The sequence below is a fragment of the Amycolatopsis sp. lyj-112 genome (assembly GCF_046549055.1).
Lineage (GTDB): Bacteria > Actinomycetota > Actinomycetes > Mycobacteriales > Pseudonocardiaceae > Amycolatopsis.
In genome coordinates this window covers 1-57671 of record NZ_JAJPWS010000017.1, presented here as the reverse complement: position 1 = coordinate 57671, position 57671 = coordinate 1, and the positions used below count along the sequence as shown (strand labels likewise).

The 57671-nt window shown below is 69.1% G+C and carries 51 protein-coding genes and 2 pseudogenes (1 of these 53 running past the window's edge); 27 read left to right on the top strand and 26 right to left on the bottom strand.

Annotated elements, in window-relative coordinates; genetic code table 11:
• A protein-coding gene (locus ACLJRL_RS36010) for an aldo/keto reductase (RefSeq protein WP_410660844.1) crosses the window boundary here: on the top strand, positions 1-538 show its 3' portion. The gene continues 488 nt to the left of window position 1, outside the view; the window shows 538 of its 1026 coding nt (coding positions 489-1026); its start codon lies off the left edge, out of view; the stop codon is at positions 536-538.
• Here ACLJRL_RS36010 and ACLJRL_RS36005 read toward each other — a convergent pair.
• Positions 535-1308, bottom strand: coding sequence for a hypothetical protein (locus ACLJRL_RS36005; RefSeq protein ID WP_410660843.1), 774 nt, complete (start codon positions 1306-1308; stop codon positions 535-537). The genes ACLJRL_RS36010 and ACLJRL_RS36005 overlap by 4 nt on opposite strands.
• A 108-nt stretch (positions 1309-1416) precedes the next feature.
• On the opposite strand from ACLJRL_RS36005, the gene ACLJRL_RS36000 reads away from it, so the two are divergent.
• A complete protein-coding gene (locus ACLJRL_RS36000; protein ID WP_410660842.1) occupies positions 1417-2517 on the top strand; it encodes a DMT family transporter in 1101 nt (366 codons plus the stop codon).
• On the opposite strand, the pseudogene ACLJRL_RS35995 reads toward ACLJRL_RS36000, so the two are convergent.
• Positions 2404-2706 (bottom strand): annotated as a pseudogene (locus tag ACLJRL_RS35995) (SRPBCC family protein); the annotation flags it as partial. The gene ACLJRL_RS36000 and the pseudogene ACLJRL_RS35995 sit on opposite strands and share 114 nt — an antisense overlap.
• Before the next feature lie 44 nt (positions 2707-2750).
• Between ACLJRL_RS35995 and ACLJRL_RS35990 the strand changes: the two are divergent.
• On the top strand, positions 2751-3341 hold the full coding sequence (locus ACLJRL_RS35990) for a TetR/AcrR family transcriptional regulator (protein ID WP_410660841.1): 591 nt from the start codon (positions 2751-2753) through the stop codon (positions 3339-3341).
• On the opposite strand, the gene ACLJRL_RS35985 is transcribed toward ACLJRL_RS35990, so the two are convergent.
• Positions 3338-4735 carry a class II fumarate hydratase gene (locus tag ACLJRL_RS35985; RefSeq protein ID WP_410660840.1) on the bottom strand — a complete coding sequence of 466 codons (1398 nt, stop codon included), beginning with the start codon at positions 4733-4735 and terminating at the stop codon, positions 3338-3340. The two genes, ACLJRL_RS35990 and ACLJRL_RS35985, sit on opposite strands and share 4 nt — an antisense overlap.
• A gap of 142 nt (positions 4736-4877) precedes the next feature.
• Here ACLJRL_RS35985 and ACLJRL_RS35980 point away from each other — a divergent pair, with 142 nt between their 5' ends.
• Positions 4878-5867, top strand: coding sequence for an NAD(P)/FAD-dependent oxidoreductase (locus ACLJRL_RS35980; protein ID WP_410660839.1), 990 nt, complete (start codon positions 4878-4880; stop codon positions 5865-5867).
• A 61-nt stretch (positions 5868-5928) separates the two neighbouring features.
• Here ACLJRL_RS35980 and ACLJRL_RS35975 read toward each other — a convergent pair whose 3' ends face one another.
• The 6 genes from ACLJRL_RS35975 to ACLJRL_RS35950 all read right to left on the bottom strand — a co-directional run bounded on the left by ACLJRL_RS35975 (position 5929) and on the right by ACLJRL_RS35950 (position 10451).
• Positions 5929-6708: a S1 family peptidase gene (locus ACLJRL_RS35975; RefSeq protein WP_410660838.1), complete on the bottom strand. Its 780-nt coding sequence runs from the start codon at positions 6706-6708 to the stop codon at positions 5929-5931.
• A 9-nt stretch (positions 6709-6717) separates the two neighbouring features.
• Positions 6718-7788, bottom strand: a complete 1071-nt coding sequence (gene glpX / locus ACLJRL_RS35970) for a class II fructose-bisphosphatase (protein ID WP_410660837.1) — start codon at positions 7786-7788, stop codon at positions 6718-6720.
• Positions 7789-7873: 85 nt separating this feature from the next.
• Entirely contained in the window at positions 7874-8107 is a 234-nt protein-coding gene (locus tag ACLJRL_RS35965; RefSeq protein ID WP_410660836.1) for an exodeoxyribonuclease VII small subunit, read from the bottom strand.
• Entirely contained in the window at positions 8104-8505 is a 402-nt protein-coding gene (locus tag ACLJRL_RS35960) for a hypothetical protein (RefSeq protein WP_410660835.1), read from the bottom strand. The genes ACLJRL_RS35965 and ACLJRL_RS35960 overlap by 4 nt, the downstream gene beginning before the upstream one ends.
• Positions 8506-9768 (bottom strand): exodeoxyribonuclease VII large subunit, encoded by a 1263-nt coding sequence (gene xseA, locus ACLJRL_RS35955; protein ID WP_410660834.1) that lies wholly within the window; start codon positions 9766-9768, stop codon positions 8506-8508.
• A complete protein-coding gene (locus ACLJRL_RS35950) occupies positions 9765-10451 on the bottom strand; it encodes a lipid droplet-associated protein (RefSeq protein WP_410660833.1) in 687 nt (228 codons plus the stop codon). The genes xseA and ACLJRL_RS35950 overlap by 4 nt, the downstream gene beginning before the upstream one ends.
• Before the next feature lie 151 nt (positions 10452-10602).
• On the opposite strand from ACLJRL_RS35950, the gene ACLJRL_RS35945 reads away from it, so the two are divergent.
• On the top strand, positions 10603-11616 hold the full coding sequence (locus ACLJRL_RS35945; RefSeq protein WP_410660832.1) for a 4-hydroxy-3-methylbut-2-enyl diphosphate reductase: 1014 nt from the start codon (positions 10603-10605) through the stop codon (positions 11614-11616).
• A 91-nt stretch (positions 11617-11707) separates the two neighbouring features.
• Here ACLJRL_RS35945 and ACLJRL_RS35940 read toward each other — a convergent pair whose 3' ends face one another.
• Together ACLJRL_RS35940 and rmuC are read right to left on the bottom strand one after the other, a co-directional pair.
• Positions 11708-12601 carry a DUF6542 domain-containing protein gene (locus ACLJRL_RS35940; protein ID WP_410660831.1) on the bottom strand — a complete coding sequence of 298 codons (894 nt, stop codon included), beginning with the start codon at positions 12599-12601 and terminating at the stop codon, positions 11708-11710.
• 704 nt (positions 12602-13305) lie between these two features.
• Positions 13306-14220, bottom strand: coding sequence for a DNA recombination protein RmuC (rmuC, locus tag ACLJRL_RS35935; RefSeq protein ID WP_410660830.1), 915 nt, complete (start codon positions 14218-14220; stop codon positions 13306-13308).
• A 174-nt stretch (positions 14221-14394) separates the two neighbouring features.
• On the opposite strand from rmuC, the gene ACLJRL_RS35930 reads away from it, so the two are divergent.
• Both ACLJRL_RS35930 and ACLJRL_RS35925 read left to right on the top strand, forming a co-directional pair.
• A complete protein-coding gene (locus ACLJRL_RS35930; protein ID WP_410660829.1) occupies positions 14395-15546 on the top strand; it encodes an exonuclease SbcCD subunit D in 1152 nt (383 codons plus the stop codon).
• Positions 15543-18494, top strand: coding sequence for an AAA family ATPase (locus ACLJRL_RS35925; protein WP_410660828.1), 2952 nt, complete (start codon positions 15543-15545; stop codon positions 18492-18494). Before ACLJRL_RS35930 ends, ACLJRL_RS35925 begins: the two co-directional genes overlap by 4 nt.
• Positions 18495-18579: 85 nt before the next feature.
• Here ACLJRL_RS35925 and ACLJRL_RS35920 read toward each other — a convergent pair whose 3' ends face one another.
• Both ACLJRL_RS35920 and ACLJRL_RS35915 read right to left on the bottom strand, forming a co-directional pair.
• Positions 18580-19080: a methylated-DNA--[protein]-cysteine S-methyltransferase gene (locus ACLJRL_RS35920; protein ID WP_410660827.1), complete on the bottom strand. Its 501-nt coding sequence runs from the start codon at positions 19078-19080 to the stop codon at positions 18580-18582.
• Between the two features lie 10 nt (positions 19081-19090).
• Complete coding sequence (locus ACLJRL_RS35915; protein ID WP_410660826.1) at positions 19091-20557, bottom strand: DNA-3-methyladenine glycosylase 2 family protein; 1467 nt, start codon at positions 20555-20557, stop codon at positions 19091-19093.
• Positions 20558-20671: 114 nt separating this feature from the next.
• On the opposite strand from ACLJRL_RS35915, the gene ychF reads away from it, so the two are divergent.
• Positions 20672-21754, top strand: coding sequence for a redox-regulated ATPase YchF (gene ychF / locus ACLJRL_RS35910; protein ID WP_410660825.1), 1083 nt, complete (start codon positions 20672-20674; stop codon positions 21752-21754).
• Between the two features lie 15 nt (positions 21755-21769).
• On the opposite strand, the gene ACLJRL_RS35905 is transcribed toward ychF, so the two are convergent.
• Positions 21770-22138 carry a hypothetical protein gene (locus tag ACLJRL_RS35905; RefSeq protein ID WP_410660824.1) on the bottom strand — a complete coding sequence of 123 codons (369 nt, stop codon included), beginning with the start codon at positions 22136-22138 and terminating at the stop codon, positions 21770-21772.
• A 62-nt stretch (positions 22139-22200) separates the two neighbouring features.
• On the opposite strand from ACLJRL_RS35905, the gene ACLJRL_RS35900 reads away from it, so the two are divergent.
• The gene (locus ACLJRL_RS35900; RefSeq protein ID WP_410660823.1) at positions 22201-23505 is read left to right on the top strand and encodes a DUF6357 family protein; all 1305 of its coding nucleotides are present in this window, start codon (positions 22201-22203) and stop codon (positions 23503-23505) included.
• A gap of 117 nt (positions 23506-23622) precedes the next feature.
• Positions 23623-24405, top strand: coding sequence for a phosphatase PAP2 family protein (locus ACLJRL_RS35895; protein WP_410660948.1), 783 nt, complete (start codon positions 23623-23625; stop codon positions 24403-24405).
• 40 nt (positions 24406-24445) lie between these two features.
• Here ACLJRL_RS35895 and ACLJRL_RS35890 read toward each other — a convergent pair whose 3' ends face one another.
• From ACLJRL_RS35890 to ACLJRL_RS35880, 3 genes are all read right to left on the bottom strand, one after another.
• Positions 24446-25807 carry a M28 family peptidase gene (locus ACLJRL_RS35890; protein WP_410660822.1) on the bottom strand — a complete coding sequence of 454 codons (1362 nt, stop codon included), beginning with the start codon at positions 25805-25807 and terminating at the stop codon, positions 24446-24448.
• Between the two features lie 100 nt (positions 25808-25907).
• Positions 25908-26282, bottom strand: a complete 375-nt coding sequence (locus ACLJRL_RS35885; RefSeq protein ID WP_410660821.1) for a hypothetical protein — start codon at positions 26280-26282, stop codon at positions 25908-25910.
• Between the two features lie 582 nt (positions 26283-26864).
• Complete coding sequence (locus ACLJRL_RS35880) at positions 26865-27155, bottom strand: 4a-hydroxytetrahydrobiopterin dehydratase (RefSeq protein WP_410660820.1); 291 nt, start codon at positions 27153-27155, stop codon at positions 26865-26867.
• Positions 27156-27229: 74 nt separating this feature from the next.
• Between ACLJRL_RS35880 and ACLJRL_RS35875 the strand changes: the two genes are divergently transcribed.
• From ACLJRL_RS35875 to ACLJRL_RS35865, 3 genes are read left to right on the top strand one after another with little or no spacing between them, the layout of a single operon-like run.
• Complete coding sequence (locus ACLJRL_RS35875) at positions 27230-28282, top strand: thiamine ABC transporter substrate binding subunit (RefSeq protein WP_410660819.1); 1053 nt, start codon at positions 27230-27232, stop codon at positions 28280-28282.
• Positions 28258-29916: an ABC transporter permease gene (locus ACLJRL_RS35870; protein ID WP_410660818.1), complete on the top strand. Its 1659-nt coding sequence runs from the start codon at positions 28258-28260 to the stop codon at positions 29914-29916. The genes ACLJRL_RS35875 and ACLJRL_RS35870 overlap by 25 nt, the downstream gene beginning before the upstream one ends.
• Entirely contained in the window at positions 29916-30938 is a 1023-nt protein-coding gene (locus tag ACLJRL_RS35865; protein WP_410660817.1) for an ABC transporter ATP-binding protein, read from the top strand. Before ACLJRL_RS35870 ends, ACLJRL_RS35865 begins: the two co-directional genes overlap by 1 nt.
• 56 nt (positions 30939-30994) lie before the next feature.
• On the opposite strand, the gene ACLJRL_RS35860 is transcribed toward ACLJRL_RS35865, so the two are convergent.
• From ACLJRL_RS35860 to ACLJRL_RS35850, 3 genes are read right to left on the bottom strand one after another with little or no spacing between them, the layout of a single operon-like run.
• Positions 30995-31873 (bottom strand): ABC transporter permease, encoded by an 879-nt coding sequence (locus ACLJRL_RS35860; RefSeq protein WP_410660816.1) that lies wholly within the window; start codon positions 31871-31873, stop codon positions 30995-30997.
• Entirely contained in the window at positions 31870-32877 is a 1008-nt protein-coding gene (locus ACLJRL_RS35855) for an ABC transporter ATP-binding protein (RefSeq protein WP_410660815.1), read from the bottom strand. Before ACLJRL_RS35855 ends, ACLJRL_RS35860 begins: the two co-directional genes overlap by 4 nt.
• Positions 32874-33965 (bottom strand): LolA family protein, encoded by a 1092-nt coding sequence (locus tag ACLJRL_RS35850; RefSeq protein ID WP_410660814.1) that lies wholly within the window; start codon positions 33963-33965, stop codon positions 32874-32876. The genes ACLJRL_RS35855 and ACLJRL_RS35850 overlap by 4 nt, the downstream gene beginning before the upstream one ends.
• Before the next feature lie 144 nt (positions 33966-34109).
• Here ACLJRL_RS35850 and ACLJRL_RS35845 point away from each other — a divergent pair, with 144 nt between their 5' ends.
• From ACLJRL_RS35845 to ACLJRL_RS35835, 3 genes are read left to right on the top strand one after another with little or no spacing between them, the layout of a single operon-like run.
• Positions 34110-34838: a response regulator transcription factor gene (locus ACLJRL_RS35845; RefSeq protein ID WP_410660813.1), complete on the top strand. Its 729-nt coding sequence runs from the start codon at positions 34110-34112 to the stop codon at positions 34836-34838.
• A complete protein-coding gene (locus ACLJRL_RS35840) occupies positions 34835-36163 on the top strand; it encodes a sensor histidine kinase (RefSeq protein WP_410660812.1) in 1329 nt (442 codons plus the stop codon). Before ACLJRL_RS35845 ends, ACLJRL_RS35840 begins: the two co-directional genes overlap by 4 nt.
• 22 nt (positions 36164-36185) lie before the next feature.
• Positions 36186-36575, top strand: coding sequence for a (deoxy)nucleoside triphosphate pyrophosphohydrolase (locus ACLJRL_RS35835; RefSeq protein WP_410660811.1), 390 nt, complete (start codon positions 36186-36188; stop codon positions 36573-36575).
• Positions 36576-36626: 51 nt separating this feature from the next.
• On the opposite strand, the gene trpS is transcribed toward ACLJRL_RS35835, so the two are convergent.
• The gene (gene trpS, locus ACLJRL_RS35830; RefSeq protein WP_410660810.1) at positions 36627-37592 is read right to left on the bottom strand and encodes a tryptophan--tRNA ligase; all 966 of its coding nucleotides are present in this window, start codon (positions 37590-37592) and stop codon (positions 36627-36629) included.
• A 385-nt stretch (positions 37593-37977) separates the two neighbouring features.
• Between trpS and ACLJRL_RS35825 the strand changes: the two genes are divergently transcribed.
• A complete protein-coding gene (locus tag ACLJRL_RS35825; RefSeq protein WP_410660809.1) occupies positions 37978-38277 on the top strand; it encodes a YciI family protein in 300 nt (99 codons plus the stop codon).
• 20 nt (positions 38278-38297) lie between these two features.
• Here ACLJRL_RS35825 and ACLJRL_RS35820 read toward each other — a convergent pair whose 3' ends face one another.
• Positions 38298-38456 carry a hypothetical protein gene (locus tag ACLJRL_RS35820; protein WP_410660808.1) on the bottom strand — a complete coding sequence of 53 codons (159 nt, stop codon included), beginning with the start codon at positions 38454-38456 and terminating at the stop codon, positions 38298-38300.
• A gap of 212 nt (positions 38457-38668) precedes the next feature.
• Here ACLJRL_RS35820 and typA point away from each other — a divergent pair, with 212 nt between their 5' ends.
• Positions 38669-40591, top strand: a complete 1923-nt coding sequence (gene typA, locus ACLJRL_RS35815; RefSeq protein WP_410660807.1) for a translational GTPase TypA — start codon at positions 38669-38671, stop codon at positions 40589-40591.
• Between the two features lie 280 nt (positions 40592-40871).
• Here the strand turns inward: typA and ACLJRL_RS35810 are convergent, their stop codons facing one another.
• Positions 40872-42245: an MFS transporter gene (locus tag ACLJRL_RS35810; protein ID WP_410660806.1), complete on the bottom strand. Its 1374-nt coding sequence runs from the start codon at positions 42243-42245 to the stop codon at positions 40872-40874.
• Between the two features lie 235 nt (positions 42246-42480).
• On the opposite strand from ACLJRL_RS35810, the gene ACLJRL_RS35805 reads away from it, so the two are divergent.
• The 4 genes from ACLJRL_RS35805 to ACLJRL_RS35790 all read left to right on the top strand — a co-directional run bounded on the left by ACLJRL_RS35805 (position 42481) and on the right by ACLJRL_RS35790 (position 48405).
• On the top strand, positions 42481-44190 hold the full coding sequence (locus ACLJRL_RS35805) for an ABC transporter family substrate-binding protein (protein ID WP_410660947.1): 1710 nt from the start codon (positions 42481-42483) through the stop codon (positions 44188-44190).
• Between the two features lie 285 nt (positions 44191-44475).
• Positions 44476-46278, top strand: a complete 1803-nt coding sequence (locus ACLJRL_RS35800; protein WP_410660805.1) for an ABC transporter family substrate-binding protein — start codon at positions 44476-44478, stop codon at positions 46276-46278.
• A gap of 182 nt (positions 46279-46460) precedes the next feature.
• On the top strand, positions 46461-47477 hold the full coding sequence (locus ACLJRL_RS35795) for an ABC transporter permease (RefSeq protein WP_410660946.1): 1017 nt from the start codon (positions 46461-46463) through the stop codon (positions 47475-47477).
• Position 47478: 1 nt separating this feature from the next.
• On the top strand, positions 47479-48405 hold the full coding sequence (locus ACLJRL_RS35790) for an ABC transporter permease (RefSeq protein WP_410660945.1): 927 nt from the start codon (positions 47479-47481) through the stop codon (positions 48403-48405).
• A 137-nt stretch (positions 48406-48542) separates the two neighbouring features.
• Here the strand turns inward: ACLJRL_RS35790 and ACLJRL_RS35785 are convergent, their stop codons facing one another.
• Positions 48543-50330: an ABC transporter ATP-binding protein gene (locus ACLJRL_RS35785; RefSeq protein WP_410660804.1), complete on the bottom strand. Its 1788-nt coding sequence runs from the start codon at positions 50328-50330 to the stop codon at positions 48543-48545.
• Positions 50331-50524: 194 nt separating this feature from the next.
• On the opposite strand from ACLJRL_RS35785, the gene mshB reads away from it, so the two are divergent.
• From mshB to ACLJRL_RS35770, 3 genes are read left to right on the top strand one after another with little or no spacing between them, the layout of a single operon-like run.
• Positions 50525-51367, top strand: coding sequence for an N-acetyl-1-D-myo-inositol-2-amino-2-deoxy-alpha-D-glucopyranoside deacetylase (gene mshB / locus ACLJRL_RS35780; RefSeq protein WP_410660803.1), 843 nt, complete (start codon positions 50525-50527; stop codon positions 51365-51367).
• Positions 51368-51399: 32 nt separating this feature from the next.
• Positions 51400-51801 carry a hypothetical protein gene (locus tag ACLJRL_RS35775; RefSeq protein ID WP_410660944.1) on the top strand — a complete coding sequence of 134 codons (402 nt, stop codon included), beginning with the start codon at positions 51400-51402 and terminating at the stop codon, positions 51799-51801.
• Entirely contained in the window at positions 51794-52585 is a 792-nt protein-coding gene (locus ACLJRL_RS35770; RefSeq protein ID WP_410660802.1) for a hypothetical protein, read from the top strand. Before ACLJRL_RS35775 ends, ACLJRL_RS35770 begins: the two co-directional genes overlap by 8 nt.
• 97 nt (positions 52586-52682) lie before the next feature.
• Here ACLJRL_RS35770 and ACLJRL_RS35765 read toward each other — a convergent pair whose 3' ends face one another.
• Positions 52683-53444, bottom strand: coding sequence for a site-2 protease family protein (locus tag ACLJRL_RS35765; protein WP_410660943.1), 762 nt, complete (start codon positions 53442-53444; stop codon positions 52683-52685).
• 171 nt (positions 53445-53615) lie between these two features.
• Here ACLJRL_RS35765 and ACLJRL_RS35760 point away from each other — a divergent pair, with 171 nt between their 5' ends.
• Both ACLJRL_RS35760 and ACLJRL_RS35755 read left to right on the top strand, forming a co-directional pair.
• Positions 53616-53999, top strand: a complete 384-nt coding sequence (locus tag ACLJRL_RS35760; protein WP_410660801.1) for a WhiB family transcriptional regulator — start codon at positions 53616-53618, stop codon at positions 53997-53999.
• A 132-nt stretch (positions 54000-54131) separates the two neighbouring features.
• On the top strand, positions 54132-57452 hold the full coding sequence (locus ACLJRL_RS35755) for a glycosyltransferase (RefSeq protein WP_410660800.1): 3321 nt from the start codon (positions 54132-54134) through the stop codon (positions 57450-57452).
• 40 nt (positions 57453-57492) lie between these two features.
• Here the strand turns inward: ACLJRL_RS35755 and ACLJRL_RS35750 are convergent.
• A pseudogene (locus tag ACLJRL_RS35750) lies at positions 57493-57671 on the bottom strand (IS110 family transposase); the annotation flags it as partial.

Sequence of the window (57671 nt, the reverse complement as noted above, 5' to 3'; positions counted from 1 at the left end):
GGTTTCGCGGCAGCGCGGGCATATGCGGTTCCGCACCGAGCAACCGCCGTACTCGATCTTCAACCGTGTCATCGAAGGCGCGGTGCTGCCGACGGCGCAGAAGTACGGCATGGGCGTGCTCACATGGAGCCCGCTGGCGTCGGGCTGGCTTTCCGGGCGGTACGGCAAACCGTCCGATGTGGACCTCACCGAAGGTCGCAAGGCGTTGCAGCGGCACAAGTTCGACCCGGCGCTGCCCGCCAACGCGGCGAAGTTCGAGGCTGTCGCCGAACTCAAGAAGCTGGCCGCGGAGATCGGCCGCCCGATGACGCATCTCGCGACGGCCTTCGTGCGGGCACATCCGGGCGTGACGTCGGCGATCATCGGCCCGCGCACCTTCGAACAGCTGGAAGACCTGCTCGCCGGGGCGGACCTGGTGCTGAGCGGCGACGTGCTCGACCGGATCGACCGGATCGTGCCGCCCGGCACCGACATCAACCGCGCCGACGCCGATCACACGCCGCCGGCGTTGAGCGACAAGACGTTGCGGCGCCGCTAGTTCTGACGCGGGATCACCAGGTCCTCGCAGGACTTCTCGTCGGGGAGCAGCGGCCGGAAGACGACCCGCCAGGTCGTCTCCGCCGTCCTCCACCGGGTCGTCGGGACGGCGGATCTGGCGAGGTTCTCGGCCTGGCGTAAGGCATCTCCTTCCACGACGACACAACGACCGCCGTCGACGCTCTGGGTACCGGCGAAAGACGCGAAAGGCCAGGGACGCACGTCGGTTTCTTTGGGGTACGTCGACGACGCCCAGGCGATGGCGGCCATCCGCGTCGGCCGATAGTGCTCGGGGACGGCTTCGGCTTCCTTCGCCACCTCGGCCAGGTCGTCCTGGAAGTCGGCGAGTTCCTCCAGCCTGCCGCCGTACTCGCTCGTCGGGGTGGCGGCCCGGACCTGGTGCCGCCGGCCTTCCCCGCCGTACAGCGTGAAAACGAGCAGGAAGCCGTCGAGTACATCGTCATTGGGGACGAACTCGTCGCGGTCCAGGTCGGCGCCGTGGGCCGCGGCGTAGACGTTTCGCACCGCCCGATCGTCCAGTCGTTTCGTGCTGACGACCTGGAGTGTTCCCTCGGGCTCGCCGGGTACGAGCAGCCGTCCGCCGCCATAGAGGCTGAACTCGGGGAGCACGGCGGGTTTCGGGCTCGGCATGCCGACATAGGTCTTGGTGCGCAGCACCAAGGTTCCCGGGTCCGTCGGCGGTGGAGTGTCCGGGCCGCAAGCGGTCAGACCCAGCAAGAGCAGCGGTATCAAGGTGATCCCCAGGCGCATGCCGGTGAGACGGAAGTGGCACGCGTTCCGGTTGCGTGACTTATGGTCCTGTCGAGCACGACCAATGTGGCCCTGTTCTTCGGGCCAATGAGCCGACATCGTGAAGGCATGAACAGGGAACGCGCGAGTACGGCGATCGGCGTACTGGGGGTGCTGATCGTCGGTGGATCCGTGCCGGTGACGGGAATGCTCGACGACTATCCCGTGCTCACCGGGCAGGCGGTGCGCTACGCGGTGGCGGGGGTGTTGCTGTTCGCCTGGGCGCGGCTGATCGGGCGTCCGCTGCCGTTGCCGCGCCCGCGGGATCTGCCGTCGCTGATCGCCGTCGCGGCGACCGGGATGATCGGTTTCCAGGCGTGTCTGCTGTTCGCCCAGCGCTACGCCGAACCCGGCCTGGTCGCCGCGTTCCTCGGTGGCACACCGCTCGTGCTCGCGATCGCCGCACCGCTGGCCAAGGGAAAACGGCCGTCCTGGGCGCCGGTGACCGGTGCCGTGTTCGCCGGCCTCGGGATCGCCGTGCTTTCGGGTGGCGGCGCGGCGCGCTGGCAGGGTCTGGTGCTCGCCGCGCTGGCGATGGTGTGCGAGGCGCTGTTCACGCTGCTGGCCGTCGGCTTGCTGGAGCGCCTCGGCCCGCTGGCGACCGCGACCTGGAGTTGTTGCGCCGCGGGGATCGGTGGCGCGGTCGTCGGCACGATCGCGGACCCGGTGGGCGCCTGGGCGTGGCCGGACGGACGCGAACTGATCGCGTTGGGCTACCTGACCGTCGTCGTCACGGCGATCGCGTTCTTGCTGTGGTACTCGGCGGTTTCGGTGCTGGGAGCAGACCGGGCCGGCGTGCTGGTGGGGCTGATGCCGGTCTCCGGTCTGGGCGTTTCCGTGGCGCTGGGAATGCAGGATTTCCGCTTCCCGCACCTGATCGGCGTCGCGCTGGTGTCTTCAGGCGTCGTGATCGGCCTGCGTCGCCGCGAGCTCGGTGAGCCTGGCGCACTTGAGGCCGAAGTGCTTCACGAGGTCGCCACCGATGACCCAGACCATGGGCAAGCGCATCGGGCCGCCGAACCTGACGTCCTGGACCAGTTCCGTCCGGTCGTCGTCGACCGCGGTCAGCCTGAGCACGATTTCCATGGAGCCGAGGGGAATCGGCTGACTGAAGGCGACCTCGCGATCCTCGGCCCAGGACGTGATCGTGAACGGCTCCGCGACCTTTGAATGCAACGGTCCGCGCAGAAACCCTGTCGGCACGAGGAAACCGGTCGTTCCGGCCTCGGCCGGGCCGTGTAGTTCCGCGGTGACGAGGTCGGGATCCCATTCGGGCCACCGGGTGAGGTCGCCGAGGAAAGGCCAGAGGGCGGACGGGCGGCAGGGCAGGATCTCGCGGGAGGTTCTGGTCCAGGTCATACCCCGACGATATACGGAACTGACAGTCTCGTAAACTGTGCCGCATGTCGCACGCCAGGCGCGGAAGGCCGCGGGAAGAGGGAATCGACGACGCGGTCCGCGAGGCCGTGCGGGCGCTGCTGACCGAAACCGGTTACCAGCGCTGCACGATCGACGCGGTCGCGGCGCGGGCCGGGGTCGGCAAGGCCGCGGTGTACCGGCGGTGGCGGTCGAAGGCGGAACTCGTGTTCGCCGCGGTGATCCACCCCGTGGAGCTCGAACCGCCGCCGGACACCGGCTCGCTGCGGGGTGACGTGGAAGCCGTCCTCGACGATATCGAGTCCTCTTTGGATGGTGAGGAAGTCAAACGCGCGTTGCCGTCGCTGCTCGCCGACGTCCGGGCGGATCCGGCGCTGGAAGCCCGGTTCGCCGCGGTGTTCCTCGGTCGTGAGCTGGGTTATCTGGTCGCGATGCTGGATCGGGCCGTCGCGAGAAAGGAACTCTCGCGACGGCCCGAACCCGTCCTCGTGCACGCGATCCTGCTCGGCCCGGTGCTGACGTGGCTGCACCTGTTCGCCGAACCCGTGCCGCCCGGCGGATTGGCGGCTTCGCTCGCCTCACCGCTCCACGCGGCAGTGGTCGCGCTCGACGTTTAGCGGCCTCCGCGTGCCATCCGGAGTACGTCGAGCGCCTCGTCCAGCTGGGCCTCGGTGAGCTTGCCGTTCGCGATGTGACCGCGTTCGATCACGACCTCGCGGATCGTCTTCAGCTCCTTGAGCGCCAGCTTCGCGATGGCGGCGGCCTCTTCGTAGCCGATGTAGGAGTTCAGCGGCGTCACGATCGACGGCGAACCTTCGGCGTACTCGCGCGCGCGTTCGGCGTTCGCCGTCACACCGGCGAACACCTTGTCCGCCAGCAGTCGCGAGACCGCCGCGAGCAACCGCGCGGATTCGAGCACGTTGCGCGCGATCACCGGCAGGTTCACGTTGAGCTGGAAGTTGCCCGCCGCGCCCGCGAAGGCCACCGCCGCGTCGTTCCCGATCACCTGGGCGACCACCTGCAGCGTCGCCTCCGGGATCACCGGGTTCACCTTGCCCGGCATGATCGACGAGCCCGGTTGCAGATCCGGCAGCGCCAGTTCGGCGAGCCCGGTGCGCGGGCCGGAACCCAGCCAGCGCAGGTCGTTCGCGATCTTGTTCAGCGACACCGCGACCGTGCGCAGGTGCCCGGAGGTCTCGACGACGCTGTCCTGCGTCGCCTGCGCCTCGAAGTGGTCGCGCGCCTCGGTCAGCGGCAGCCCGGTCACCGAGGCCAGTTCCTGCGAAACCGCCGCGCCGAAACCCTCGGGCGCGTTCAGCCCGGAGCCGACCGCGGTGCCGCCGATCGGCAGTTCACCGAGCCGCGGCAGGCCCGACCGCAGCCGCTCGACGCCGAAGCGGACCTGCGACGCCCACGCGCCCGCCTCCTGGCCGAGGGTGATCGGGACGGCGTCCATCAAGTGGGTGCGGCCGGACTTCACGATGTCCTTCCACTCGGCCGCCCGCGTCTCGATCGCGGCGGCCAGGTACTCCAGCGACGGGACGACGTCGGCCAACACGGCTTCCGTCGCGGCGACGTGGATCGTCGTCGGGAAGGTGTCGTTGGAGGACTGCGAAGCGTTGACGTGGTCGTTCGGGTGCACGTCGCGGCCCAGCGCCCTCGTGGCGAGCGTCGCGATGACCTCGTTGGCGTTCATGTTCGACGACGTCCCGGAACCGGTCTGGAACACGTCGATCGGGAAGTGCGCGTCGTGCAGTCCCTCGGCGACCTCGTCGGCGGCCTTCGCGATGGCCTCGGCGACGTCGGCGTCCAGCACGCCGAGTTTCGCGTTGACCCGCGCCGCGGCCGCCTTGAGCAGGCCGAGCGCGCGGATCTGGGCACGCTCCAGGCCACGGCCCGAGATCGGGAAGTTCTCGACGGCGCGCTGCGTCTGCGCGCGGTAGAGGGCGTTGACGGGGACGCGCACCTCGCCCATGGTGTCGTGTTCGATCCGGTATTCCTGTTCAGCCATGCCTCAAGTTTCGCGCAGGGACACCGCGCGCGCTTCGTGTCTTTCGGCACCCGCGCGCGTTCGGCACCCGGGGAGAGGACGCCGAGCGCTAGGATCGAATGTGTTCTCGATCACGCCGCCCACCACCGGCCGGAGAGTGCCCATGAGCGAGCCCGCTGGGGAAACGTCGTACGACCTCGTCATCATCGGGGCCGGACCGACGGGTCTGTTCGCCGCCTACTACGCGGGTTTCCGCGGCCTTTCGATGGCCGTCGTCGATTCCCTGCCGGAGGCGGGCGGACAGGTCACCGCGATGTACCCGGAGAAGATGATCTACGACGTCGCCGGATTCGCCGAGATCCGGGGGCGTGACCTGGTACAGGGCCTGCTCGATCAAGCGGCCCCGTGGAAACCCGCGTATCTGCTGGGGCGGAAGGCCGAAAAACTCGAAAGCGTCGACGGCGGCGTCACCGTCACCCTCGATGGCGGCGAGACCCTCCGTGCCGGAGCGGTGCTGATCACCGCCGGGATCGGTGAGTTCACCCCGCGCCCGCTGCCCGCCGGCGACGGCTGGCTCGGCCGCGGCATGGTCCACTTCGTCCCCGCACTGCAGGCGCACGCCGGCCACCACGTGGTCGTCGTCGGCGGCGGGGACTCCGCCTTCGACTGGGTGCTCGCCCTGCACCCGGTCGCCGCGAGTGTCACCCTCGTGCACCGGCGCGCTCGGTTCCGCGCCGCCGAATCCATCGTGCGGCAGACGCGAGAACTCGGCGTCCGGATCGTCACCGACGCCGAAGTCACCCGGTTCATCGACCGCTCCGGTGCGCTGGCGGAGGTCGAAATCCAGGTCAAGGGCGCCGAACCCGAGGTGCTGCCCGCCGATTCGGTGGTCGCCGCGCTCGGCTTCACCGCCGACCTGGGGCCGATCGAAAGCTGGGGGCTGCAGATCGACCACCGCGCGATCGCCGTCGACTCGACCATGGCGACCGCGCGGGATCGCGTCTACGCGGCCGGGGACGTCGCCGCGTACCCGGGGAAGGTCAAGCTGATCGCGACCGGGTTCGGGGAAGCGGCGACGGCGGTCAACAACATCGCGGTCGCGCTGGATCCGGACGCGCATCTGTTCCCGGGACACTCCAGCAACGCGGAGTAGCGCGCGCTATGAACGGCCCGTTACTTGCAAAATTTGCAAGTAACGGGCCGTTCATAGCACTTCAGGCGGGCGGGGCGGGCGTAGACGGCGTGATCTTCTCCGCGATCCACTGCGCGTAAGCTACCACTGAAGTCGCGATGGAAGGCGACGTCGCGCAGACCGGGTCGGCGTTACCCGGACGGCTGATCGTGCCCAGCAGCGTCCACTTGTCGGCCGCCTTGGCGATCTCCGGCCCGCCGGAATCGCCGTAGCACGAACCCGATTTCCCGCCGGGGTTGTCGGTGCACAGTTCGACGGCGCCGTCGAACTTCGCCGTGCAGCGCGTGCCTTCGACGATCTGCGTGTCCAGTTGCTGCAGCTTCGCCGGGCCCTTGCCACAGCCCGAAGTCGGGCAGGTCTGGCCCCAGCCGAGCAAACGCGTCGACGTGCCCGGCGCGACGACCGCCCCGATCGTGATCGGGGCCGCCTGCACCGGAGCGGCCAGCCGCACCAGCGCGAGGTCGCCGCCGGCGTGCTCGGGATCGGGGTTGTAGGCCGGGTTCACGATGATCTCGGCCGGCTTCGCGATTTCGCCGCCCTGGGTGTTGTCGGCGCTGCCGATCCGCGCGCTCAGATTCGCCGGGTTCTTGCCTTCGACGCAGTGCCCGGCCGTCACCAGCCAGTCCGGCGCGATCAGCGCACCGGCGCAGAAAGCCTTACCGGACGCCGAATGCAGCGAAACGATGAACGGATACGGCTCGTCGGCGTCTCTGCCCCCGACGAGGTCGCCCGCGCCCGTGGCCTGCCCGACCGGCGTCAAGACCATCGCCGCCAGCAAGACCACGAGCACGCGCTTCAGCACGGATTCTCCTTAGGGGAGCGGGGGAACAGCGTCGGTTTCGAGAAAGTCGTCGAGGTGGCCGTCGAAGTTGACCGAGGAATACGAGCGGAGCTTGGTCAGCCGGTGGTAGCCGTCGATCATCCGGACGGTGCCGGACTTCGAGCGCATCACGATCGACTGGGTGGTCGCGCCGCCCGCGCGGTAGTGCACGCCGCGCAGCAGGTCGCCGTCGGTGACGCCGGTGGCGCAGAAGAACACGTTGTCGCCGCGGACGAGGTCGTCGTTGCCGAGCACTCGGTCGAGGTCGTGGCCCGCGGCCAGTGCCTTCTCGCGCTCCGCGTCGTCCTTCGGCCACAGGCGGCCCTGCAGTTCGCCGCCGAGGCACTTCATCGCGCAGGCCGCGATGATGCCTTCGGGGGTGCCGCCGATGCCGAGCAGCATGTCGACGCCGGTGCTCGGCCGGGCCGCGGCGATCGCGCCGGCGACGTCGCCGTCGGAGATGAACCGGATGCGGGCGCCCGCGTCGCGGACCTCCTTGATCAGCTGCTCGTGGCGCGGCCGGTCGAGGATGCACACGGTGACGTCGGAAACGCTGGAGTTCTTGGCCTTCGCGACCCGGCGGATGTTCTCCGCGACCGGGGCGGCCAGATCGACCTTGCCGGCGGCGTCCGGGCCGACGGCGAGCTTCTCCATGTAGAACACCGCGGACGGGTCGAACATCGCGCCGCGTTCGGCGACCGCGAGCACGGCCAGCGCGTTCGGCATACCCTTGGCCATCAGGGTCGTCCCGTCGACCGGATCGACCGCGACGTCGCAGTCCGGACCGTCGCCGTTGCCGACCTCTTCCCCGTTGAACAGCATCGGGGCTTCGTCCTTCTCGCCTTCGCCGATGACGACGACACCGCGCATCGAGACGGTCGAGACGAGCTGGCGCATCGCGTCCACTGCGGCGCCGTCACCGCCGATCTTGTCCCCGCGCCCGACCCAGCGGCCCGCGGCCATCGCGGCGGCCTCGGTCACGCGGACCAGTTCCATCGCGAGGTTACGGTCGGGCGCTTCACGGCGTCGGGAAGAGCTGGCGGACGGGGTGGGGGTGGGCATGAGGCCTCCCGGGTCAGGGAACTCGGCGGGGTCCCAGTCTCTCAGATACCCACGGCGGTTCGGTGGCTCGAGAGCATGGTGAACGTCACTGACCGTTGCCGGTCTCGTCTTCGACCGACGACAGCGCGGCCTCGATCCGCTCGCGGGCGCCTTCGAGGTGGTGTTCGCAGACCTTCGCCAGTTGCTCGCCCTTTTCCCAGAGAGCGAGTGACTGCTCCAGGGACAGCCCGCCCGCTTCGAGTTCGCGGACGACCTCGACCAGCCTGTCGCGGGCCTGTTCGTAGCCGAGTTCGGCGGTCTCCCCACCGGTTTTGCTCACGCTGTGCTCTCTCCCACCGGACGTCGGTGCCTGCCGATACCCGCGCAGACTACCGCGCCGGCCATCGCATTGTCGTAACCCACGAAGGCGAGAGCGAACTCCTGGCCGTCACCCTCCGCGATCGCCGCGACGAGGTTCTCCTGCGCCCGGGCCACCCGTTTACGGTGCCCGGAGCCGTCCGCGAACCACCATCGGGTGCCGACGTGCTCCGCGGTGGCCTCCGACAGCCTGCGCAGTTGCGCGTCCAGTCCGCGCTTCGTGCTGAATTCGCAGCCCGCCAGCAGCACCGTCCAGCATTCCGCGGCGGTGCGGTCGGTCAGCAGCGCGGTACGCAGGACTTCCGTGGCGTCGGCGCGCCGGGCGGCGTCCACGGTCAAAGGCAGAAAACTCGCCGTCACCTACGCTCCTCCGGCCTCTCTTGAGACGACAGCGCCGAGCGCGCCGTCGACCACGCGGACGCGCAGATTCGCGCCGTCCGCGACTTCGGAGACGGACCGGAGTACCTGGAGGTTGCCTTCGGAGTCGGTGTACTGCACCACCGCGTAGCCGCGTTCGAGCGTCGCCGCCGGGCCGAGCGCGGTCAGCCGCGCGCGGGCACTGGCGATCTCCGCCTGATCCTTGGCGAGCAGGGTGAGCATCGCGCGGCGCCCGCGTTCGCGGTGGATCTCGACGTCGTCGAAGCGACGCTGGATCGGGCCGAGCGGGTCGGCGAGCACGGGACGGCTGCGCATCTGGGTCAGCAGCCTGACCTGGGTGTCCACCCAGCCGTGCAGCGCGCGGCGGCCGCGGTCGCGCATCTGGCGGACCCGCTGGGTCTCCTCGCGGACATCGGGCACGATCCGCTTGCTGGCGTCGGTCGGCGTCGAGCAGCGGAGGTCGGCGACGTGGTCGAGCAGCGGGGTGTCCGGCTCGTGCCCGATGGCGCTGACCACCGGGGTCCCGGCAGCGGAAACCGCGCGGCACAAGGCTTCGTCGGAGAACGGCAGCAGGTCTTCCACGCTGCCGCCGCCGCGGGCGATCACGATGACGTCGATATCCGGGTCACGGTCCAGTTTGGACAGTGCCTGGAGGATCTGCGGTACCGCGAGCGAACCCTGCACGGCGGTGTTGATCACCTTGAACGCGACATGCGGCCAGCGGGCCTGCGCGTTCACCAGCACGTCGCGTTCCGCCGCCGACGCGCGGCCGGTGATCAGGCCGATTCCCTTCGGCAGGAACGGGAGCTTCCGTTTGCGTTCGGGCGCGAACAGGCCCTCGGCGGCCAGCAGCCGTCGCAGTCGCTCGATCCTCGCGAGCAGTTCGCCGATGCCGACCGCGCGGATCTCGTTCGCGCGAAGGCTCAGCGAACCCCGGTTCATGAAGAACGTCGGTTTCGCGTGCACGACGACGCTCGCGCCCTCACGCAGCGGCGGTTCGATCGTGCGCAACAGGCCCATCGGGCAGGTGACGGACATCGAGACGTCCGCCGACGGGTCGCGCAGCGTCAGGAACGCGGTGTTGGTGCCTTGGCGGGCCGAGATCTGCGTGACCTGACCCTCCACCCAGACCGCGCCGAGCCGGTTGATCCACTCGCCGACCTTGCGGGCGACCGTGCGGACCGGCCACGGGTTCTCGGCGGAGGTGGACGGACCCGCCGGGGAGGAAGTGGGCTCGGCGCTCACTGGCCTTCCGCGCTGTCGCCGTCTGTTTCCGCCTTCTTCACGTTGCCGATCCGGCGGGCGAGCATGCCGACGAACGACGGACGGTCGGCGTTCCCCCGTTCGTAGGTCAGCAGCTCTTCCAGCTGGGTCAGGTCGAACCGGCGCAGGCGGGCCCGCAGCTGCGGCAGGGTGAGCGTGTCGTAGTCGTCCAGCCCGGCTGGGCCGGAATCGACCGGGGCGCTCACCGTGTCGAACGAGCCGTCGGCGTGGTCCTCGGCGAGCGCGCGCTCCTCCTCGGCCCAGGGGTCTTCGGTGAGCTGTTCGAGCTCGGAGAGGTCCCGGAGGTGGCCGTTGGACTCGGCACGCGGCGCGGGGACGGTGGTCTCGGCGGCTTCGTGGTCCTCGCGTAGCGGGATGACGCACGAGTCGCGCTCGTACCGGCGTTCGTTCACGTCCGGCGGGAGATCTTCGTCGAAGGTGGCCCAGCTGGGTGCGTCCTCGACCGGGCGAAGGCCCGACAGCACGTCGTCGCCCTTGATGGCGAGCTCGGTGACCTGCTGCTGCACGCGCATGGAGAACTGGAGCACCTGGCTGACCACGGTGACGGGGAGCCCGGTGAGCTGCTTGGGGAGATCGCGAACCCGCTCGGCGGTGGTGGCGGCGAGGCCCGCGGCGACCCGGAGGGGGAGCGGGAGAGGCTTCATACGTCTAGCCTGCCGTATCTGGTCCATCCTGCCCAACCGAACGGGTGGGTCGGCTTACCGGACGTGACTCCACGCACATCCTTTCGGGGGGTGTGCAGGTCACCTGAACGTGAGTGCGAGGAGCCCCCGGCACAGGCCGTACCCTGGGGGCATGAGTTCAGCGAGTCCCGGAATCACGCCCGCCGGCAGCCCGACGATCACCGAATCCGGTGTGCCGGCAGGTGGCAAACGTGTCCTTCTCGCCAAGCCTCGTGGCTACTGCGCGGGCGTCGATCGCGCCGTCATCGCCGTCGAAAAGGCACTCGAGCTCTATGGCGCACCCGTGTACGTGCGCAAGGAGATCGTGCACAACCGGCACGTCGTGGAGACCCTGCGCGATCGCGGCGTGATCTTCGTCGACGAGACCTCCGAGGTGCCGGAAGGCGAACTGGTGGTGTTCTCCGCGCACGGCATCTCGCCCGCGGTGCACGCCGAGGCCGCCGAGCGCAACCTGCGGACCATCGACGCGACCTGCCCCCTGGTGACGAAGGTGCACAAGGAGGTCAACCGGTTCGCGAAGGACGACTACGACATCCTGCTCATCGGCCACGAAGGCCACGAAGAGGTCGAAGGCACCGCAGGCGAGGCTCCCGACAAGGTGCAGCTCGTCGACACCGCCGAAGACGTCGACAAGGTCCATGTCCGCGACCCCTCGAAGGTCATCTGGCTCTCGCAGACCACTCTTTCGGTGGACGAGACCATGGAGCGCGTCGACCAGTTGCGTGACCGCTTCCCCGGTCTGGCCGACCCGCCCAGCGACGACATCTGCTACGCCACCACGAACCGCCAGGTCGCGGTCAAGGCCATGGCCGCCGAGTGCGACCTGGTGCTGGTGGTCGGCTCGACGAACTCGTCCAACTCGAAGCGGCTGGTCGAGGTCGCGCTGAAGGCCGGAGCGCGCGCGTCGTACCTGATCGACTTCGCGAAAGAGGTCGACGAAGCCTGGCTCGAAGGCGTTGAGACCGTCGGCGTCACGAGCGGCGCTTCGGTCCCGGAGATCCTGGTCATGGACCTGCTGAAGTGGCTGGCCGAGCGCGGCTGGGACAGCGTCGACGAGGTCACCACGGCGAACGAGAAGATCGCGTTCGCACTGCCGCACGAGCTGCGGAAGGCCGGCAAGGCCTGACCCTCAAGACCGGAAAAGGGCCGTTCGAGAACTTCTCGAACGGCCCTTTTCACTGCTCAGAGGGTTGCGCGGGAGCAAAGGTCCCTTGCTCTCAGCGCTCGTCGTCCCAGGGGCGGGAGCGGCGGGGCGGCTGACCACCGCGGCGCGGGTCGTCCGCACGCGGCGGACGGCGGCGCGGGGCACCCGGAGCGCTTTCGCCACGGGGGTCGCGGCGGCGGGGTTCGCCGCCGTCTTCCGGCCGCGGACGACGAGGCTGGCGTCCGGGAGGAGGAGGTTTGCGCGCACCGGGTTCGGCCTCGCGACGAGGACGGCGCTCGTCCTCGGCGGGGCGGCGGCGCGGCGGAGCGTCGTCCCGGGGCGCACCACCACGGCGCGACGGCGGGGGCGGAGTCTGCCCGGTCCGGGCGCCCGGACGGCCCCGGCCTGCCGCGGCGGCGGCGGGCCGGACAGCGGGCTTGGCTTCGTCGCGACGCGCGTCTTCACGGCGTTCCGGCTTGGTGTTCCCCTTCACCTTCACCGGGGCGTTCGGGTCGCGTTCGCGGTAGATCCGGAAGATGCCGATCGCCAGCGTGACGCCGGTGGTGATGGCCATCGTCGGGAAGCCCTTGATCAGGGGGGTGCCGACGTCGAACGCTCTCGACAGCAGATCGGTGCCCTTGCTCCCGTCCGAGGTCAGAAGGATGACCCCCGGGACGGTCACGGCCAGGACCAGGGGCGGCTGCACCATCGGGCCGAACAGCCCTCGGCGCTGCACGGCCACCACGGCGGCCACCGCGCCGAGCGCGTAGCACGCCTTGAACAGCAGCCCCAGTTCCTTCTGCATCATCATGTCGACGAAGGCGCCAAGGATGGCGAGCCCGAAGCCCACCAGGACGGCCGCCCACCAGGGCAACCCACGCCTGGCGCCGACGAGGGGACGCTCGTCCCAGGAAACGGGAACGTCGTCGGCATCAGGATCGCTCTGGCGATCGCGAATCGCGGTCACAGGCTCCACCGTATATCCAAGCAGCGGGCATACCGCCAACAGGCGGTATGTCTATCGCCTGGTAGTGGTCATTCCGGACCACCCGGACGGACTGTCCGGGGGCCTCCTGGAGGTAGTACGTGCGACCGGGCGACAAGGTTGTCGTGAGCGGCGAACCGGAACCACGGGTTCCGGAACCGCAGGTCAGACAGGGCCTGGACCACTCACGAGGCCGGGAGTGGGGAAGATTTGGGCCGTCCAGAGGCTCGAATCCTCCCCACTCGCGCCCGTATCCGCCCTGAACCGGGATCGTGTGGACCGAGACGCGGGAGCTGTGTGGAAATAGGGACGTCAGATGATGCTGTTGGCGAATTCGTGGCCGAGTGGAAGATCCCCTGGTTGTCGCGTGAGCTGAGGGAGGACGCGCGTGTTTGGACGGCGATCACGCGTGTCCAGACGGCGATCACGCGTGATCGCCGTCCAATCACGGGTGACGTCCATCGACGCACACCCGTCCCGGCCACGAATTCGCCGACAGCATCGTCAGATGTCCCCAAATCCCCACACCCCCTCGGTCCGGAGAGACACTCAGACCACCACGCGACGATGTAGGAATTGGGACGTTGAGTGTCCCAATTCCTACATCGTCAGCCCCGTGACCACACGGAACGCCGTCACGGCCGTAGGTGCACAAGTGAGCGTCCCCTTAGAACCGTCATCGCCATTCACGAGGCCGGGAGTTCGTCCGCCTTCCTGATCATCGGCACCTGCGCGGGGCTGCCCGCCGCGTCGGTCAGCGGCGAGACGGTGCTCCGGAAGCTCTCGAGCGCCTCCAGTTCTCGGCGCCGCGCGGAGATGAAGCGCTGCAGGTGGGTGCTCGACAGGTTGAGCGCGTCGACCGCGTTGCCCGCCGCCCGGTGCGCGGCGGCCGCCCCGGCCCGGACCTGCTCGACGTCTTCGACCAGGGCCCGCTCGGTCGCGGCGAACAGCGCGGCGGACGCCAGGACGGCGAACCCGGTCGGACCGCAGACGAACACCCGCCGGTCCAGCATCCAGCGCAGCAGTTCGGGGTCGGTGTCGAGCGCGGCCACCACGGCGGCGTCGGACGGGACGAACATGATCGTCCCGTAGATCGCGTCGGCCCAGCGCTGATAGCCCTTGCCCGCCAGTTCGGCCGCCCGCGACCGCAGTTGCCGGACGTGGACGCGGAGCGCGTCCAGCCGCTCCTCGGGATCGTTCGTTTCCACCGCTTCGGCCCAGCACGCCATGCTGGCCTTGGCGTCGACCGGCACCGTGCGCCCGCCGCCGACCCGCAGCACCATGTCGGGTTTCGCGGCGCCACCGCCGGCGAGATCGGTCTGCAGGGTGAAGTGCAGTTCCTCGCGGAGCCCGAGCGCGCGGGCGGTTTCGAGCAGCACCTGTTCGCCGAGCTCACCGCGGCCGCTGATCGAGGCGAACGCCACCTCGTACCGGCGCAGCGCGAGCTGCTGCTGATCCGCCTTGCCGCGTTCGGCGGCGACCAGTTTCGCCGCGGCGTCCGCCCGCCGCATGCCGTCGTTGTACAGCCGCCACAACAGCGCGACCGCGACGAGCAGCAGCAACGCGAGCACGACGGCCGCGGTGGTGATCACCGTCGCCACCGGTACCTCCCTGGATCCGAGTCGGGGACATCATGGCGGAACCCACCGACAAAACCGGATCGGCCGGTCGCGCTCCGTATCTGACCTGCGTGGTCCCCGGCGTGTCGGAAAGCGCGGCGCCGCCAAGGGCGCGCCTCCCCTCTTCGGTCGGTGTGCGGCCCTACCTTGGGCTGCGTGAAGCTCCTGCACACGTCCGACTGGCATATCGGCCGCACGTTCCACGGCGCCGATCTGCTCGCCGAGCAAGAAGCCGTGCTCGGGCACCTCGCAGACCTCGTGGTCGCCGAGTCGGTCGACGTCGTGCTCGTGTCCGGGGACATCTACGACCGCGCGGTGCCCTCGGCGGAGGCCGTCCGCGTCGCCACCACCGCGCTGGGCAGGCTCCGTCAGGCCGGGGCGCAGCTGGTGATGACGCCGGGCAACCACGATTCCGCGCCGCGGCTGGGCGCGTTCGCCGACTTCGCCGCGGCGGGCGGGCTGCACCTGCGCGCCACGATCGACGGACTCGCCGAGCCGGTGCTGCTGCCCGACGAACACGGCGAGGTCGCCCTCTACGGCATCCCGTACCTCGAACCGGAGCCCGCGCGTCACGCCCTCGGGGTACCCGGGGCCCGCGGGCACACCGGCGTCCTCACCGAAGCGATGCGGCGGATCCGAGCCGACCTCGCCGGCAGGCCGCCCGGAACACGTTCGGTGGTGCTCGCGCACGCCTTCGTCACCGGCGGTGAGCCGACCGCGTCCGAGCGCACCATCGCCGTCGGCGGTGTCGAGCAGGTGCCGGGTTCGGTGTTCGACGGCGTCGATTACGTCGCACTCGGCCACCTGCACGGCCCGCAGACCCTCGCCGAGCATCTTCGCTATTCGGGCAGTCCGCTGGCGTACTCGTTTTCCGAGACGCGCCAACGGAAATCGGTGTGGCTGGTGGATCTCGACGCCGAAGGCCTGGCCGAAGTCCGGCGGCACGAGCTGCCGGTGCCGCGGCATCTCGCCATGCTGAAAGGCGAGCTGGCGGACCTGCTCGCGAACCCCGAGCACGACGGTCTCACCGAACATTTCCTCTCGTTCACCGTGACCGACCGGGTCCGCCCGGTCGACGCGATGCGCAAACTGCGTGAGCGGTTCCCTCACGCCGTGCACCTGGACTGGCAGCCGGAAGGCGGTCACGACGGCTTGGCGTTGAAGTACGCCGACGCTGTCCGCGGCCGTTCCGACGTCGAGATCACGCGCAGTTTCCTCGAGGACTGCCGCGGATCCGCGCCCACGGAGAGCGAGGAGCGCCTCGTGCTGGCCGCCTTGGGCGCCGCGGGCAGGGAGCGCGAAGTATGAGGCTGCATCGGTTGGAGGTCGCCGCTTTCGGACCGTACGCGGGCCGCGAGGTGGTGGACTTCGACGTCCTCGGCGCCGACGGCCTGTTCCTCCTGCACGGCGATACCGGCGCGGGGAAGACGACCCTGCTCGACGCCATCGCGTTCGCGCTCTTCGGCACGGTTCCCGGCGCTCGCGGCGAGGTCAAGCGCCTGCGCTGCGATCTCGCGGATCATGACCAGGTCACCGAGGTCGTCCTCGAACTGACCGTGCAGGGCCAGCGGATGCGGATCGCGCGCAACCCCGAGTACCAGCGGCCGAAGCGGCGCGGCGAGGGGATGACCACCCAGCAGGCGAAGGCGGTGCTGAGCTGGGTCGGCACGGTGCCGGCCGGGCACGTCGCCGAAGGCATCACCCGGATCGACGAGGTCGCGCGCACGATCGAGCGGCTCATCGGGATGACGCACGAGCAGTTCTTCCAGGTGGTACTGCTGCCGCAGGGCGAGTTCGCGCGGTTCCTGCGCGCGAACACGGCCGAGCGCGAGGAGTTGCTGGAGCGGCTGTTCGGCACCGAGCGTTTCTCCGACGTCGAGGACTGGTTCGCGAACCTGCGGGCCGAACGCGGCCGTGACCTGCAGACGCGGCAGCAGTCCTTGCGGGAATGGGTCGCGCGGTTCGCCCAGGTCGCCCAGCAGGAAGCGCCCGAAGAAGGGCAGGCCGAGTGGGTCCGCGCGGTGCTCACGGAGTCCACCGAGCGCGTCGCCCAGGCACAGGAACGGGACACGAAGGCGCGCACCGCGGCCAAGAGCGCCGAGGCCGTCTGGCAGGAGGACCGGTCCACCGCCGACCGCATCCGCCGGGTGCGCACCGCCTACACGCGGCTGTCGGCGATCGCCGAACAGGCGGATCAGCGCGCGGAGTGGGCGGAAGAGGTCGAGGCGGCTCACCGGGCGGCGGGCGTGGCCGCGGAAGCCGACCTCCTCGAACGCAGGCTGGATCAGCTCGCCGAAGCCGAAGCCACCGAAGTGCTCCGGGCCGAAGAAGTACCCGACGCCGCGGACAGCCCTGCCGCCGAGCTCCGTGCTCGCGCCGGCGGGCTGCGCGAGGACGCCGGCGCGCTCGCCGAGCTCGTGGCCGAAAGCGAGCAGCAGCAACGAGATCTGGTTCGCCGCGACCAGCTGAACGCCGCCGTCGAAAAGGCGAAGAAGCAAGCCGGAGACTTCGTCGCCGAACTGGACACCGCGCCGGAGAAGGTCGTGGCATTGCGTGCCGAAGGGCTCGCTGCCGCTGAGGCCGAAGCGAAGCTCGACGGCGCCCGCACCCGTGTCGACGAGCTGACCGCGCTGGTCCGCGACGCCGACGCGATACCGAAGGGCCGACAGGTCGTCGAGAGGGCGCGTGTAGCGGTCACCGAGGCCGTGGACGGCCACCAGCAGGCCCGTCAGCACCGGCTGGACCTGCGGGAGCGGCGCCTCGACGGGATGGCGGCCGAACTCGCCTCCGGTCTCCACGCGGGCGAGAACTGCCCTGTCTGCGGGGCGACGGAGCATCCGTCTCCGGCGACGCATACCGGGGGTCTCGTCGATCCCGAGGACGAACGCCGCGCCGAAGCCGCGGAGCAGCAGGCACACATGCGGCGTGAGAAGGCGAAAGCCGCGTTGCAGGAAGTCGAGAATCGCCTGGCCGTTCTGGTCGAGCGGCTGGGCGAGCACACCGCGGAAACACTGCGGGCCGGGCTCGGCGAGGCGCGCGATCTGGTCGCCGCCTGGTCGGAGACGGCTCGCCGGAAGCCCGCTCTCGAGACCCAGCTCGGTGCCCTGGAACGGAAAATCGAGCAGCTGACCGAACAGCGTGGCGCGGCCGAGCGGCGTGCGGTCGAGGTCGCGGCCGAGGTCCGCGCCCTCGGCGAACGGCTGGAAGAACGGCGGATCCGCCTGGAGACCGCGCGCGGCGAGTTCGCCGATGTCGGGGCCCGGCGGAAGCACCTGCTGGGCTTTTCGGCCCGCCTCGAAGCGCTGGCCGAAGCGCGGCTCGCTGTCTTCGGCGCGGCCGAACGGCGTGACGAACAGGCGAAACTGGTCAAGGAAGCGTTGCGGGCCAAGGGATTCGCGGACCTCGACGCCATGCGCGCGGCGTCGCGGCCCGACGAGCTGATCGTGAAACTGGAGACGAGCCTCGCCGACGCCAAGGTCATGGAGAAGACCGAACGCCGGACCCTCGCCGAACCGGAGTTGTTCGGCATCGCGCCGGAGGACGAGATCGACGTCGCGGCCTCGGAGGACGCGGCGCAGGCGACCCGTGGCGAAGCCGAACAGTCACTCGTGGCCCTGCGCGCGGCGACGTCCCGGCACACCGACCTGACGAAACTGGCCGAGCGGATGACGTCCGTGATGGCGGACCTGGCCCCGGTCGAGGAGCAGTACCTCGAACTGAAGACGCTGGCCGAGGTGGTCAACGGGCGCGGGCAGAACGCGCGGAAGATGTCGCTGCGCTCGTACGTCCTGGCCGCCCGGCTGGAGGAGGTAGCGGTGGCCGCGACCGCCCGCCTGCGGACGATGAGCCAGGGCCGCTACTCCTTCGTACACTCCGACGCGGCCGGCGCTCGCGGTACACGCGGCGGCCTCGGACTCGACGTGCTCGACGACTACTCCGGCGCCATCCGGCCCGCGAAGACACTGTCGGGCGGCGAGTCCTTCCTCGCGTCCCTCTCACTGGCGCTGGGTCTCGCCGACGTGGTCGCCGCCGAAACCGGCGGAGCGCTGCTGGACACGCTGTTCATCGACGAGGGCTTCGGCACGCTGGACGCCGAGACGCTCGACATCGTCATGAACATCCTCGACGAGCTTCGCGCCGGCGGCCGCGTCGTCGGCCTGGTGTCGCACGTCGAGGAACTGCGGCAGCGGATCCCTACGCGCTTGCGGGTCCGGAAGGCGCGTACGGGCTCGAAGCTGGAGATCCACGCCGCCTGACGCCCTCACTCCCAGAAATGCTATGAACGACTCGTTACTTGCAAAATTTGCAAGTAACGAGTCGTTCATAGCGCGCGAGAGGGACTCAGACGGCTTCGTGGGTCAGCAGCCACTGCTTCGCCGCCACACCCCACCGGAAGTTGCCCACGGCGCCGCCGGTCCGCACCACCCGGTGGCACGGCACGAACAGCGCCGCCGCGTTCTTCGCGCACGCCGACGCGGCCGCCCGCACCGCCGACGGATTCCCCGCCAGCGCCGCGTATTCGGCGTAGCTCACCGGCTCCCCGGCGGGCACCTTCCGCAGGATTTCCCAGGCGTGCTCCCGGAAAGTGCCTGACCGCTGCCGAACCTCGATGTCGGCGACGGCGTCGAGGTCTCCGTCGTGGTACCGACGGATCGCGGTGCTCACCGGCCCGAGGTCCCGCCGTTCCTTCACCTCGCCGGGGGCCAGCGACGGCGAGATCAGCGGTGTCAGTTCGCCGACCTCGCCGGTCCAGCCCGAGGCGAGCACGGCCCCGTCTCCCGCCACCACGGCGGTGAACGGTCCGATCTTCGTGTCCATTGTGGACCAGTACGCGATGTTCATCGTCTCCCTTTCAAGCTCGCCACAAGTACATGCCGGCGTACGAGGACCAGGGCTGCCAGGCCCGCGCTCGTTCGGCCAGCGTCTTCACGTCGTCTGCGATTCCCAGTGCGGCCGCGCCTCGGCGCAGCGCCGGATCGCCGGTCAGCAGGACGTCCGGTGCGCCCAGGACGCGCATCAGGACATAGTCCGCGGTCCACGGCCCGATCCCGGGGAGTTCGAGCAGCTCCGCCCGTAACTCCACCGGATCGCGGCCGACGTGGACCGAAACGCCGTCCGCCAGCGCGGCGGCGACCGCGACGATCTCGGCCGGACCGTGTTCGGCGATCCGGGCGGCCGTCGGGAACAGGGTGGTCACCCCTTCCAGTGACTCGTCGCAGCTGGGTACGCGGTCGCCGAGGGCGTCGGCGAGCGAAGCCGCGTCGGCCGGGTCCAGCATCGCGCGCAGCACGAGTTCGTCACCGTCGACGGCGCCGGGCACCCGGATGCCGGGGATCGCCTCCACCAGCGGCGCGAGCGCCGGATCGGCGCCGAGGACCCGGGTGACGGCCTCGGGGTCGGCGTCGAGATCGAGCAGCCGCCGCACCCTGGCCACCGCGCTGCTCAGGTCGCGCAGATCGGTGAGCCGCAGGTCGCAGAGGACGTAGTCGTCCTTCGCCGTCAGCCACACCACGCCGGAGCCGTGCGCGAGCCGCAGTGTGCGCCCGTAACCGGTCACCCCGGCGGCGTCACGCGTCACATGCTCGACGCCGGGCACGATCCGGTCGGCCAGGAAGGTCAGCACGCCGTCCGCGTCGAACGGCTTGCGGAACGGCAACCGCAGGCTCAGCCGGGTCCCGGTCGGCGTCTCGAAGGGGCTGTTCTTGTCGGCCTTGCGACGCCCGCGACGCAGGCTCGCGGCGCGTAGCTGCGAAGGCGTTGTCGCGAACACCTCGCGGATCGTCTCGTTGAACTGCCGGACGCTGGAGAACCCGGCCGCGAACGCGACGTCGGTCAGCGGGAGCTCGGACATCTCGATCAGCAGCCGCGCCGAATGCGCCCGGTGCGCCCTGGCCAGCGCCAGCGGCCCGGCGCCGAGTTCCGCGGTGAGCACGCGCCCGAGCTGGCGTTCCGAGTAGCCGAGCCGTCGCGCCAGCCCCGGGACGCCGTCGCGCTCGACGGTCCCGTCCGAGATGAGCCGCATCGCCCGGGCGGCGAGGTCGGCCCGGATGTCCCAGTCGGGCGAGCCGGGGACGGCGTCGGGAAGGCATCGGCGGCAGGCGCGGAAGCCGTTGGACTGCGCGGCGGCCGACGTCGGGTAGAAACGGACGTTCTGCTGCTTCGGCGTCGACGCGGGGCAGGAGGGGCGGCAATAGATCCCGGTGGTGGCCACGGCCATGATGAACTGGCCGTCGAACCGGGAGTCACGGGCGGCGACGGCGCGGTAGCACCGTTCGGTGTCGCGCCACACGGCCCGCTCGGTCAGGATCTGCTCGGTCATGACATCGATGGTGCCACCAGGTCGGGGGCTCGGCTGGCGGAAATCCGACACGGCGATCAAGGCCCCGCCGACCGGCACCGGCCGCCGGGGCGGCGCCACGTAGACTTCTCGCCCGTGAGTCTCACCCTCGGCATCGTCGGCCTGCCCAACGTCGGCAAGTCCACCCTGTTCAACGCGCTGACCCGCAACGACGTGCTCGCCGCGAACTACCCGTTCGCGACGATCGAGCCCAACGTCGGCGTCGTCCCGCTGCCGGACCCGCGGCTGGACAAGCTCGCCGGGGTCTTCGGCTCCGAGCGGATCGTGCCCGCCGTCGTGTCCTTTGTGGACATCGCGGGCATCGTGAAGGGCGCGTCCGAGGGCGCCGGGCTCGGTAACAAGTTCCTCGCGAACATCCGCGAGGCCAACGCGATCTGCCAGGTCGTCCGGGTGTTCGACGACCCGGACGTGATCCACGTCGACGACCGGATCGACCCGGCGAGCGACATCGAGACGATCAACACCGAGCTGATCCTCGCCGACCTGCAGACGCTCGACAAGGCGCTGCACCGGCTCGAGAAGGAGGCGCGGACCAAGAAGGAAGCCAAGCCCGCCCTCGACAACGCGGTCAAGGCCAAGGAGATCCTCGACGGGGGCCGGACCCTGTTCCAGGCGCAGAAGGAGGTCGACTTCGAGGCGCTGCGCGAGCTGAGCCTGCTCACCACGAAGCCGTTCCTCTACGTCTTCAACGCCGACGAAGGCATCCTCACCGACGAGGCCCGTCGCGAAGAGCTGGCCAAGATGGTCGCCCCCGCGGACGCGGTGTTCCTCGACGCGAAGGTCGAATTCGAGCTGCTGGAACTGGACGACGAGGAGTCGGTGCGCGAACTGCTCGAGTCGGTCGGCCAGCACGAGCCCGGCCTGTACTCGCTGGCGCGCGCCGGTTTCCACACTCTCGGCCTGCAGACCTACCTGACCGCCGGTCCGAAGGAGTCCCGCGCCTGGACGATCCCGCAGGGCGCGACCGCCCCGCAGGCCGCCGGCGTCATCCACACGGACTTCGAGCGCGGCTTCATCAAGGCCGAGGTCGTCTCGTTCGACGACCTGATCGAGAACGGTTCCATGGCTTCCGCCCGGTCCGCGGGCAAGGTGCGCATGGAGGGCAAGGACTACGTCATGTCCGACGGCGACGTGGTGGAGTTCCGCTTCAACGTCTGACCTCGCCCAGGGTGATCACACGCCGTGGCGGTCCTGGAAGATCGTCGCGGGTGCCTTGTCGTGCCGCGCCGTGTAGGCCGCCACGATCTCGTCCGGCGTGTCCTCCCCGGCTTGGAGGCGAACGAGGTAGGGAACCACCCAGTGCAGCTCCGCCGCCTCGAACTCCTTTTCCCAGACCGGATTGAGGCCGGTCCGGGACTCGTCGAGCACGGCGGACAGGGCGACCTGCCCGCCTGCGTTCACGGGATGCGCGCCCAACGAGATCGAGAAGCGTGAAGCAGAGCCGGCCGGGTGCACAGCCACCTCCATGGGGTGCGGGTGCCGGCCGGGGGCCGTCCGTGCGATCACGAGGAACCGCAGGGGCTGACGTTTCGTCTTCTTCACGCGGCCATTCGATCACGCCGTGACGTCGCGACCGGATTTCGCGGAGAGCCGGTACCGCTGGTGTGCAGCCCGACACGGCAAGGATGGCGATGAGACCACTGACCTTCAGCGACGACAAGGACCACGAGCAGAAGTGGTTCCCGGGTGGCTCTCAATCCGCCGTCGACGCGTTCCTGGAGTTCGTTGCCCAACGCCGCGATGCCGACAACACGTCGTTCGGTATCGAGGATGAGGAGAACGAAGAGGCGCTGTTGTTCATGTTCGACGCCGGTGTCATTTCCCGGATCAAGGGGTGGCAGAACTCGCGGAGCGAGTACCGCGCCGTCACCGATCGCGGCGACTACCGGACCCAGGCAGCCCATTTCGTCCGCGGCGGTTTCGCCGCGCTCGACCACCACGGCCCTTGGTCGCCGGACGTCGACAGCCTTCTGCGCGCACGATCGACTCATCTCCACCAACGGTCTGCGCGTAATGCTCAGCGAGGCCAGGAAGCGCAGGGAGAAGTTCGTGACCTGCGCGGAGAAGCACTCCGGTCCGAGTTCGACGGGTCCGTGTTGCGACGGACGCACCCGCGTGAGCTTCGCCGTCGGCTGGAGGTCCTGACCCACGTCGACGGACGCGAGCCGATGACGGTCGACGGGGTCACGCATTTCGGCTTCGGCAACGGCGGCGGCGACGCCGTCAACGCCTGGTTCGCCGCCGACGGTCGTGGCCTGGTGGTGACGTTCGACCACACCGGCGCGCTCAACTTCTTCGAGGACCCGCAGGCGCAGGCAGCGCTGTACGACGGCGTACCGGCAGATCTTCTCGCTCTGGTGAGGGACGTGCCGGAAACGGACACGACGCTCACTGTCTCGCATCCTGACGGCGGCACCCTGGTGGCCGCCTCCGGCATCTTCACCTTGTCGGGTCCCTGTGCCATGGCGGACGGCCTGGTGTCCCGCTTGCAGGAGGCGCAACTGGGCGCCGAGGACACTGGGGTCGGCTGGCTGCTTGAGGGCTTCCTCGCGATGGACGACTTCACCCCCGCCGCGGTCGCGGAGGCAACGGGGTGGTGGAGCGCCGAAGACATCGTGAGAGGTTTCGCCGCGAGTGAGCAAGAGCCGATCGAGCCACTCGACCGGAAGGCAGTGGACCGCTTCTGCCGGATCTGGTCCGACACCGGGTACAACGATCGCTGGGATGTGCACTACGTCCTCTTCGACAGCGACACGCTCGAGAACGTGGGCGAAGCTCGAGACGAGCTTCTGGGATTGGTCCAGGCACTCGGACTCGAGCGCGTCGACGCCCCGCCGAGAGCCGCCACCGGCGAGGTGTGGGTCCGCACGGACCCCCGTATCGACGCCGAACTCGAGTACTGGGCATGACGAAGTCCGGCCACCGATGATCAAGTCCCGGACGCTCCTCGGCTAGGTTGGGGTCGTTCCAGCGTGAGCCTCGAGAGCTCCGCTTCAACGTCTAGAACCGGAGTCGTTTTGGTCAGCGTGGAAACCCGGCGGAAAACGCCGGGCCGCTTGTCGTGGGCACTGTTCTCGGCCTTGGGATTCCTGGCTCTGTACGGGCTGTCCAACTGGACGCCGTTCGGGCAGCGGGCCGAGAACGCCCTCCTCGACGGCACCACGGACCAGACCCTGATCTACGAGGTCTACCGGACCGGGTTCATCCCGGCCTTGAGCCTCGAATACGAGACCATGGCCGTCGGTATCGGCGTGGCGGTGCTGATCGCCGCGTGGCGTCGTCGGTGGCGGGACCTGGCGACCGTGGTCGTCGCGACCCCGGTCGCCGTCTACTCGACCCGGATCTTCAAGGACGCCGCACCGCGCCCCGATCTGATCGACGCCATCGACGGGCTGACCGAGCGGAGTTACCCGAGCGGGCATTTCGCCGTCGCGGCCGCGGTGTCGATGGCGTTGCTGATCGTCGTGCCGCGGACGTGGCTCCGATGGTGTGCTCCACTGCTGCTCACCTGGACCTCGGCGGTCGGCGGCGCCGTCCTGACGATGATGTGGCACCGGCCCAGCGACGTCCTCGGCGGCGCGCTGCTGGTGGCGGCGGTCTTCCTGCTGGCCGGCGCGGTGCTCTCGAAGACGTTCGAGAAGCCGGACCTGTACTGGCGGCGGATCGCGCCGGTCGCCTTGGTGGGCGTGGGGATCACCGTCGTGAGCGCGTGGCGGGATCCGTACACCTGGACGGTTCCGTTCTCGGTGGTCACGGCGGTGACGGCGACCGCGTTCCTGGGGTACGTGGCCCAAAGATGTCGTGAGTGATTCGGGTCGTTAGAACGACCCGAATCACTCACGACGCGCACTACTTCCGCAGCAGGCTGTACGCCGCCGACCCGATCAGCTCCAGCGAAACCTGCAGCCGCTCCAGCGAAACGTTGTCCTTGATGGTGTCTTCCGGCGTGTGATAGGTCGGCTCCAGCAGTGCCGGGCCGCCCTCGCCACGCCAGCTGAAGTTGCCCGACGCGACACCGCGCTCGAAGAACGGCACGTGGTCGCTGGAACCGCGCGCGACCGGTCCCTTGACGCGGGGGTCGTAGCCGAGCCGCCGGGCGGCCGCGTTGACGGCCGAGGTCGTGGCGTTGTCCGCGCCGTCGACCGAGAGCAGCCAGTAGATGTTCGCCGGGTCGTAGCTGGTGGCGACCATGTCGTTCTGGAAGCAGCCCGCGATGCGTTTCGCCTCCGGGTCGGTCAGGTTCGAGACGTAGTGCCGCGAGCCGACCAGCCCGTACTCCTCCGAACCCCACAGCGCGAACCGCAGTGTCTTGTTCGTCGGCAGGTACCGCAGGACGCGCGCGAGTTCGAGGCAGAGCACGGTGCCGCTGCCGTCGTCGTTGGCGCCGGGGGAGCCGGGGACGCTGTCGTAGTGCGCGGTCACCATGACGACGCCGTCGTCCTTGCCCGGGAAGGTGGCCGGGCGTTCGGCGAGGACGTTGTAGGACGTCAGGTTCTTGTGGTGGACGGTCGACGCCTTCACCTTGACCGAGCCCTTGGCGAGCCGCTCGCGCAGCCGCTCCACCTGCACCTGTGCCAGCCCCAGCACCGGAATGGTGACCGGGGTGGGGAGGGTCGGGGAGAACGCCGACAGCTTGCGGGCCGGGTCTGCGCCGACCCGGCCGAGCAGGACGGCGACGGCACCGCGCTGCGCGGCCGTCAGGTAGGCGTCCGCCTTGTTCGCCACGGCGGCGATCAGCACGATCTTGCCGGTCAGGTCATCCGGCAGGGTGGTGCCGTCGCCGGCGTCGACGACGACCGCCTCGCGCTTGACGTCCTGCGTGCCCTGTGGCGAGGAGCCCGTCTGCCAGCTGTCGCGCCCGACGGTCAGCCCGCCGAGGAACTTGTCGGCGATCGGGAACGGCTGCAGCGTGACCTGGTAGCGCAGTTCGCGCAGCACCTTCGCGATGTAGTCCTTGGCGCGCAGTTCGCCTTCCGTGCCGGCGACCCGGGGGCCGATCTTGTCGCTGAGCACACGCAGGTGCTCCAGCGCCCGCCGCGACCGGACCCGGGCGATCACCGGGTAGTCGCCGAAGTCCAGCGACGGCTTGAACTGCGCGCCCGGACGCTGCTGGGTGGCCGCGGCGGCGGTGCCCGGGTTCAGCCCGATCGTCGCCGCGCCCGCCAACGCCACCGCGCCCGCGAGCACCTCACGTCTGCGCACACCCGCCATGGAACAACCCCTTAAGTCTCGGAGAACCTTCGTTCGAGTAGCTAAGAGTCGCGCGGCCTCCGGAGCAACCTCCGATCGTCCCCTTTTTCCGGAACGTCCCTCAGTGCACGGCCACCCGGCGGTAGGCCTGGGAGACGGCGACGGTGCCGCAGGCGATGGCCGCGAGCACCCCGCCGATCAGCAGCGCGGTCCCGACGAACGGCCCGAAGTCGCCGGGGTCGGCGAGCCGTCCCCAGAACGAGCCTTCGAGCAGCCCGCCGACCAGGATGAACGCCGGTGAGGCGATTCCGATGAAGAGGATCCATCGGTACTTGGCGGCCAGCGTCAGCACGAGGGTCCCGGTCACGCCGAGGATGAACGGTCCGGGCGGGATGTCCGGGAAGCCGGGTACGCCCGAGACGATCTGAATGATCAAGCCGGCGACGCCGACGAAGAGGAAGAAGGCGTTGGCGACTGCGGCGGTGGAGCGGTTCATGGTGGATCTCCTCACTGGGTTTTCACGACCACTGAAGGATTCCGCTCATCGCCGCGAAGGGCGTCGGCCCGGAAGCGGCAATCGCACCTACGTAAACCTGCGTAGTGGACGAAGCCGCTCGGATAACTTCGGACGGGTGAAGCCGTTGGATCCCGGCACGTTCGACCCGGAGCTGATCGCCGCGCGTGACGCTTACGCGGGCTAGCCGAGCAGGCCCAGCGCGACGATCGTCAGCAGTGTGACGGCGGTGGCGAAGGCGGCCACCCAGGCGCGCTGGGCGGCGGTGATCGAGGTGCTGTTCACGGCGGTTCCCCTGAGGAGAGAAGCGACAGGTCCGCCGGGAACAGCGCGTCGATCAAGGTTCTCGTTACGTTCGCCGCGCCGATGTGGTCAAGATCACTGATCGTGTTGGTGACGCCGCCCGCGTGCGGTGTACCAGAGCACCCCGGCGGCAGCAGCCACCATCGCCCCGAAAGCGGAGAAGCCGACCACGATCGCCTGCGTCATCATCCATCCCTTCACGTATGTCCCTATAAGAGGTGACGTCCGAGAGGGGACTCCGTGGCGCGGTCGTCGCGGACGTCACACCGCGGCTAGTACCCCGTCGATCTGCGCGGCAAGCGCGAAGTCCTTCTCTGTCAGCCCTCCGGCGGAGTGCGTACTGAGCCGGAATGTCACGGTCCGCCAGCGGATGTCGATATCCGGATGGTGGTCGGCCGCCTCCGCCAGTTCGGCCACTTCGTCCACCGCTTCGATGGCCTTCGGGAAGCTCGCCAGCTTCGCCGTCCGCTCGATGGTGACGCCGTCGCGAGTCCAGCCGGAGAGCTTCGTCACGGCCTCGTCGGCCTGCTTGTCGTTCAAGATTTCCGCCATGACTCCATGGTGGTACGCCGTCGGCTACGCTGCACGTTTGCCACGGGTCCCCCATGAAAACAGCAGGAGGCTAGATGAAACGCGCCCTCCGCACGGTGGTTGCGGCCGGCACGGTGGCGGTCCTCGCCGCGGGCTGCTCGCTCTCCGGGACCACGGGGAGCGACCCGCAGGCACCGGCGACCGTCACACTGGTGACGCACGACTCGTGGCTCGCCCCGCAAGAGGTCCTCGACGCGTTCGAACGGCAGTCCGGGATCAAGATCTCCGTGCTCAAACAGGGTGACGCGGGCGCGCTGACCAACAAACTGGTGCTGACCAAGGCGAATCCGATCGGCGATGTCGCTTATGGCGTCGACTCCACGTTCGCCTCCCGTGCGCTCACCGAGGGCGTTTTCGAGCCCTACACCAGCCCTGAGGCCGATCGCGGCCCGCAGCGTTACTCCGTCGACCCCGAGCACCGGCTCTCCGCCGTCGACCTCGGCGACGTCTGCGTCAACATCGACACCGGGTACTTCACGGACAAGGGGATCCCGGAGCCGAAGTCGTTCGCGGATCTCACCGACGCCAAGTACAAGGACCTGATGGTCGCGGAGAACCCGGCGACGTCCTCGCCGGGGCTCGCGTTCCTGATCGGCACGGTCGCGCAGTTCGGCGAACAGGGCTGGCAGGCGTACTGGACGCAGCTGAAGGCCAACGGGCTGAAGACTGTCAGCGGCTGGGAAGAGGCCTACACCAAGGACTTCTCTGGTTCTTCCGGCAAGGGCACGAAGCCGATCGTCGTCTCGTACGCGTCCTCGCCCGCCGCCGAACTCGGCGACGATGGCAAGCCGCGCACGAAGGCGCTGCTCGACACCTGCTACCGCCAGGTGGAGTACGCGGGCGTGCTGGCGGGCGGCAAGCAGGTCGAGAAGTCCCGCAAGGTCGTGGACTTCCTGCTGTCCCAGCAGTTCCAGGTGACGGTCGCGAGCAACATGTACGTCTACCCGGCGCGCCAGGGTGTCGAGCTTCCGCCGGGCTGGGCGCAGGCCGCGCCGCAGCCGCAGGAGCCGAAGACGCTCGACGCGGCCAAGATCCAGGCCGGGCGTGAGCAGTGGATCGCCCAGTGGCGCACGCTGTTCGAAGGCTGACTTCCGGCGGGCTGACAGCGCGCGGAGCCGGGCTGGCCGCACTCGCCGTGCTGCCGCTCGGTTTCCTCGTGATGTTCTTCGCCTGGCCGGTCGCGGCGATCATCGGCCGAGGGTTCGGTTCCGGCGGCGTCGGCACCGCGATCGGCGATCCGCTGACCTGGCGGCTGGCGTGGTTCACCGTGGCCAGCGCGGGAGTCTCGACGGTCGTCGCGGTGCTCGCGGGCCTGCCGGTCGCGTTTCTCCTCGCGCGGGTGCGGCTCCCGGGCGTCTCGCTGGTCCGGACGCTCGTGCTGGTGCCGTTCGTGCTGCCGACGGTCGTCGTCGGCCTGGCGTTCCGCGCGCTCTGGCCGGACGGCGGGCTGCTGCCCTTGGTGCTGGCCAACGCCTTCTTCAACGTCGCCGTCGTCGCGCGTACGGTTTCCGGGCTGTGGAGCCATCTCGACCCGCGCACGGTGGACGCGGCGCGAGCACTCGGCGCGTCCCCGTGGCGTGCTTTCCGCACGGTGACACTGCCCGCGCTCGGGCCGGCCATCGCGTCCTCGGCGGCGGTGGTGTTCCTGTTCTGCGCCACCAGTTTCGGTGTCGTCCTCATTCTCGGCGGGGCGAAGTACCGGACGCTGGAAACGGAGATCTACCTGCGCACGGTCGAACTGCTCGACCTGTCCGGCGCGGCCGCGCTGTCGCTGGTGCAGTTCGCCGCCGTCGTCGCCGCGCTCGTGGCCGGCGCGCTGGCCAGGCGCCGCCGGGAGAACGCGGTCCGGCTGCGCGCGCGGAGCGAGACCGCGCGACGTCCTCAGGGCGGCGAATGGTGGGCCGCGTCCGCCGGGCTCGCGGTGATCGCGCTCCTGATGACGCCGATCGTGGCGCTGCTCGTCGAATCGGTGTCCACTGGGTCCGATTCGGACGGTTGGAGTCTCGCCGGGTACGAGGCTCTCGGCAGCCAGGGAACCCGTGGCGCGTTGCAGGTTTCGGGCTGGGACGCGGCGTCGATGTCGTTGCGGACGGCGTTCGACGCCACGATGCTCGCGATGATCGTCGGCGTGCTGGCCTCGGTCGTGCTGGTGGCGCTGCGCCGCACGCCGGGCAGGCTGGCGCGGGGCATGGGCGAGACGATGGACGCGGCGTTGATGCTGCCGCTGGGCGTTTCCGCGGTGACCGTCGGCTTCGGCTATCTCGTCACGCTCGACGCGCTCCCGGGTGACCTGCGGACGTCGCCGCTGCTGGTGCCGCTCGCGCAGGCGCTGGTGATCATCCCGCTGATCGTGCGGATGGTGCTGCCGGTGCTGCGTTCGGTCGACGTCCGGCTGAGGCAGGCGGCCTCGACGCTCGGTGCGAGTCCCGGCCGGGTGTGGCGCGAGATCGACCTCCCGCTGACGGCGCGTTCGCTGGTCGCGGCGGCCGGTTTCGGTTACGTGGTCGCGCTCGGCGAGTTCGGCGCGACGAGCTTCCTGGCCAGGCCGGACGCGCCGACGTTGCCGGTCGCCGTCGCGACACTGATCTCGCGACCGGGTGAACTGAACAACCAGATGGCCTATTCGGCCTGTGCGCTGCTCATGATCGTGACCGTGGTGGCGGTGGTGCTGATCGACCGGTTCGGCGCGGTCCGCGGGCAGAATTCGGTAGGGGAGTTCTAGTGTCGCTGTCGGTACGGGATCTGACCGTCCACTATGGATCATTCGCGGCCGTCCGGAACGCCGGGATCGACATCGCCGACGGCGAGGTCCTCGCCCTGCTCGGCCCGTCCGGCTCGGGGAAGTCGACCCTGCTGCGGGCCATCACCGGGCTGGAGCCGCTGACGTCCGGAACCGTGCGCTGGGACGGCGAGGACCTCTCCGGTGTCCCGGTGCACCGGCGTGAATTCGGGCTGGTCTTCCAGGACGGCCAGCTGTTCCCGCACAAGGACGTCGCGTCGAACATCGCGTTCGGCCTGCGGATGCATGGCGTTCCGAAGAACGAGCACGCGGAGCGGGTGCGTGCGCTGCTGGACCTGGTCGGGCTCACCGGGTACGAGCGGAGGCGGGTCACCGAGCTCTCCGGCGGGCAGGCGCAGCGGGTGGCGCTGGCCCGCGCGCTGGCGCCGGAACCGCGGTTGCTGCTGCTGGACGAGCCACTGTCCGGTTTGGACGCCGGCCTGCGGGAACAGCTGGCGATCGATCTCGCGGCGTTGTTGCGGCGCAGCAAGATCACCGCGCTGCTGGTCACGCACGATCAGGAGGAGGCGTTCACCCTCGCCGACCGCGTCGCCGTGCTCGACGACGGCGAGATCCGGCAGGAGGGAGCGGTCCGCCGCGTCTGGCGTCAGCCGGTGGACGAGGAGGTGGCGCGGTTCCTCGGCGTCACGACGTTCGTCGACGGCGAAGCGTCCGGCGGGGTGGTGCGGACCGCGCTCGGCGACGTCACTCTGCCCGACATCAAGGACGGCGCGGTGCGGCTCGGCCTGCGGCCGCACGGTTTGCGGGTTTCCCCGGACGGCGTCGAGGGTGAGGTGACGGCGGTGGTGCACCGGCGGGAGCACGTCCGGCTCGTGGTCGCGCTCGGCGATCAGTCCACTGTGGACGCCGTCGCGCCGACGACCGCCGATCTGCGCCCTGGCGACACCGTGCGGCTCGCGCTGGACCCGGACGGCGTCGCCCAACTCCCGCAAGTCGTCCTCTAGTCGCGGTATATGCACACGCAACTACCGCGACTAGAGGACGAATCGCGGGCCTTGGGTCACCCGTCGCGCGTGGTGAGTCGCGCGTAGGCGATCGAGAGTGCGATGACGATGTAGCAAAGCGCTCGTAGCGCGCCTTCGCCGAGCAGCGCGGTGTCCAGCGGATCCATCAGCACCGATGCCGGCGCCTGAGCCCAGTCCTGGTTGAGCAGGAACGGATGCAGCCACGAGACCGCGTCCAGGAAGCCGAGGATGGTGAACACGATCGTCCCGGCCAGCACCGAGGCGACCACCAGCATCGGGTGTTCGGTGAACGACGAGATCGCGAGCGCGACCGCGCCGACCGCCCACAACTGCAGCGTCACCCACAGGGCCACGAGCAGGAGCCGGCCCAGCGCGTCCCAGACGCTCAGCGTCGAGCCGGTGAGGGTGAACATCGAGTCGCCGCCGCTGATGATCAGCCCGGTGGCGAAACCGGTGAACGTCATGGCCAGCACCGCGACCACCGAAACCGTCGCCACCCCGAAGGCCTTGACCGCGAGCAACCTGCCCCGGCTGACCGGGGCGATCAGCCAGCCCCGCAACGTGCCGTGCGCCGCCTCGCCGGCGATCGCGTCCGCCCCGGCCATCGCCGAAGCGAGCGGCAGGAGCAGCGCCAGCGTCATGGTCAGCGCCGCGACCGGCAGGATGAACCCGTTGTTCATCGCGGAGGCGAGCAGCGCGCCGTCCCCTCCGCCGCCACCGCCGTTCGCTTCCGAAGGGTCGACGAGCGTCAGCGCGACGCCGATGATGATCGGGATCAGCGCCAGCAGACCGAGGACGGCCACCGTGCGGGGCCGCCGGAAGATCCAGCGCAGTTCGGCGCGGAACAGCCGGAGCATCCCGACGCTGTCCCTGCCCGTCCGTGCCGCGGGTGCCGCGGCCAGAGCGTGGGTCACGACTCCCCCTCACCGTCTACAGTGGATTCCCCGCCGTTGTCGGGCTGGGTCAGCCGGGCGAAGAGATCGTCCAGCCCCGTCCGTGCCCTGGCCGCCTCGTGCACGGCCACCCCGGCCGTCACCAGGTGACGCAGCACGTCGGGAGCCTCGGCGGCGGTGAGGTCCACCCGGACGCCGTCCGGCGTGAGCCTGCTGCCGATCCTGTTCTCCCGCAACGTTTCCACCGCGAGTTCGGCGTCCGGTGTCCGGACGAGCAGCGCCGCGTTCCCCGACTCCAGCAGTTCGGCGAGCTCGCCCTGGGCGATCACGTTCCCCGACTGGAGTACCGCGACGTGCGTGCAGGTCGCCTCGACCTCGGCGAGCAGATGTGAGGACACCAGCACGGTGACGCCGTCCGCGTGCAGGTCGGCGATGATCCGGCGGATCTCCCTGGTACCAGCCGGGTCGAGACCGTTGGTCGGTTCGTCGAGGACGACCATCCGCCGCGGCACGAGCAGTGCGCTCGCCAGCCCCATCCGCTGCTTCATCCCCAGCGAATACCCCTTGTAGCGCCGGTTCGCCGCGTCGGACAGGCCGACGCGTTCCAGCGCGGAGTCGACCGCGCCGGGGATCCCCGCCGAGGCCAGCCTCGGTTCGGCCGCGGCCACCCGGAACAGGTTCTCCCGCCCCGAAAGAAAAGGGTGGAAGCCCGGCCCTTCGACCAGCGCGCCGACGTCGGGCAGCGCGTGCGCCGCCTCGTCCGGCATCCGCTTGCCGAACAGTTCGACCTCGCCCTCGGTGGGACGTACGAGTCCGAGCAGCATCCGGATGGTCGTCGTCTTGCCCGATCCGTTGGGGCCGAGCATCCCCAGCACGGCGCCTTCGGGGACGTCGAGGTCGACGTGGTCCACGGCCACCGTGCGGCCGTAGACCTTGCGCAGGCCCCTGGTGCGGGCCGCCATGGGTACCGCCGGAGCGGACGCCTCCTGAGAGACGTCCGCCCCGGCTTCGAACGTGGTGGTCACTTCGCGGCCAATGCCTCGAAGAGGACCTGCTCCGGCACCGCGCCGACGGCGAAACGGCCGTCTTCGGTCAGCACGCCGCTACCGACCTTGGTGGTCAGCAGCCAGCCGCTGCCCCAAGCACCGCTGACCGGCTTCGCGACCCGCGAAAGCAAGGCCTTCGGGTCGACCTGGCGGCCTTCGTTGTCCTTGGCGCTTCCGGCCTTCGCCAGCGCGTCGGCCGGGATCTTGCCGGTGATGGCGGTGTCCCAGCCGTCTCCGACGACCTTGACGTCGCTCTTCGCCTGCTCGGCGAGGTCACGGCTTTCCTTGTCGACCTCGGCTGTCTTCTCGGTCACCTTCGCGCCCTTCGGCGGGGTGAACTCGAAGTTCGACGCGGGCTGTCCGGCGAAGTTGATCTCGCTGAACGAAGCCTCGAACGCCGGCGAGGCCGTGCCGTTGGCCAGCACCGTCACGCGCAGCGGCATCCGCGTCTGCTCGTCGATCGCGACCCGGATCTCCCGCAGGAGCGTCCGCTCGGTCGGCTTCGGCGTCAGCACCAGTTCGTACGCCGAGCGGTTCGCCACCGAGGACGTCCCGTCGACGGCGATCGTGCTGCTCTCGCGCACCTTGCCGAGCAGTTCCGAAGCCACCGTCGCCGGATCGACGGCCTGGCCCTCGACCTTGTTCTGGTGTTCCTTGGCCAGTTCGGCCGGGATGGTGATCTTGGTGGCGGTGTTGTCCTTGGAGTTGTACTCCCAGACGGTCTCGCCGTTCTTGACGATGGTCTGCTGGCTGGAGCCCTCGGTGAGCGACACCTTGCTCTTGCCCGCACCGTCGGTCGAAACCTGCGCCGAGTCGATGCTGAGCGCCGAAACACCGGGCAGCGTGCTGCCGACCTGCGGCAGGCCGAGGTCGTTGTTGACCTTGACCTTGCCTTCGAACGCCGTCGGCTTCGCGTTGAGCGTCGACTGCACCAGCTCTTCGGCGCTGATCTGCGGCAAGACCGGAGCATCACCCGCGGTGGCCGGCATCGCGACGACGGCGAGCCCGCCGACGCCCAGTGCCGTTCCCACCACCGCCGCGGTGAGGGCCTTCCTCTTCGGTTCCATGCTGTCTCTCCCTGTTTCCCCCGGCACCAGTGTGCTCGGGACCCAGCGACAACGCTTCCCCGGAAACGCTGAGATACCACTCAGACTCCGCCCTTCAGCCTGAGATGGCGCTGAGAGCTCGCGCGTGAGCTGGTGAAACCGTGAATGATGAAGGACGTGAAACCTCGAGTACTGGTGGTCGACGACGAGCCCGGCGTACGTAAGGCGCTTCTGCGAGGCCTGCGCGCCGAGGACATGGACGTGGTCACGGCGGCCGACGGGCCCAGCGGACTGCGGCTCGCGCAGACGGGCTCCTTCGACGTCGTCCTGCTCGACATCATGCTTCCGGGTCTTTCCGGTTACCGCGTCCTCGAACGGCTCCGCGCGATCGGCGTCACCACGCCGGTGCTGATGATCTCGGCGAAGGACGGCGAGGTCGATCAGGCCGACGGGCTCGATCTCGGCGCCGACGGCTACCTCGTGAAGCCGTTCTCGTTCGTCGTGCTGGTCGCGCAGGTACGCGCGGTACTGCGGCGGGCGTCGCCGGACGCGATCCGAGGGCCGCTGCGGATCGGCGCGCTCGAAGTCGACCGGAGCCTGCGGCAGGTCCGCTGGGATGGCATCGAGGTGGCGTTCAGCCCGCGCGAGTTCGCGCTGCTGGAGGTGCTGGCGGGCCGCGCGGGGACGGTGGTCACCAAGGACGAACTGCTGCGCGCGGTCTGGGGTGACGAACAGGCCGCGACCCGCAACGTCGTCGAGGTCTACATCGGGTACGTGCGCCGCAAGCTCGACGCGGTCGGCGCGGGCGCGCTGGTCCGGACAGTGCGCGGGCACGGGTATCTGGCTTCGGACGCGCAGCTCGACGAAGTGATCGCACCGGCGGGACAGGGGTGATCGGCTCGCCGTCTTGGTGGCGCCGCCGTTCGCTCCAAGTCCGGATCACCCTGCTGGCGGGGACGGTCACGCTCGGCTTCCTGATCGGGCTGGCCGCGCTGGCCGGGGACGGGCTGGAACCCCTGCTCATCCAATCGGTCGACGACGAACTCGGCGTCCAGCTGCAGACCGCCACCGCGGAGGTCACCGCCGGGCGGCCACCGCCCGAGGCGTCGGTCACCGTGCGCGTGCTCGACACCGGGGGTGGGCCGTTGGACGGCCTGCCGCCGGCGGATCTCGACGCCGCCGAACTCCGCGCGCTGAAGGCGGGGGAATCGGTCACCGCCGGCGGTGAGCATCGCTGGCGCTGGGCCGGGACCGTGGTCAGCGCGCCCGACGGGCAGCAACGGCTGGTCGCGGCGGGCGCGGCCCTCGTCGGTTTCAGCGGCGCCGAGCATTCCGGCGGGATCTGGCTGTTCATGGTCGCGTCGGTCGGCGCGGTGGGCGCCGGGATCGCGACCTGGCTGCTGGTGCGCTTCGCGCTGCGGCCGGTGGCCAGGATGCGCGGATCCGTGCGGGCGCTCCCGCCGGGTGCCCGGCTGCCGTTGCCGGATTCGCACGACGAACTCCGCGCGCTGGCGGAGGAGTTCAACGCGCTTCTGGCGCGTCAGGAGGAGGCCACCGAGCGGCTGCGGCGGTTCACCGGGGACGCCGCGCACGAACTGCGCTCGCCGGTCGCGTCGATCCGCGTGCAGGCCGAGGTCGCCGTCGCCAATCCGGATCCGGAGCTCTCCCAGGAGACCCTGGCGGACGTCCTCGAAGAGTCGGAGCGGCTCTCCGCGCTGCTCGACGGGCTGCTGTCGCTGGCGAGGTCGGACGCGGGGGAGGCCCCGCCCGCGGAACCGGTCGAGCTGGTGAGCGAGGTGCGCGCGGCGGTGGGGCGGATGCCCGCCGACGCGCCCGAGATCCGGGTGAGCGGCACGGTCGGGACGGCGTGGGCGCTGGCCACGCACGCCGAGGTCGAACTGGTGCTGAGCAATCTGCTGCGCAACGCCTGCCGGTACGCGCGCGGACAGATCGTGGTGTCGGTGCTCGCGTCGCGGTCCACCGTGCGGGTGGTCGTCGACGACGACGGGCCGGGTATCGCGCCGGAACACCGGGATCGGGTCTTCGACCGGTTCTACCGCGTTTCCGATTCGCGGGCGCGCTCTTCCGGCGGCACCGGGCTGGGGCTGGCGATGGTCGCCGAGGCCGTCCGCCGTCGTGGCGGCCGGGTGCGCGTCGGCGAATCACCCGATGGCGGTGCGCGGTTCCAGATCGTCTGGCAGGCGGCCCGGCCGCGGTAGAGGTCTCAGTAGGGTGAGCCGCGTGGTGATCGTGGGTGCCGCCCTCGTGCGGAACGGACAGCTGCTGGCGCAGCAGCGGGCTTGGCCCGCCGACCATGCCGGGCAGTGGGAACTGCCGGGTGGACGCGTCGAGGACGGCGAAGGTGACGAGGCCGCTCTGGCGCGTGAGTGCCTGGAGGAACTCGACGTCGCGGTGTCGGTCGGTGGCCGCGTCGGCGAGGACGTTCCGTTGCCCGGCGGGAAGGTGCTGCGGATCTACGCGGCGTCCCTCGTTGCCCCCGGGGACGAACCGCGGGCGGTCGAGCACAAGGACGTCCGATGGATCTCCTCGGGCGAGCTCGACGATCTCGACTGGCTCCCGGCGGACCGTGTCCTCCTGCCGGCCCTGCACGCTCTGCTCGCAAGTCCGTGAAGGACTCCTTGAGGGACTCAGAGTCCCTCAAGGAGTCCTTCACGGACTTCTTCAGCCGGCGCCGATGAGCCGCAGCGCGGACTGCAGCCGGTGCTCGCCGCGTTCCGCCGCCCGGACGGCGCCCGCCTTCCGGACCCGCTCCAGCTCACCAGGGTCGGCCAGCAGCGCGAGAGTGCGCTCCCGGAGCGGCCGCAGTTCCTCGATGAGCGCTTCGGCGACGGCCTCTTTCACCTGGCCGTAGGAGGCGAACCGGTCGGCGAGGACGTCCGGCTTCTCCCGGGTGCAGGCCGCGAGGATCTCCAGCAGGTTCGCCATTCCCGGCCGGGTTTCCGGCGCGTAGACCGGCTTGGTCCCGCCGTCGGTCATCGCGCGTTTCACCTTCCGCCGGACCTGGTCGGGCTCGTCGAGGACGAATACGACTCCCGCCTCGTCCCGCGTCGACTTCGACATCTTCCGCGTGGGCGCGGCGAGATCCATGATCCGCGCCCCGGACGGCGGCAGGACCGCCTTCGGCATGGTGAACACCTCGCCGTAGGTGGTGTTGAACCGCTTCGCCAGCGTTCTGGCCAGTTCGACGTGCTGCCGCTGGTCCTCGCCGACCGGGACCTCGCCCGCGCCCTGCAACAGGATGTCCGCCGCCATCAGCACCGGATAGGTCAGCAGGGACAGCCGGACACCGGCCTGACCCTTCGACTTCTCCTTGAACTGGATCATCCTGGCGGCCTCGCCGTAGTTGCAGGTGCACTCCAGGACCCAGTTGAGGGCCCCCAGCTCACGGGCTATGTCGGACTGCACGAACACCCGGTCCGGCTCGATCCCGGCGGCGATCAGCACCGCCAGCTGCTCGGAGGCGATCGAACGCAGCTTCGCCGGATTGTGCGACGTCGTCATGGCGTGCAGGTCGGAGACGAAGTACAGGTCGTCCGGCCCGCCCTCGTCCGCCCAGCGCCGGATGGCCCCCAGGTGGTTCCCGACGTGGACATGACCGGACGGGGTGATCCCGGACAACCTGATCATCTGCCTTCTTCCCTTCGGATTCGGGCCACCCCAGGGTCCGGGCACGAAAAAGGCCGCCCGGTGGGGCGGCCTGGTACGAGTGCGCTCGTCTGGTTCAGCGCACGACTGCGGGGCCGCCGGAGGGCGGCCACCACTGTGCGTTCTGAGTGCGTGCGTTCTGCGTGCGCATGCTTCTGACCCTACCGCCCCGTCCCGCTCGCTGTCTCCTGCCACGCAAGTAGTCCTCTGGTTGCGGTGGTTCGACGTCGAATGACCGCAACCAGAGGACTACTTGCGGGCTGGAGAAAGGGGCGGGGTCACTCAATCCGGGCATGTGCAGTCAACACTTCATATCGTCTGATCGAGTACGGGTGTCATGGGGGAGATCCGGGTCTACCGTCATCTCATGTATGTCGTGCTGCTGAACTACACCGCACCCATCGAAGAAATCGACTACGTGCTCCCGGATCACGCCGACTGGCTGACCAAACAGTACGAGCACGGTCATTTCCTCGCCTCCGGCAGGCGCAACCCGCGCCTCGGCGGCGTCATCATCACCAGGCCCATGGCCAGGGGAAAGCTCGACGCGATCCTCGCGACCGACCCGTTCTCGGTCAAGCATCTGGCCACCTACGAGGTGATCGAATTCTCGCCGACCCGGACCGCTCCGGAACTGCGCGCGATCAATGAGGCGGTGGTGCACTGACGATCTTTGAACGGACGCGGCTAAGCCGCCTTCGCGACCTTCGCTTTCGCCTTCTTGAGGGCGAGAACGGGGCATTTGCCGCATCGCGATTTCGAGCGGCAGCATTTCTTCTTGACCTTGCCGGACTTCATCCACTTGCGCACGAGCTTGTGTGGGTCGTCGGGTTGTTTCTTGCCCACTCGCGCTCCTTGTCGGACTCCGTCGGCGATGTCCGCCACGGCCCCTCACGTTAGGTGAGGCTAACCGATCTTGGGGCGTGGGGGTGCTCACAGTTCGGCTACAGGTATCCTGGTGTGGTCTGCGTATGGCCACCGTCGGCCGACGTTTCTCGACCATGTCCTTGAGACCGCGCGGGCGCCCACCCGAACTTTGAAACCTTTGGAGCCTTCGCGTGCCCGCAGCCAGCGCCACCGCAGTCGATGCCGGCCGCCATCCCGGCAAGACGCGGCCCGACCTGCGCAACGTCGCCATCGTCGCACACGTCGACCACGGCAAGACCACCCTCGTCGACGCCATGCTCCGGCAGTCCGGCGCCTTCGAGGAACGTGCCGAACTGGTCGACCGCGTGATGGACTCCGGGGAGCTCGAGCGGGAAAAGGGCATCACCATTCTCGCGAAGAACACCTCCATCCATCGCGAGACCGACCAGGGCCGGGTGACGATCAACGTCATCGACACCCCCGGCCACGCCGACTTCGGCGGCGAGGTCGAACGCGGCCTGGCCATGGTCGACGGCGTCGTCCTGCTGGTGGACGCCAGTGAGGGCCCGCTCCCGCAGACCCGCTTCGTGCTGCGCAAGACCCTCGAAGCCGGCCTGCCGGTGATCCTCGTGGTCAACAAGACCGACCGTCCCGACGCCCGGATCTCCGAGGTCGTCGAAGAGACCCACGACCTGCTGCTCGACCTGGCGGGCGACATCGAGAACGCCGACCTCGACGCGATCCTCGACCTGCCGGTCGTGTTCGCCTCCGCGCGGGCCGGCAAGGCGGGCCTCGAACAGCCCGCCGACGGTGACGTTCCCGAGAGCGAGAACCTCGACCCGCTGTTCGAGACCCTGCTGCGTCACGTGCCGCCGCCCTTCGCGGACAAGGAAGGCCCGCTGCGCGCGCTGGTCACCAACCTCGACGCGTCGAACTTCCTCGGCCGGATCGCGCTGATCCGCATCCACTCCGGCAACCTGCGCAAGGGCCAGACCGTGGCCTGGATGCGCGAGGACGGCAGCATCCAGAACGTCCGGATCTCCGAACTGCTGGTCACCGAGGCGCTCACCCGCGTCCCGGCGACCGAGGCCAGCGCGGGCGAACTGGTCGCCATCGCCGGTATCCCCGAGATCACCATCGGCGACACGCTGGCCGACGTCGAGAACCCCGAGGCGCTGCCCCGGATCGCCGTCGACGAGCCCGCGATCTCGATGACCATCGGTGTCAACACCTCGCCGCTGGCCGGCCGCAGTGGCGGCGACAAGGTCACCGCGCGCCTGGTCAAGGCCCGGCTGGACCAGGAGCTGATCGGTAACGTCAGCATCAAGGTGCTGCCGACCGAGCGCCCCGACACCTGGGAGGTCCAGGGCCGTGGCGAGCTGGCGCTGGCGATCCTCGTCGAGCAGATGCGCCGCGAAGGCTTCGAGCTGACCGTCGGCAAGCCGCAGGTGGTCACCCGGATGATCGACGGCAAGCTGCACGAGCCGTTCGAGCGCCTGTCGATCGACGCCCCGGAGGAACACCTCGGCGGCATCACCCAGCTGCTCGCCTCCCGCAAGGGCCGCATGGAGCACATGGGCGGACACGGCTCCGGCCGCATCAAGCTCGACTACGTCCTCCCGGCGCGTGGCCTGATCGGCTTCCGTACCGACTTCCTCACCGAGACCCGCGGCACCGGTATCGCGAACCACGTGTTCGAGGGGTACTTCCCCTGGGCGGGCGAGATCCGCACCCGCCACTCCGGCTCCTTGGTCGCGGACCGTTCCGGCCCGATCACCGCGTACGCGATGATCCAGCTGGCCGACCGCGGCACCTTCTTCGTCGAGCCGGGCGCCGAGGTGTACGAGGGCATGGTCGTGGGCGAGAACCCGCGCGCCGAGGACCTCGACATCAACATCACCAAGGAGAAGAAGCTGACCAACATGCGTCAGTCCTCCGCCGACGTGATGGAGACGCTGGCCCGTCCCCGCAAGATGGGCTTGGAAGAGGCGCTGGAGTTCTGCTCCGTCGACGAGTGCGTCGAGGTCGCGCCGGACGTCGTCCGGATCCGCAAGGTCACGCTGGACGTCAACCAGCGCGCCAAGGAGCGCAACAAGATGAAGAACCGCGGCTGAACTGTGTTGATTGCCGCGCGCTGACTGTGTTGTTGCCCGCGCGCTGACGAAGACCCGCCGAAGGGGCGTCGACCCGCTTCAACCTCAGGTTGAGCGGGGAGGCGCCCCTTCATCGTGTCTTCGTGGGCCTTCGGCCCGAAAAGAGGGCGCGCGGGGTGAAGTCTCCGTCGGGCGCGGGGCGCCCTTGGGGAGACCGTTTGGTCACTTACGGTATTCGTTCGGGTTCTTAATGTCAGATCGGGCTTTTTCCGCGAATTTCTTGTTCCATTTTGGACGGTGTTCAAGACGCTGGAACGGTTTCTCTGCGGGGCGAGAGGACGGCGGCGCACACCGTCCCGAGAACGCCGACACAACCCAGCGCGAAACACACGATCCGAAATGCGTCCGTATAGGACTCCCCGGAGAGTCGCCCGCCGGTAATCGACGCCAGAACGGCACCCACAACCGCGATGGCGATCGTTTCCGTCGCCAATCGTGCGGTGGTGAACATTCCGGCCGCCGTTCCGGAATGTTCCGGGCTCACGGAACCGATTGCCAAACCGTCGAGCAAACCCATCGTCAATCCCGTACCTGCCCCCACGAGAACGAGCGGGGCGAGCAACGAGAGCACTCCGGACGACGCGTTCATGGTCATCAGCAGAAAGGCCCCGGCGGCGCTCACTGCGACCGCTCCCGCGACGAACCACATCGACGGCAGACGTCGTGCCAGCGCGGCCCCGACGGTGGGGAACAGCACGGTCGGCGCCGTCAGCATCAGCAGCCACAGCCCGGCCTCGCCGGCGCTGAGCTCGACGACCTCGATCAGGTACGACGGCAGGTAGACCAGCAGCGGCACCAGGATGGTGACCAGCGCGCCCGCCGCGACGGCCAGCGACGTGAAGCCGCGGTTGGCCAGCAGGGCGAGGTCGAACAGCGGATGTTCACGGCGTCGTTCCACCACCGGGAAGAGGGCCGCGAGCACGACGGCCGACACCACGCTGCCCACGACGACCGGATGTCCGAAGCCCCGTTCACCCGCTTCGACCAGACCGAAGATCAGCAACCCGATCGCGCCGGTGAAGAGCGCGGCACCGGCCCAGTCGATCCGGCGCCCGGTCTCACCACGAACGTCCGGCAGAAGCGGCGTCAGAGCCAGCACGACGGCGGCCACGGCCGCCGGGGCGCCGAAAACGGCCCGCCAGCCCATCAGGTCGACCAGCAGGCCCCCGATCGACGGCCCGAACGCGAGCCCGATCCCGAGCACCGTCCCGACCAGACCGAACGCCCGCGTCCTCGCCGCGCCCTGGAAGGTCTCGGTGAGGATCGCCAGCCCGCCGGTCACCGCGGCGGCCGCGCCGGTGCCGGCGATCAGGCGGACGACGTCGAGCACGACGATGTTCCCGGCCATCGTGCAGGCGATCCCGCCGCCGACGAACAGGGCCAGCCCGGCCACGTAGATCCGCCGTCTGCCCAGCACGTCGGCCAGAGATCCCGCGAAGACCAGGAAGCTCGCGAAGCAGGCGTTGTAGCCGTTGACGACCCACTGGGTGGCCGCCAGGCCCGCGTCGAGGTCGTTCGCGATGTCGGTCAGGGCGACCGACGCGCCCGTGATGGTCAGCGGGAAGGTGAACGTGGACATGAGCACGATCACGAGGACGAGTGCGCGTTTGGTCACCTCGGCAAGCTAGCCGCAGATGCTTCGCCGGGCTAAGCGTTTTCCCCGGGCCTGAGCAGGAACCTCGCGACCGGTTCGAACGTCCTCCTAGTAAGGGGCACGCGCCCGGTCGCGCGGCGGACGGCCCGATATGGGAATCTCGCTGCCAAGGCCGTGCCCACCGTGGCAGCATGGCGGCGGGCGAGGGACAAATCAGGAGGATTCAGGCGTGCGGGTTGCGAATAAAACGGCGCCGCTGCTGGCGTGCGCCGCCGTCCTTCTCGCCGCCTGCAGCAACACCCCGCCTCCGCCCGTGGTCAGCTCGTCGGCCTCGCCGGTGAGCACGTCGACCACGAAGACGCCTTCGCAGGTCGTGGTGGGTGTCGACGACGTCCTCGGCGGCTACAACCCGCACAACCTCGCCGACGCCTCCCAGGTGACGTCGGCGCTTTCGCAGCTCCTGCTCCCGTCGGTGTTCCGCCCCAAGGACGACGGCACGGTCGAGCTCGACAAGAACCTGATGAAGTCCGCCGAGGTCGTCTCGCAGCAGCCGTTCACGGTCGCGTACACGATCCGTCCGGACGCCTCGTGGTCCGACAGCGCGCCGATCGCCGCGGAGGACTTCGCGTACCTCCGCGAGGCGATGCGCGACCAGCCCGGCGTCATCGGCGCCGCGGGCTACCGGCTGATCTCCGACATCCAGTCGCGTGAAGGCGGCAAGCGGGTCGAGGTCACCTTCGGAAAGCCGTACCCGGGCTGGCAGACGCTCTTCAACGATCTTCTGCCAGCCCACCTGCTCAAGGACGCGCCGAACGGCTGGCAGGGGGCGCTGGCGACGACGTTCCCCGCCGTCGCCGGGCCGTACTCGATCAAGGGCCTCGACACCGCGCGCGGAGAGGTCGTCCTGGAGCGCAACGAGCGCTACTGGGAGAAACCCTCCGCACTGGACCGGATCGTGCTCCGTGCGGGCGATCAGGACGGCACACTGGCCGCGCTGCGCAGCGGCAACGACCAGTTCGTCATGACCAGGACCGACGCCACCGGCCTCAAACGGCTCGGGGAGCTGGGATCGGCCGTTCAGCTGCACACGGTCGCGCGGCCCACGGTCGCCCAGATCCTCCTGCGGCCGGTGAGCGCGACGCTCGCGGACGCCAAGGTGCGCGAAGGCGTCACCGCGCTGATCGACCGCGGCAAGCTGATCACCGAGGCCGCGGAAGGGGGCCCGTCGGACAAGCTCCGTGCCGACGCCCAGGCCCGCGTCCCGTCGGTCACCGGCTTCCAGCCGACGATCCCGGCACCCGGGCCGCCGTCGGCCGCCGATCCGGCCAAGGGCGAGGAACTGCTCAAATCCGCCGGCTACACCAAGGAAGCCGGGACCTGGCGCAAGAACGGGAAGAACCTTTCCCTCGTCGTCGCGTCGCCCGCGAAGCAGGAGCCGTACGCGACGATCGCCAAGGAGCTGACCGCCCAGCTGGTGGCCGCGGGGATCGAGGTCAACGCGATCGCCCCGCAGCCGAGGGAGCTCTTCTCGAACCTGCTGGCCATGCCGGTGCTCAACGGAGTGCAGCAGACGACGCCGGAGGGCGCGGGCAACGTCGGGATCGACATCGCGGTGATCGGCCAGGCCACGGGCGGTGCGGACGTCGCGTCGGTGCTGGCGTCCACCTTCGGCTGCCGTCCTGATCAGCTCACCGACAAGACCAAGGCCGTCGTGCCGGGCAACCCGCTGGGCTTCTGCGACCCGGCCCTGCAGCCGTCGATCGACTCCGCGCTGGCGGGCACCACGCCCGTCGCCACCGCGCTTTCGACCCTCGAACCGGAATTGTGGCGCCGGAATGTTGCCATTCCGTTGTTCCAGCTGGCCGATACCCTCGCCATCGGCTCTGGTATTTCCGGAGTAACCGCTGGTCCTCCTATGGTGGGCCCATTCGGGTCCGCGGTGAACTGGACGCGCGGTCCGAAGTAGCCGATTCGCCGCCAAGTTCGCGCCGGAGGGTGACCTTTCTCGGCACGTTCGAGTGGCGGGTTGATTCCTCCTGGTAACCAATATATTTCTCGAAGTCAGCCGGAAGTTACCCTTTGGTCACGATCGCCCCGGAACTGGTGACTGTTCGTGCATTTCCTTTCTAGCGTGCACCCGCAGTGCGCCAAATGAGGTTGCTTGGCGTGTCATAGGCTCCGGCCCATCTCACCGGAGCGGTGTGGGGTCCTGTTCCGATCTCAGGAACCCAGTGCTAGGAGGGCACACTTCATGAGGAAGTCCAAGGCAGTCTCCGCCTGGTCGCTGATCGCGGCCTCCGCGCTTGTGCTGAGCGCATGCAGCGGTGGCGACAGCGGCAGTTCCGACCAGAACGGGTCGTCGACCGACATCAAGGCCATGGCGCTCGGCAAGGCGCAGAACGGCGAAAACTTCAAGCTCGCGGACACCCCGGGGTACGAAGGCACCGTCACGGTGGGTATCGACGACGGGTACTCGGGCTACAACAACGACACGCCCGACACCAACACGTCGTACAACACCTACATCCTGACTGCCGTGCTCGCCGGTGCCGATGTGCTCGACGGCAACAACAAGGTGCTGCTGAACAACGACGTGTTCGAGTCCTGGGAGGTCACCTCCAAGGAGCCGCAGACGGTCGTCTACAAGATCAAGCCGAACGTCAAGTGGTCCGACAACGAAGCGTTCGACTGTGACGACATGTACCTGTCCTGGCTGGCGCACAACGGTGGCGCCAAGGGCCCGGACGGCAAGCAGGCCTTCCTCGCCGCTTCGACGACCGGCTACCAGCTGATCAACTCGGCGACCTGCAAGGACGACCTGACCTTCGAGACCAAGTACTCCGAGCCTTACCTGGACTACAAGGGTCTGTTCAACTCGACCGCGATCATGCCCGCGCACATCGTCGAGAAGAACGCGAACGTCGCGGACATCACGAAGCTGACCCTCACCGGCGACCCGGCGCAGCTCAAGGCCGCGGGTGACTTCTGGACCAACGGGTTCAAGCAGTTCAAGGCCGACATCATGCCGGCTTCGGGCCCCTACAAGATCGAAGCGTTCGACGCCAACCAGAAGGCCGTCACGCTCGTGAAGAACCCGAACTGGATCGGTGGCAAGGGTGGCCCCTCCAAGATCGTCGTGAAGGCGATGGAGGACACCAAGGCCATGGCGACCGCGCTGCAGAACGGTGAGATCGACGTCGCCGCTTCGACCCAGCCCGACGCCACCGCCGCCGGCACCCTGAAGAGCCTTTCCGCTCAGGGCGTCACCTACGGTTCGGCCTCGCAGCTGACCTTCGAGCACATCGACCTCAACTACGGCCGCATGTTCAAGGACAAGAACCTGCGCAAGGCGTTCTTCGAGGTCGTCAACCGCCAGGAGATCACCGACAAGCTGCTCAAGGAAGTCCAGGCCGACGCGACCCCGCTGAACAGCATCGTGTTCATGCCGGGCGAGCAGGGCTTCAAGGACCTGTACAGCAGCAAGGCCGGTCTGGGCGCCGAGGCCGCGGCCAAGACGCTGACCGACGCCGGTTGGGCCAAGGGCGGCGACGGCATCTTCGCCAAGGACGGTGTCCGCGCTTCGTTCAAGATCTCGCACAACCAGAACGCCCGCCGTCAGCAGACCGTCGAGATCATCATCTCGCAGGCCAAGCTCGCCGGTATCGAGATCACGGACGACCAGGACGCGAACTTCCTGAAGGGTGGCCGTCTCGCGGCCAGCGACTACGACGCCGCGCTCTTCGGTTGGTCCGCCGCTCCGTTCAAGGCCGAGCAGAAGTCGATCTACATCACCCGGGTCGACGACAGCAGCCAGAACTACCAGGGCCTGACCAACCCGACGATCGACTCGTCGTTCGAGGCGGCCGTGAAGGCCACCGACGAGGCCGTCCAGCTGGAGAGCTACCAGAAGGCCGACCAGGCGATCGCGGACGAGTACGCGACGCTGCCGCTGTTCCAGACCCCGTCCATGTGGGCGTTCAAGGGCATCGACCGCACTTACATGCAGTCGTACAACGGTGTCCTGTGGAACGCCGGTGAGTGGGAGAAGAAGTAGGGTCTAGGCCCGCTTTTTCACCTCTCGCTTACGCAATCGGAGGTGGTAAGGGGGTCCGGCCAAAAGCCGGGCCCCCGTACCCGCCGGAAGTAGCTGTTGACCGTAGGGTTACCGCCACTACGGTGGACAACCGGGCGACGGTCCAGCACTTCGGCGACCAGGCCCGGATGAGGAGCAGTTCGTTGAACCTGGTGATCTACATTCTTCGCCGTCTGGCGATATCGATTCCCGTCCTGCTGGTCGGGACTTTTCTGTGTTTCATCATGGTCGCCGGCACCGGCGACCCGCTCGCGGAGCTGAAGAGCAACCCGGCGATGAACCCGGCCGTCCTCGCGGAGACCGCCTCGCGGCTCGGCCTGGACCAGGGCATCATCCCCCGGTACTTCAGCTGGCTCGGCAACTTCGTGACCGGTGACTGGGGCGTGTCCATCGCGCAGGGCAACGCGCAGGCGCCGGTGTTCCCCAAGGTCATGGCGGCGTTCGAGGTCACCTTGAAGCTCGTCGTCGGAGCCGAGATCCTCGCGCTCGTCCTCGGCGTTCTCGTCGGTGTGGTCGCGGCCGTCAAGCAGTACTCGATCATCGACTACATCGCCACGACGCTGGCCTTCCTTCTGTTCTCGATGCCGATCTTCTGTGTCGCCATCGTGCTGAAGGGCTACGCGATCGAGTTCAACGGCTGGGTCCGGGACCTGGGACTGTCCGATGTGCTCGGTAATCCCTGGATCCGCACCACGAGTCCGGAATCGCTGAATTTCGACGGTCCAGGCGGCTTCCTGGCCAGTTACGTCGGCGCGTACCTGTTGCCGACACTGTCCATCATGGCGATCAGCTTCGCCGCGTACAGCCGGTTCCAGCGCGCTTCGATGCTGGAGACGATGAACGCGGACTACGTCCGGACGGCTCGTGCGAAGGGGCTCGGCAGCGGCCGGGTCATCTTCCGCCACGCGTTCCGGAACGCCCTGATCCCGGTGACCACGCTGTTCTCCGTCAACTTCGGTGCCGTGCTTTCGGGCGCGATCATCACCGAGTCGGTGTTCAACTGGAACGGCATGGGCAAGCTGCTCGTCGAAGCCGTGGTCAAGAACGACACGCAGGTGATGATGGGGTGGCTGGTGCTCATCTCCGGCAGCATCATCGTCGCCAACCTGATCGCCGATCTCATGTACGGCATCCTGGACCCGAGGATTCGCGTTGGCTGACTTGAATTCCCTTATCGCGGCCGAAGATTCCGCGGCCGCCGCCGAAGGCAAGCTTCCCCCGGAAGCCATGCCGGAGCCGCGTAGTCAGGGCAAGCTGGTCCTGCGTAAGTTCCTGCGGCACAAGCTGGCGATGGTGTGCACGGCGATCCTGCTGCTGCTCGTGCTGACCGTGATCATCATGCCGATCTTCTGGCCGTACGACTACGAGGACAGTTCCTTCCCGTCGTTCGCCAAGCCGAGCGGGGAGTACCCGCTGGGCACGACGCAGGTCGGCAAGGAGATGGTGTCGCAGATCCTGCGCGGCACCCAGTACTCGCTCCTGATCGCGCTCATCGTGTCGATCGTCGCCACCACCATCGGCACCGTTTTCGGTGCCATGGCCGGCTACCTGCGCGGCTTCACCGACTCGGCGATCTCCCGCGTGACGGACCTGTTCCTGATCGTCCCGCAGATCGCCGCCGCGGCGATCCTGGCGAAGGTGTTCGGCGGTGGTACCTGGTACATCGTCGCGATCGTGCTGGCCTCCTTCGGCTGGATGCCGATCGCGCGTATCGCCAGGGCAGAGGCGATGTCGTTGTCCCAGCGGGAGTTCGTGGACGCGTCGCGCGCGTCCGGCGCCGGGACGTTCCACATCGTGTTCAAGCACCTGGTGCCGAACATGATCGGCCTCATCACGGTCAACGCGACCCTCGCGATCGCGCAGGCCGTGCTGATCGAGGCGGCGCTTTCCTTCATCGGGCTGGGGGTGCAGCTGCCGGACACGTCGCTCGGCCGCGTCATCCTCGAGAACTACTCGCAGCTGCAGAACCGGCCGGCGTTGTTCTTCGGTCCGTTCGTCGTGCTGGTGCTGATCTCGCTGACGATCAACTTCATCGGTGACGGCCTGCGGGACGCTTTCGACCCGCGGCAGCGCCGCATGAAGGGCTAGTCCTCTCTTAAAGCGCGTGAGGGCCACCCTCAGGGACTCAGAGTCCCTGAGGGTGGCCCTCACGCGCTTTTCGTTACGAAACCTCTAAGCGCGCAAAAGGCCCCCTTCCCGGAGGAAGGGGGCCTTTTAAGTACTTCTTAGACGCTGTCGGCGACCGGGGCGAGCTTGCCCGCGTTCCAGGCCGCACGGCGCTCGGCCTGCAGCACCGGGTCGGCCACCGGGGCGGCCGAGAGCAGACGGCGGGTGTAGTCCTCCTTCGGCGAGTGCAGCACCTGGTCACGCGTGCCGACCTCGACCAGCTTGCCGTACTGCATCACCGCGACGCGGTCGGCCAGCAGGTCGACGACGGCGAGGTCGTGGCTGATGAACAGGCAGGCGAACTGCAGCGAGCGCTGCAGGTCCAGGAACAGGTCCAGCACACGCGCCTGCACCGAGACGTCCAGCGCCGAGGTCGGCTCGTCCGCGATCAGCAGCGCCGGGTCGAGCGAAAGCGCCCGCGCGATGGCGACCCGCTGGCGCTGGCCGCCGGAGAGCTCGTGCGGGTACCGGTTGCGGTAGTGGCCGCCGAGCTCGACCTTGTCCAAAAGGGACGTCACGCGCTCGTTCAGCGCCTTGCCCGACAGGAACTTGTGCAGCACCATCGGCTCGGCGATCGATTCGCCGATCGTCATCTTCGGGTCCAGTGTGGACGCCGGGTCCTGGAAGACGATGGAGAAGTAGCGGCGCAGCGGGCGCAGGTCCTTGTTGGACATGTTCGTGATGTCCTTGCCCGCGATCGACACGGTGCCGGACGTCGGGGTCAGCAGACGGATCGCGCAGCGGCCCACGGTCGACTTGCCGGAACCGGACTCGCCCACCAGGCCGACGATCTCGCCCCTGGCGATGGTCAGCGAGACGTCGTCGACGGCGCGGTTCTTGGCCTGGCCGCGGTTGCCGGGGTACTCCAGCACGAGGTTCTTGATCTCGAGCGCGGGCGCGCTCTCTTCGATCACGGCTTCGAGCTCGGCGTCGGCGAGACGGATCTCGTCGGCGATCTTCGAGGCCTCCGCGCTGTCGGCGTCGATGCCCGAGTCGTCGAGCAGGCGGCGTCCTTCGGGACGCTGGCCGAGCACGGGCACGGCGGCGAGCAGCTTGCGGGTGTACTCCACCTGCGGCGACGCGAACAGGTCGCGCACCGGCGCCTCTTCGACGATGTTGCCCTGGTACATCACGACCACGCGGTCGGCGAGGTCGGCGACCACTCCCATGTCGTGCGTGATCAGCACGATCGCGGTGTTGAGGGTGTCGCGCAGCTTGCGCAGCAGGCCGAGGATCTCCGCCTGCACGGTGACGTCGAGGGCCGTGGTGGGCTCGTCGGCGATGATCACCTGGGGGTCGCACGAGATCGCCATGGCGATGACGACGCGCTGGCGAAGGCCACCCGAGAGCTGGTGGGGGTACTGCTTGAAGCGCTGCGGCGGGTTCGGGATGCCGACCATTTCCAGCAGCTCGATAGCGCGCTTGTCGGCGGCTTCCTTCGAGATGTCCTGGTGCGAACGGAGCGCCTCGCGCAGCTGCCAGCCGACGGTGTAGACCGGGTTCAGCGCGGTCATCGGCTCCTGGAAGATCATCGCGACCTGGTTGCCGCGGATCTTCTGGAGGTCCTTCTCCTTGAGGTCGGCCAGGTTGCGCTCGCCGAGGCGGAGCTCACCGGCGATCCGGCTCGTCTTCGGGAGGAGCCCGAGCACCGACATCGAGGTCACCGACTTGCCGGAACCGGATTCGCCGACCACCGCGACGATCTCACCTGGCTTGACGTCGAACCCGATGCCCTTGACGGCGTCGACGACGCCGTCGTCGGTCGGGAACGAGACGCTCAGGTTGGAGATGGACAGAACCGAACCCGACACGCCGCCGAGGTCCGACGATGCTGCTTCAGTGCTCACCAAGATGCCCTTCGTGGGGGTACATATGGTCACGACACAGGGTCGCGACTGTGTCAACGCGTCTTCGGCGGTAAAAGTGCCTCGGACGTGCGCGAGGATAACCGAGAGTCGCCCGACTAAGGTCGGTGCTCCGGGGCTTCCGTCCCGACACCCTATAAAGGAAAGCCCGTCGTGTTCGAATTAGTCTTCAAGCCGTGATCTCCGCTCAGACCAGGTTGCTCCTCGTCCACGCCCATCCGGACGACGAAAGCATCACCACCGGCGGCACCATCGCGCGCTACGCGGCCGAAGGCGCCGACGTGACCGTCGTCACGTGCACTCTCGGTGAGGAAGGCGAGATCATCCCGCCGTCCCTCGACGGGCTCGGTTCCTGGGCGGCCGACCAGCTCGGCGGCTACCGCGCGGGCGAACTGGCGTCGGCCTGCGCGGCACTGGGGGTCACGCGGCATCGCTATCTCGGCGGCATCGGGCGCTGGCGGGATTCGGGGATGGCCGGGACGCCGTCCGCGGCCCATCCGCGGGCGTTCTCCGGCGGCGACCTCGACGAGCAGGCGGCTCAGCTCGTGGAGATCCTCGACGAGATCCGCCCACAGGTCGTCGTCACTTATGACGCTTTCGGGGGTTATGGGCATCCCGACCACATTCGCGCGCACGAGATAACCATGCTCGCCGCGCCGAAGGCCGAATCGGTCGAACGGATCTTCCATACTGTTTCTTCTCGTGACGCGGTCTCGGCCGGGCTCGCCGCGCTCCGCGGGCGCTCGACGTTCCGGGTGCCGGACGACGGCGAACTGCCGGTGACGCCGGACGAGACCATCACGACCGTTCTCGACGTCGGCCCGCACATCCCGGCGAAGGCCGCCGCGCTGCGAGCACACGAGACCCAGGTCAGCTTGCCCGCTCCGGCGCATCTCGCGGACCACTTCGCGCTGAGCAACGACGTCGCGCAGCCGATCACCCCGCACGAGTACTTCGTGCTCGCCCACGGGCCGGCCGAGGGGGCCGCCGCGGACCTGTTCGGAGGACCGGCGACGTGACGGTGGCGTCCCGGTCGCCACAGCCGCTCACGATGGGGCAGCGCTGGATGCTGGCCTTGCTGTGCTTCGTCGCGTTTCTGCTCGGGTTGCTCGAGTTGTTCTTCCTGCCGCTGCGGCTCGACGGCATCGTGCTGCCGAAACTGGGCGACGCCCCGTTCCCGGTGACCGTCGTCGTCGCCGTGATCACCACGCCGCTGGTGGTGAGGGCGACCGCCAAAGTGGTCCGGCCCTCCTTTTCGGTGATTCCGCTGCTCGTCTGGGTACTCGTTGTACTCGGGATGGGTATGACCGGCCCGGGTGGTGATCTGGTGCTGGTGCAGGACTGGCGCGCGCTGCTGCTGATCGGCGGCGGTGCGCTGCCGGGCGCTCTGGCGCTGGGCGGAGGACTCGGAACAGCGGCGGCGAAGGCCGCCAAGGGAGGCAACGGTGGGTGAAGCGATTTCGGATCGCCAGGTCGTGGCGGTGCTGCGCCCGTTCGTCCGCGGCTGCGGGCCGATGGTCGACGCGCTCCGCGACGCGGATCCGTTCGGTCTGCAGGCCCGGGGCCGTCGCGACGACGCGCTGGAAGACGTCGAGCCCGGGCTGAAGGACAAACTGCTCGACGGGATCACGTCGGTCAAGGTGCCCGGCACCGCGGCCTGGGCGGAGATGACCGGCTATCAGCGGACCGACTGGTGGGTGAACCGGGTCGGCCGCTTCACGTCGTTGATCACCGCGATCCCCGGTATCGGTGGCGCGCTCGCCGACCGGTTGCCGGTGCAGGACGCGCTCGGCGCGGCGTCGCAGGGAGTGCTGCTGTGCGCGATCGCGGGGGAGTACGGCGTGACCGACGTCGGCGCCCGGGTCCGGCTGATCGCGTGGGTGCTCTTCGAACGCGACATTGACCCGGTGATCGCGGCGGGCAAACACGCCGAACATGACAAAGCCGCCGAAGATGACGAAGCGGCGAAGCTCACCGAAGAACTCGACGAGTCGAAGAAGAAGCACGGCAAGGTCACCCTGAAGGCGGCCGCGGGCACGCTGTGGCGGCTCGGCCGGGGGTTGCTGGGCATCGTCGAAGAACTGGAGAAGCGGCCGCGCGGCAAGCTCTTCCACCGGGCACTGGGAAAACTGCCGGTGGTCGGCATGGCGGGCGACTACCTGGGCGAGCGGTCCGGCCTCAAGCGTGTCTGGAAGCGGGCGCACGAGTGGTTCCTCGAACACCCCGACGGCGCCTGAGGGCCGGTTGGCGGAGCTGAGATGCACTCCGAAAGGGACGTAACGCGTGAACACGCGATTGCGGACGCGGGTTCACCAACAGACACTGAGGCCGGGCTCACTTCCAGAACATGAACGCGTCCTGCCCGTACTGCGCGGCGAGTTCGAAGCCGCCGACGGCGTCGAAAATCGTGAAAGAAACCTGCCACAGCAACCGGCTCGCCTCGTCCACGAGGAACAGCAGCGCGAACAGCACGAGCGGAGCCCAAGGCCGGGCCTTCGCGCCGAACTCGCGTGCGCCGGGCGGAAGGTACGGCTCGATCGCGCCCCAGCCGTCGAGACCCGGGATCGGCAGGATGTTCAGGATGAACGTGACGATCTGAAGCAACGCCAGGAACGACAGTCCGATCACGAGCCCGCTCGCCATCGGCACCAGCGCGACGACGAGGGTCAGGAACGCTCCCACCGCGAGGTTGCTCAGCGGTCCGGCCAGGGACACCCAGGACTGGACCGAGCGTGAACGCAGTCGTCCATGTTCGATCCACACCGCACCACCCGGTAGTGGGATGCCACCGATGATGAGGAAAACCAACGGCAGGATGATGGACAGTGCCGGATCCGTGTATTTCCGGACGTCCATGGAGAGGTAACCCTTGTGGGCGACGCTGTGGTCACCGCCGCGGAACGCCACGATCGCGTGACCGAACTCGTGCAGCGTCAGCGACGCCACCCAGCCCCCGATCACGAGCAGGACCACGCCGGCGATGGTCAGCGGGTCGTAGTTCTGGCTGGAAATCGTGGTCGCATCACCGAAAGCCGCCAGTACACCGCCCAGAACGGTGACCGCGAGGATGCCGAGGAAGATCGGGCTTGGCCGCACTGCTGATCTCTGCACCCCACCAGTCTTCCGTATGCCCGATGTGAAGTTCTCGGCGTGTCCCCTTGCGCGATGAGGCTGAGGTATCCCCCGAACTCGCTACTCCGCTTGACCTGACCGCACTACACGGGTGTAATCACAGTGATGTCATTCGTCGCTGGAAGGGGGCGGCGGATGGTGTTTCAACACCGCCAGCCTGGGGAGTGCGTGGACAGCGAGGAGGCGGACGTGCGGTTGGAAGCAGATGGAAGGGAATGGGGGCAAGTCGTGGGTTGGGGCGAGATCCCGGAGCAGCAACTGGGCGATCTCACCGAGCTTTTCGACGATGCCTCCGCGGAAGAGCAGGACTGGCAGGAACGGGCCCTCTGTGCGCAGACGGACCCGGAGGCGTTCTTCCCTGAGAAGGGCGGCTCCACCCGCGAAGCCAAGCGGATCTGCCTCGGTTGCGAGGTCAAGGACGAGTGCCTCGAGTACGCCCTCGCACATGACGAGCGGTTCGGTATTTGGGGCGGGCTCTCCGAACGCGAGCGTAGGAAACTGAAAAAGCGAGCTGTGTGACAGCGATCTCCGGCTGCCCTGGTGCGCCGGAGATCGCTTCCTGCCCTGGTCCCAGATCGTGGGGCCACCGACGAGTGACGGGGCGAGGTCATAGGGTGGCGGCATCTGAGTCGCCGTCCCACTGGAGTCCCGTTGTCGCGAACAGCCGCGCCGCCCGCAGTGCGTACGGTCCCCGTTCTGGCCATTGTGGTCTGTCACAACGGCGAGAACTGGTTGCCACTGACGCTTTCCGCGCTGAGGCGCAGCAGCATCCGGCCTCGGCACGTCCTGGCCGTCGACACCGGTTCCACTGACCGGACCGCGAAGATCCTCGCCGACGCGGCGTCGTCCGAAAGCGTCGTCGGCGGCGCGGACGGTGCCCCGGTCCTCGACGGAATCCTCACACTTTCGAGTGATGTCGGCTTCGGTGCCGCGATGGGCGAGGCCGTAGAGAGCGCCGTCGAACGGTGGGGCGACCCCGGCGGCTGGGTCTGGGTGCTGCACGACGACTGTGCGCCAGAACCCGACTGTCTCGAAAACCTGTTGGCAGCGGCGGAAAACGATCCGTCCGCGACGGTGCTCGGCCCGCTCGCGGTGGACTGGAGCGACCCGCGGCTGATCGTCGAGGCCGGGCTGTCGACCGACGCGATCGGCCACCGGCAGCAGACCTCGCCCGACGAGAACGACACCCCGGTGCTCGCCGTGCCGAGTGCGGGATCGCTGGTACAACGGGAAGTCTGGCACTCGCTCGGCGGCTACGACCCCGGGTTTCCCTTGCTGCGGGAGGATCTCGACTTCGGCTGGCGGGCCAACGCCGCCGGCGGCCGGGTGCTTTCGGTGCCTTCGGCACGGCTCCGGCACGCCCGCGCGCTCAGCACCGGGCAACGGGAACCGGACGCGCTCGGCACCTCTCTCGCCGCGGCCAACCGCGCACACGGGCTCCGGGTGTTCCTCGTCAATTGCCCGCCACTGTCCTTTTGGTTCGGCCTGGTTCGAATTCCGCTCTTCGCGGTGTTGCGCGCGCTCGCGTTCCTCCTGCTGCGCCGCACCGGCGAGGCGGGCGCGGAACTGTCGGCGGTCGGGTACCTGCTGCGCGGCCGCGGCGGACTGCGCGCCGCCCGCGCCGAGCGCCGCAAGACCGAGCGGCCCGGTGACGTCCGTGGCCTCTTCACCGGACGGCTGACGCGGATACGCAACGCCGTCCGCGCCGGTGTCGTCGGGCTCGTGCGACGCGGCGTCGAACGGGACTTCGCCCTCGGGACCGTGCCGGAGAGCGCGGACCAGGAAGGCGCCTGGATCCCGCCGGAGGCGTTGAAGGCCGGGCAAGATCGGCCGACCGGCCCGGGCGCGCTGCCCGCGGGCGCGCTGCGCGGCGTCGGCTCGCGAGGGGCCGGGCTGCGGCGGCCGAGTGCGATCGTCGCGGTCGCGGTGCCCGAACAGGTCACCGAACTGGCCACCGAAAAGCGGGCCTCGGGCAGGCCGAAGCCGTCGCCGGTGCCGCGTGACGGCGGGCGTCCGCCGGAGCCGGAACTCGTGTTCGTCGAGGTCGACCGGAAGCGGGTGCTCGGCGCGACGGTGTTCGCCCCGCCGGTGCTCATGCTCGTCGTGCTGACGGCGCTCGCGTTCGTGGTCAACGGTTCCCGGCTCGGGCTGGACCTCTTCGGCGGGAAACTGCTGCCCGTCGGCTCGCTCGGCGAGATCTGGTCGTCGTACCTCGCGCCGTGGCACGCGATCGCGGGCGGGACGGCGAGTCCCGCGCCCGCGACGCTGCCGGTGCTGGGCATCCTCGGCGCGGTCTTCGCGCCCATCGGCGGCCCGGCGGCACTGGTCGCGATCCTCCTGATCGGTGACATCCCGCTCGCCGCGCTGAGCGCGTACGTGGCGACTCGTCGTCTTCGCGTACGTCGCTGGGTGCGTGCCGTCGTCGCGGCGGCGTACGGCGTGCTGCCCGCGGCCACCGCTTCGGTCGCGCAAGGACGTCTTGACGTCGTCGTCGTGCACCTGCTGCTGCCGCCGGTGATCGCCGGCATCGTGGGGCTGCTGGTGCGCGCGGACTCGCGCTGGCTGCACATCTCCGCGCTGAGCGCGATCGGGCTGGCGCTGATCGGCGCCTTCTCGCCGCTCGCGCACGCGCTGGCGCTGGTCGGGCTGGTGCTCGGGTTCGTCGTGCTGCCTTCGCCGACCGGGCTCGCGCGGCGGATCGCGTCGGTCGGCATCGTGGTGTTCCTGCCGCTGGCGTTGCTGCTGCCGTGGCCGAGCGTGCTGCTGAAACATCCGGAACTGTTGTTGCACGGGCTCGGCGGCGGCTCGACGGCCGCGTCCGGGGCCGATCTCGCCGGGCTGGATCCGGGCGGTCCGGGGGCCTGGCCGATCGGGGTCGTGCTGGTCGCGGCCGCGATCGTCGCGCTGGTGGTCCGGCCGACGAAGGGCGTGGGCGGCGGTGTCGCGGTCGCGGCGCTGGGAGTGCTCGGGCTCGTGGCCGTCCGGTTCGTGGCGCTGACGCCGATGTCGGGCGGCGGGCACGCGACCGGCTACGCGGGCGTTCCGCTGCTGGTGGTCGGCGCGGGATTGCTCTGGACGGTGCTGGCCACCTGGCAGCGCGGCGGAGCCCGGGTCGAACCGGCGCCGTGGCTGGCGAAGGTCACCGCCGTCGCCGGGGTGGTCGTGCTGCTGGCACTCGCGACCGGCGCGGTCGTGGCCGGGCGGGAAGGCCCGCTGCGGTCCGGTGAACGGCCGGCTTCGGAAATCTCGGCTGAACTCGCTTCGACCGGGCGCTCGGTGCTGGTGGTGGGAACTGCTCAGGAACCCGTGCGGCAGACCGGCGGACGGTTGCCGCGGTACGGCGACGACGAACTCGCGCCGACGCCCGGTAGCGCCGACCGGCTGGCCTCGTGGCGCCGGGACTTGTTGCAAGGTTCGCCGGACGCGGTGAAACAGGCTTTCGCCGCAGCCGCGGCCTCCGGGGTGCTGTACGTCGTGTTGCCCAGCGGTGCCGACGGCAACGCCTTCGTCGAACTCGCGCGCGACCTCGTCGCTCCGGCGGCGCCGACTTCGGACGGACGGCCCGTGCTGCGGCTGCTGCCCGCGGGCGGTCAGGTGGCGTTGATCTCACCGGAACTGGCGCAGGCGGCCGTGACCGGGAAGGGCGCTCCGGGGGCTTCGGCCGGCGTCGCGCCGGTGCAGGCCGGGCTGCCGGACGTGCGGGTGCGCGTCTCGGAGGGACCGACCGGGCGGCTGCTGGTGCTGGCCGCGGAATTCGAGGCGGGCTGGCAGGCGAGCGTCAACGGGAAGGCGGTGCCGATCGTGCGTGCCTGGGGACATCAGGTGGCCGTCTCGGTGCCGCCGGAGCCCTCCGAGGTCGTCATCGAGCACCAGGGGACCACGCGGAACCTGTTGCTGCTCGGGCAGATCGCCGCGGTGCTGTTCACAGTGCTGACCGCTGTCCCCACACGACGACGAGACCCCGTCTCGTAGCGATCGGGGAGTCCGTGAAGACATCCCTGGGTTTTGGTTGTCAAGCGGCGATGGTGGTGTGGTGGGCCCAGGCGGTGGTTTCGTTGTAGTGGGTGTGGGTTTTGAGGCATCCGTGGAGGATGCCGACGAGTCGGTTGGCGAGCTGGCGTAGCGCGGCTTGGTGACCGACGCCGCGGGCCCGGAGCGTGTCGTAGTAGGTGCGTGCTCCGGGTGAGGTTT

Coding starts and splice junctions, on each gene's coding strand:
- ACLJRL_RS35890 (WP_410660822.1), bottom strand. CDS start 25,807: ATGGCGGGTGTGCGCAGACGTGAGGTGCTCGCGGGCGCGGTGGCGTTG.
- glpX (WP_410660837.1), bottom strand. CDS start 7,788: ATGCCCACCCCCACCCCGTCCGCCAGCTCTTCCCGACGCCGTGAAGCG.
- ACLJRL_RS35880 (WP_410660820.1), bottom strand. CDS start 27,155: ATGGCGGAAATCTTGAACGACAAGCAGGCCGACGAGGCCGTGACGAAG.
- ACLJRL_RS35760 (WP_410660801.1), top strand. CDS start 53,616: ATGGTGTTTCAACACCGCCAGCCTGGGGAGTGCGTGGACAGCGAGGAG.
- ACLJRL_RS35825 (WP_410660809.1), top strand. CDS start 37,978: ATGTATGTCGTGCTGCTGAACTACACCGCACCCATCGAAGAAATCGAC.
- ACLJRL_RS35925 (WP_410660828.1), top strand. CDS start 15,543: ATGAGGCTGCATCGGTTGGAGGTCGCCGCTTTCGGACCGTACGCGGGC.
- ACLJRL_RS35800 (WP_410660805.1), top strand. CDS start 44,476: ATGAGGAAGTCCAAGGCAGTCTCCGCCTGGTCGCTGATCGCGGCCTCC.
- ACLJRL_RS36000 (WP_410660842.1), top strand. CDS start 1,417: ATGAACAGGGAACGCGCGAGTACGGCGATCGGCGTACTGGGGGTGCTG.
- ACLJRL_RS35845 (WP_410660813.1), top strand. CDS start 34,110: ATGATGAAGGACGTGAAACCTCGAGTACTGGTGGTCGACGACGAGCCC.
- ACLJRL_RS35945 (WP_410660832.1), top strand. CDS start 10,603: ATGAGTTCAGCGAGTCCCGGAATCACGCCCGCCGGCAGCCCGACGATC.
- ACLJRL_RS35915 (WP_410660826.1), bottom strand. CDS start 20,557: ATGACCGAGCAGATCCTGACCGAGCGGGCCGTGTGGCGCGACACCGAA.
- ACLJRL_RS35980 (WP_410660839.1), top strand. CDS start 4,878: ATGAGCGAGCCCGCTGGGGAAACGTCGTACGACCTCGTCATCATCGGG.
- ACLJRL_RS35950 (WP_410660833.1), bottom strand. CDS start 10,451: ATGAAGCCTCTCCCGCTCCCCCTCCGGGTCGCCGCGGGCCTCGCCGCC.
- trpS (WP_410660810.1), bottom strand. CDS start 37,592: ATGATCAGGTTGTCCGGGATCACCCCGTCCGGTCATGTCCACGTCGGG.
- ACLJRL_RS35990 (WP_410660841.1), top strand. CDS start 2,751: ATGTCGCACGCCAGGCGCGGAAGGCCGCGGGAAGAGGGAATCGACGAC.
- ACLJRL_RS35920 (WP_410660827.1), bottom strand. CDS start 19,080: ATGAACATCGCGTACTGGTCCACAATGGACACGAAGATCGGACCGTTC.
- ACLJRL_RS36005 (WP_410660843.1), bottom strand. CDS start 1,308: ATGCGCCTGGGGATCACCTTGATACCGCTGCTCTTGCTGGGTCTGACC.
- ACLJRL_RS35850 (WP_410660814.1), bottom strand. CDS start 33,965: ATGGAACCGAAGAGGAAGGCCCTCACCGCGGCGGTGGTGGGAACGGCA.
- ACLJRL_RS35885 (WP_410660821.1), bottom strand. CDS start 26,282: ATGAACCGCTCCACCGCCGCAGTCGCCAACGCCTTCTTCCTCTTCGTC.
- ACLJRL_RS35775 (WP_410660944.1), top strand. CDS start 51,400: ATGGGGCAGCGCTGGATGCTGGCCTTGCTGTGCTTCGTCGCGTTTCTG.
- ACLJRL_RS35875 (WP_410660819.1), top strand. CDS start 27,230: ATGAAACGCGCCCTCCGCACGGTGGTTGCGGCCGGCACGGTGGCGGTC.
- ACLJRL_RS35985 (WP_410660840.1), bottom strand. CDS start 4,735: ATGGCTGAACAGGAATACCGGATCGAACACGACACCATGGGCGAGGTG.